Annotated in this window: 52 protein-coding genes and 3 pseudogenes (1 of these 55 running past the window's edge); 36 read left to right on the forward strand and 19 right to left on the reverse strand. The window is 72.9% G+C overall.

Translation table 11 applies throughout. The features are described from left to right. Positions 1 to 223 (forward strand): nicotinate-nucleotide--dimethylbenzimidazole phosphoribosyltransferase (locus tag MCBG_RS26125; protein WP_198033318.1); only part of this gene is annotated, 223 nt, incomplete at its 5' end. Continuing rightward, on the forward strand, positions 220 to 1,461 hold the full coding sequence (gene cobA / locus MCBG_RS26130) for a uroporphyrinogen-III C-methyltransferase (protein WP_043328883.1): 1,242 nt from the start codon (positions 220 to 222) through the stop codon (positions 1,459 to 1,461). The genes MCBG_RS26125 and cobA, both read left to right, overlap by 4 nt. A 145-nt stretch (positions 1,462 to 1,606) precedes the next feature. Here the strand turns inward: cobA and otsB are convergent, their stop codons facing one another. From otsB to MCBG_RS26150, 4 genes are all read right to left on the reverse strand, one after another. Beyond that, entirely contained in the window at positions 1,607 to 4,207 is a 2,601-nt protein-coding gene (gene otsB / locus MCBG_RS26135; protein ID WP_043328885.1) for a trehalose-phosphatase, read from the reverse strand. Beyond that, a complete protein-coding gene (locus MCBG_RS26140) occupies positions 4,204 to 5,604 on the reverse strand; it encodes an alpha,alpha-trehalose-phosphate synthase (UDP-forming) (RefSeq protein WP_043328887.1) in 1,401 nt (466 codons plus the stop codon). Before MCBG_RS26140 ends, otsB begins: the two co-directional genes overlap by 4 nt. A gap of 141 nt (positions 5,605 to 5,745) precedes the next feature. Beyond that, positions 5,746 to 6,138: a hypothetical protein gene (locus tag MCBG_RS31305; RefSeq protein ID WP_051611384.1), complete on the reverse strand. Its 393-nt coding sequence runs from the start codon at positions 6,136 to 6,138 to the stop codon at positions 5,746 to 5,748. After that, positions 6,135 to 6,419: a hypothetical protein gene (locus MCBG_RS26150; protein WP_043328891.1), complete on the reverse strand. Its 285-nt coding sequence runs from the start codon at positions 6,417 to 6,419 to the stop codon at positions 6,135 to 6,137. The genes MCBG_RS31305 and MCBG_RS26150 overlap by 4 nt, the downstream gene beginning before the upstream one ends. Positions 6,420 to 6,632: 213 nt before the next feature. Here MCBG_RS26150 and ettA point away from each other — a divergent pair, with 213 nt between their 5' ends. The 4 genes from ettA to MCBG_RS26170 all read left to right on the forward strand — a co-directional run bounded on the left by ettA (position 6,633) and on the right by MCBG_RS26170 (position 10,123). Next, positions 6,633 to 8,309, forward strand: a complete 1,677-nt coding sequence (gene ettA, locus MCBG_RS26155) for an energy-dependent translational throttle protein EttA (protein ID WP_043328893.1) — start codon at positions 6,633 to 6,635, stop codon at positions 8,307 to 8,309. Continuing rightward, entirely contained in the window at positions 8,302 to 8,745 is a 444-nt protein-coding gene (locus MCBG_RS26160) for an acyl-CoA thioesterase (protein WP_043328894.1), read from the forward strand. Before ettA ends, MCBG_RS26160 begins: the two co-directional genes overlap by 8 nt. Continuing rightward, positions 8,742 to 9,407: a hypothetical protein gene (locus MCBG_RS26165; RefSeq protein ID WP_043328896.1), complete on the forward strand. Its 666-nt coding sequence runs from the start codon at positions 8,742 to 8,744 to the stop codon at positions 9,405 to 9,407. The genes MCBG_RS26160 and MCBG_RS26165 overlap by 4 nt, the downstream gene beginning before the upstream one ends. Positions 9,408 to 9,538: 131 nt before the next feature. After that, complete coding sequence (locus MCBG_RS26170; protein ID WP_043328898.1) at positions 9,539 to 10,123, forward strand: type III secretion system chaperone family protein; 585 nt, start codon at positions 9,539 to 9,541, stop codon at positions 10,121 to 10,123. Between the two features lie 12 nt (positions 10,124 to 10,135). Here the strand turns inward: MCBG_RS26170 and MCBG_RS26175 are convergent, their stop codons facing one another. From MCBG_RS26175 to MCBG_RS26185, 3 genes are all read right to left on the reverse strand, one after another. Beyond that, a complete protein-coding gene (locus MCBG_RS26175) occupies positions 10,136 to 10,522 on the reverse strand; it encodes a globin (RefSeq protein ID WP_051611386.1) in 387 nt (128 codons plus the stop codon). Between the two features lie 78 nt (positions 10,523 to 10,600). Further along, positions 10,601 to 11,974: an MFS transporter gene (locus MCBG_RS26180; protein ID WP_043328901.1), complete on the reverse strand. Its 1,374-nt coding sequence runs from the start codon at positions 11,972 to 11,974 to the stop codon at positions 10,601 to 10,603. Positions 11,975 to 12,210: 236 nt separating this feature from the next. Next, positions 12,211 to 13,266, reverse strand: coding sequence for a mechanosensitive ion channel family protein (locus MCBG_RS26185; RefSeq protein ID WP_223201338.1), 1,056 nt, complete (start codon positions 13,264 to 13,266; stop codon positions 12,211 to 12,213). Positions 13,267 to 13,442: 176 nt separating this feature from the next. Between MCBG_RS26185 and MCBG_RS31310 the strand changes: the two genes are divergently transcribed. Next, the gene (locus MCBG_RS31310) at positions 13,443 to 14,894 is read left to right on the forward strand and encodes a D-glucuronyl C5-epimerase family protein (RefSeq protein WP_084789620.1); all 1,452 of its coding nucleotides are present in this window, start codon (positions 13,443 to 13,445) and stop codon (positions 14,892 to 14,894) included. Positions 14,895 to 15,094: 200 nt separating this feature from the next. Further along, complete coding sequence (locus tag MCBG_RS26195; protein ID WP_030502198.1) at positions 15,095 to 15,634, forward strand: HNH endonuclease; 540 nt, start codon at positions 15,095 to 15,097, stop codon at positions 15,632 to 15,634. Between the two features lie 9 nt (positions 15,635 to 15,643). Here MCBG_RS26195 and MCBG_RS26200 read toward each other — a convergent pair whose 3' ends face one another. The 3 genes from MCBG_RS26200 to MCBG_RS26210 form a co-directional block, all read right to left on the reverse strand. Then, complete coding sequence (locus MCBG_RS26200; protein ID WP_043328904.1) at positions 15,644 to 16,501, reverse strand: class F sortase; 858 nt, start codon at positions 16,499 to 16,501, stop codon at positions 15,644 to 15,646. A gap of 12 nt (positions 16,502 to 16,513) precedes the next feature. Further along, entirely contained in the window at positions 16,514 to 17,023 is a 510-nt protein-coding gene (locus MCBG_RS26205) for a hypothetical protein (RefSeq protein ID WP_043328906.1), read from the reverse strand. Positions 17,024 to 17,102: 79 nt separating this feature from the next. Further along, positions 17,103 to 17,543 carry an Lrp/AsnC family transcriptional regulator gene (locus tag MCBG_RS26210; protein ID WP_030502195.1) on the reverse strand — a complete coding sequence of 147 codons (441 nt, stop codon included), beginning with the start codon at positions 17,541 to 17,543 and terminating at the stop codon, positions 17,103 to 17,105. A gap of 148 nt (positions 17,544 to 17,691) precedes the next feature. Here MCBG_RS26210 and MCBG_RS26215 point away from each other — a divergent pair, with 148 nt between their 5' ends. The 14 genes and pseudogenes from MCBG_RS26215 to MCBG_RS26280 all read left to right on the forward strand — a co-directional run bounded on the left by MCBG_RS26215 (position 17,692) and on the right by MCBG_RS26280 (position 30,655). Beyond that, positions 17,692 to 18,570: a tryptophan 2,3-dioxygenase gene (locus MCBG_RS26215; RefSeq protein WP_043328908.1), complete on the forward strand. Its 879-nt coding sequence runs from the start codon at positions 17,692 to 17,694 to the stop codon at positions 18,568 to 18,570. Between the two features lie 14 nt (positions 18,571 to 18,584). Continuing rightward, positions 18,585 to 19,865, forward strand: coding sequence for a kynureninase (kynU, locus tag MCBG_RS26220; RefSeq protein WP_043328909.1), 1,281 nt, complete (start codon positions 18,585 to 18,587; stop codon positions 19,863 to 19,865). Further along, positions 19,862 to 21,190, forward strand: coding sequence for an FAD-dependent oxidoreductase (locus MCBG_RS26225; RefSeq protein WP_043328911.1), 1,329 nt, complete (start codon positions 19,862 to 19,864; stop codon positions 21,188 to 21,190). Before kynU ends, MCBG_RS26225 begins: the two co-directional genes overlap by 4 nt. Before the next feature lie 20 nt (positions 21,191 to 21,210). Further along, positions 21,211 to 22,691: pseudogene (locus MCBG_RS26230) on the forward strand (2-hydroxymuconic semialdehyde dehydrogenase). Between the two features lie 56 nt (positions 22,692 to 22,747). Then, positions 22,748 to 23,545: a 2-keto-4-pentenoate hydratase gene (locus MCBG_RS26235; RefSeq protein ID WP_043328913.1), complete on the forward strand. Its 798-nt coding sequence runs from the start codon at positions 22,748 to 22,750 to the stop codon at positions 23,543 to 23,545. After that, positions 23,542 to 24,477, forward strand: a complete 936-nt coding sequence (locus MCBG_RS26240) for an acetaldehyde dehydrogenase (acetylating) (RefSeq protein ID WP_043328915.1) — start codon at positions 23,542 to 23,544, stop codon at positions 24,475 to 24,477. Before MCBG_RS26235 ends, MCBG_RS26240 begins: the two co-directional genes overlap by 4 nt. Next, complete coding sequence (gene dmpG / locus MCBG_RS26245) at positions 24,474 to 25,589, forward strand: 4-hydroxy-2-oxovalerate aldolase (RefSeq protein ID WP_043328917.1); 1,116 nt, start codon at positions 24,474 to 24,476, stop codon at positions 25,587 to 25,589. The genes MCBG_RS26240 and dmpG overlap by 4 nt, the downstream gene beginning before the upstream one ends. After that, complete coding sequence (locus tag MCBG_RS26250) at positions 25,586 to 26,359, forward strand: 2-keto-4-pentenoate hydratase (protein WP_043328918.1); 774 nt, start codon at positions 25,586 to 25,588, stop codon at positions 26,357 to 26,359. The genes dmpG and MCBG_RS26250 overlap by 4 nt, the downstream gene beginning before the upstream one ends. Next, positions 26,356 to 26,781, forward strand: a complete 426-nt coding sequence (locus MCBG_RS26255) for a RidA family protein (RefSeq protein ID WP_043328920.1) — start codon at positions 26,356 to 26,358, stop codon at positions 26,779 to 26,781. Before MCBG_RS26250 ends, MCBG_RS26255 begins: the two co-directional genes overlap by 4 nt. Next, positions 26,774 to 27,298 (forward strand): 3-hydroxyanthranilate 3,4-dioxygenase, encoded by a 525-nt coding sequence (locus MCBG_RS26260; protein WP_030502185.1) that lies wholly within the window; start codon positions 26,774 to 26,776, stop codon positions 27,296 to 27,298. The genes MCBG_RS26255 and MCBG_RS26260 overlap by 8 nt, the downstream gene beginning before the upstream one ends. Before the next feature lie 5 nt (positions 27,299 to 27,303). Further along, positions 27,304 to 28,305 (forward strand): amidohydrolase family protein, encoded by a 1,002-nt coding sequence (locus tag MCBG_RS26265; protein WP_176722732.1) that lies wholly within the window; start codon positions 27,304 to 27,306, stop codon positions 28,303 to 28,305. 115 nt (positions 28,306 to 28,420) lie between these two features. Then, positions 28,421 to 29,893: an amidase gene (locus MCBG_RS26270; RefSeq protein ID WP_043330996.1), complete on the forward strand. Its 1,473-nt coding sequence runs from the start codon at positions 28,421 to 28,423 to the stop codon at positions 29,891 to 29,893. A 74-nt stretch (positions 29,894 to 29,967) separates the two neighbouring features. Continuing rightward, complete coding sequence (locus MCBG_RS26275; protein WP_043328923.1) at positions 29,968 to 30,255, forward strand: aa3-type cytochrome oxidase subunit CtaJ; 288 nt, start codon at positions 29,968 to 29,970, stop codon at positions 30,253 to 30,255. Continuing rightward, a complete protein-coding gene (locus tag MCBG_RS26280; RefSeq protein ID WP_030502180.1) occupies positions 30,242 to 30,655 on the forward strand; it encodes a DUF5130 family protein in 414 nt (137 codons plus the stop codon). The genes MCBG_RS26275 and MCBG_RS26280 overlap by 14 nt, the downstream gene beginning before the upstream one ends. Before the next feature lie 61 nt (positions 30,656 to 30,716). Here the strand turns inward: MCBG_RS26280 and MCBG_RS26285 are convergent, their stop codons facing one another. Both MCBG_RS26285 and pepN read right to left on the reverse strand, forming a co-directional pair. Next, a complete protein-coding gene (locus MCBG_RS26285) occupies positions 30,717 to 31,280 on the reverse strand; it encodes a Uma2 family endonuclease (protein ID WP_043330997.1) in 564 nt (187 codons plus the stop codon). A gap of 87 nt (positions 31,281 to 31,367) precedes the next feature. Continuing rightward, positions 31,368 to 33,911 carry an aminopeptidase N gene (gene pepN, locus MCBG_RS26290; RefSeq protein ID WP_043328924.1) on the reverse strand — a complete coding sequence of 848 codons (2,544 nt, stop codon included), beginning with the start codon at positions 33,909 to 33,911 and terminating at the stop codon, positions 31,368 to 31,370. Between the two features lie 229 nt (positions 33,912 to 34,140). Here pepN and MCBG_RS26295 point away from each other — a divergent pair, with 229 nt between their 5' ends. From MCBG_RS26295 to MCBG_RS26310, 4 genes are all read left to right on the forward strand, one after another. Next, positions 34,141 to 34,764 (forward strand): mycothiol-dependent nitroreductase Rv2466c family protein, encoded by a 624-nt coding sequence (locus MCBG_RS26295; RefSeq protein ID WP_043328926.1) that lies wholly within the window; start codon positions 34,141 to 34,143, stop codon positions 34,762 to 34,764. Between the two features lie 181 nt (positions 34,765 to 34,945). Beyond that, positions 34,946 to 35,275 carry a hypothetical protein gene (locus MCBG_RS26300; protein WP_043328928.1) on the forward strand — a complete coding sequence of 110 codons (330 nt, stop codon included), beginning with the start codon at positions 34,946 to 34,948 and terminating at the stop codon, positions 35,273 to 35,275. 132 nt (positions 35,276 to 35,407) lie between these two features. Next, positions 35,408 to 36,607, forward strand: coding sequence for a DUF1015 family protein (locus MCBG_RS26305; protein ID WP_043328930.1), 1,200 nt, complete (start codon positions 35,408 to 35,410; stop codon positions 36,605 to 36,607). A gap of 71 nt (positions 36,608 to 36,678) precedes the next feature. Continuing rightward, on the forward strand, positions 36,679 to 37,149 hold the full coding sequence (locus MCBG_RS26310) for a ribose-5-phosphate isomerase (protein ID WP_043328932.1): 471 nt from the start codon (positions 36,679 to 36,681) through the stop codon (positions 37,147 to 37,149). 16 nt (positions 37,150 to 37,165) lie between these two features. Here the strand turns inward: MCBG_RS26310 and MCBG_RS26315 are convergent, their stop codons facing one another. Both MCBG_RS26315 and MCBG_RS26320 read right to left on the reverse strand, forming a co-directional pair. Next, entirely contained in the window at positions 37,166 to 37,540 is a 375-nt protein-coding gene (locus MCBG_RS26315) for a hypothetical protein (RefSeq protein ID WP_043328934.1), read from the reverse strand. 139 nt (positions 37,541 to 37,679) lie between these two features. Then, positions 37,680 to 38,900, reverse strand: coding sequence for a GNAT family N-acetyltransferase (locus tag MCBG_RS26320; protein ID WP_223201339.1), 1,221 nt, complete (start codon positions 38,898 to 38,900; stop codon positions 37,680 to 37,682). Between the two features lie 98 nt (positions 38,901 to 38,998). Here MCBG_RS26320 and MCBG_RS26325 point away from each other — a divergent pair, with 98 nt between their 5' ends. Further along, on the forward strand, positions 38,999 to 39,541 hold the full coding sequence (locus tag MCBG_RS26325; protein WP_043328936.1) for a hypothetical protein: 543 nt from the start codon (positions 38,999 to 39,001) through the stop codon (positions 39,539 to 39,541). A gap of 51 nt (positions 39,542 to 39,592) precedes the next feature. Here MCBG_RS26325 and MCBG_RS26330 read toward each other — a convergent pair whose 3' ends face one another. Then, positions 39,593 to 40,072 (reverse strand): hypothetical protein, encoded by a 480-nt coding sequence (locus MCBG_RS26330; RefSeq protein ID WP_043328938.1) that lies wholly within the window; start codon positions 40,070 to 40,072, stop codon positions 39,593 to 39,595. 235 nt (positions 40,073 to 40,307) lie between these two features. Here MCBG_RS26330 and MCBG_RS26335 point away from each other — a divergent pair. After that, a pseudogene (locus MCBG_RS26335) lies at positions 40,308 to 42,269 on the forward strand (propionyl-CoA synthetase); the annotation flags it as partial. Positions 42,270 to 42,313: 44 nt separating this feature from the next. On the opposite strand, the gene MCBG_RS26340 reads toward MCBG_RS26335, so the two are convergent. Both MCBG_RS26340 and MCBG_RS26345 read right to left on the reverse strand, forming a co-directional pair. Beyond that, positions 42,314 to 44,434: a M14 family zinc carboxypeptidase gene (locus MCBG_RS26340; RefSeq protein WP_043328941.1), complete on the reverse strand. Its 2,121-nt coding sequence runs from the start codon at positions 44,432 to 44,434 to the stop codon at positions 42,314 to 42,316. A gap of 77 nt (positions 44,435 to 44,511) precedes the next feature. Next, the gene (locus tag MCBG_RS26345; protein ID WP_043328943.1) at positions 44,512 to 47,475 is read right to left on the reverse strand and encodes an Hsp70 family protein; all 2,964 of its coding nucleotides are present in this window, start codon (positions 47,473 to 47,475) and stop codon (positions 44,512 to 44,514) included. Positions 47,476 to 47,605: 130 nt separating this feature from the next. Between MCBG_RS26345 and MCBG_RS26350 the strand changes: the two genes are divergently transcribed. Beyond that, positions 47,606 to 48,253, forward strand: coding sequence for an MOSC domain-containing protein (locus MCBG_RS26350; protein ID WP_043328945.1), 648 nt, complete (start codon positions 47,606 to 47,608; stop codon positions 48,251 to 48,253). Positions 48,254 to 48,260: 7 nt separating this feature from the next. Here MCBG_RS26350 and MCBG_RS26355 read toward each other — a convergent pair whose 3' ends face one another. After that, positions 48,261 to 48,767 carry a hypothetical protein gene (locus tag MCBG_RS26355; RefSeq protein WP_043328947.1) on the reverse strand — a complete coding sequence of 169 codons (507 nt, stop codon included), beginning with the start codon at positions 48,765 to 48,767 and terminating at the stop codon, positions 48,261 to 48,263. Positions 48,768 to 48,847: 80 nt separating this feature from the next. Here MCBG_RS26355 and MCBG_RS26360 point away from each other — a divergent pair. The 5 genes and pseudogenes from MCBG_RS26360 to MCBG_RS26380 form a co-directional block, all read left to right on the forward strand. Further along, positions 48,848 to 49,408 (forward strand): annotated as a pseudogene (locus MCBG_RS26360) (hypothetical protein); the annotation flags it as partial. Positions 49,409 to 49,787: 379 nt separating this feature from the next. After that, complete coding sequence (locus MCBG_RS33220) at positions 49,788 to 50,243, forward strand: hypothetical protein (RefSeq protein WP_223201341.1); 456 nt, start codon at positions 49,788 to 49,790, stop codon at positions 50,241 to 50,243. Positions 50,244 to 50,258: 15 nt separating this feature from the next. Further along, a complete protein-coding gene (locus MCBG_RS26370; RefSeq protein ID WP_043328949.1) occupies positions 50,259 to 50,684 on the forward strand; it encodes a nucleoside deaminase in 426 nt (141 codons plus the stop codon). 84 nt (positions 50,685 to 50,768) lie between these two features. Then, positions 50,769 to 51,557 carry a hypothetical protein gene (locus tag MCBG_RS26375; RefSeq protein WP_140946176.1) on the forward strand — a complete coding sequence of 263 codons (789 nt, stop codon included), beginning with the start codon at positions 50,769 to 50,771 and terminating at the stop codon, positions 51,555 to 51,557. A gap of 30 nt (positions 51,558 to 51,587) precedes the next feature. After that, a complete protein-coding gene (locus tag MCBG_RS26380) occupies positions 51,588 to 52,268 on the forward strand; it encodes an SMI1/KNR4 family protein (RefSeq protein ID WP_043328950.1) in 681 nt (226 codons plus the stop codon). A 16-nt stretch (positions 52,269 to 52,284) separates the two neighbouring features. Here the strand turns inward: MCBG_RS26380 and MCBG_RS26385 are convergent, their stop codons facing one another. Further along, positions 52,285 to 52,905: a hypothetical protein gene (locus MCBG_RS26385; RefSeq protein ID WP_043328951.1), complete on the reverse strand. Its 621-nt coding sequence runs from the start codon at positions 52,903 to 52,905 to the stop codon at positions 52,285 to 52,287. A gap of 762 nt (positions 52,906 to 53,667) precedes the next feature. Here MCBG_RS26385 and MCBG_RS31315 point away from each other — a divergent pair. Further along, complete coding sequence (locus MCBG_RS31315) at positions 53,668 to 54,462, forward strand: nucleotidyl cyclase domain-containing protein (RefSeq protein ID WP_140946177.1); 795 nt, start codon at positions 53,668 to 53,670, stop codon at positions 54,460 to 54,462. Further along, positions 54,459 to 56,776 carry the 5' portion of a hypothetical protein gene (locus MCBG_RS26395; protein WP_043328952.1) on the forward strand. The gene runs 37 nt beyond the window's last position, so only the first 2,318 of its 2,355 coding nucleotides appear in the window; the start codon lies at positions 54,459 to 54,461; the stop codon falls past the right edge of the window. Before MCBG_RS31315 ends, MCBG_RS26395 begins: the two co-directional genes overlap by 4 nt.

Raw genomic sequence — 56,776 nt, forward strand, 5'->3', positions numbered from 1 at the left:
CGTTCGCCCGGACGCGGTGGGCGCCATGGTGGCCGGGCACCGCAGCGCCGAGCCGGGCGCCACGGCGGCGCTGCGGCACCTCGGACTGGAGCCGCTGATCGACCTGGGGCTGCGGCTCGGCGAGGGCACCGGGGCGCTGCTCGCCCTGCCGGTGGTCACCGGCGCCGTCCGGGTACTGCACGAGGTGGCGACGTTCGACTCCGCCGGGGTGGCGGAGAAGTGACCGGACCGACGTCGCCCAGCCCGTACCCCCTGGGGTTGCGGCTGGACGGGCGGCGCGTGGTCGTCGTGGGCGGGGGAGCGGTCGCCACCCGGCGGGTGCCGGCGCTGCTCGACGCCGGCGCGGACGTCCTGCTGGTCTCGCCCGAACTGACGCCGGCGCTGCGTGCCCACGTCGACGCCGGGCGGCTGCACTGGGAGCCGCGCCGGTTCGCCCCCGGTGACCTGGACGGCGCGTGGCTGGTCCAGGTGGCGGTGGACGACCGGACCGCCGCCGCCGCGGTCAGCGCCGCCGCGGCCGAGCGGCGGATCTTCTGCGTACGCGCCGACGACCGGACGGCGGCGAGCGCGTGGACGCCGGCGGTGACCCGGCACGGCCCGGTGACGGTTGCGGTCCTCGGCGGCGGCGACCCCCGCCGCGCGATGGCAGTCCGCGACGCCGTCCGGGAGTTGCTCGGAAGGAAGGGCCCCCCGTTAACGCCTGCGGTAGAGGAAGGGACCCCTGTTAACACCGGCGGCCGCGTCGCGCTCGTCGGATCCGGTCCGGGCGACCCGGAGCTGATCACCGTGAAGGGATGGCGGCTGCTCACCGAGGCCGAGGTGGTCGTCGCCGACCGGCTCGTGCCCGGACTGCTCCTGGACGAGATGCGCCCCGACGTCGAGCTGGTCGACGCCTCCAAGATCCCGTACGGGCCGTCGCGTGCCCAGGAGGAGATCAACCGGATCCTGGTGGACCGGGCCCGGGCCGGCAAGGTGGTGGTACGGCTCAAGGGCGGCGACCCGTACGTCTTCGGCCGGGGCGGCGAGGAACTGCTGGCCTGCGCCGAGGCGGGCGTACCGGTGACTGTGGTACCCGGCGTGACCAGCGCGATCGCGGTGCCCGAGGTGGCCGGCGTGCCGGTGACGCACCGGGGCGTGGCGCACGAGTTCACAGTGGTCTCCGGGCACCTCGCGCCCGACGCGCCCGCGTCGCTGGTGCGTTGGGACGCCCTGGCCGGGCTGCGCGGCACGCTGGTGATCCTGATGGGGCTGAAGAACCTCGCCGCGATCAGCGCCACCCTGATCGCGCACGGCAAGCCGGCGGACACCCCGGCCGCGGTGATCCAGGAGGGCACCACGTCGGCCCAGCGCACGCTGCGCTCCACGCTCGGCGCGGTCGCCGCCGACGTCGAGGCCGCCGCCCTGCGCCCACCCGCGATCGTGGTGGTAGGCGACGTGGTGCACGCCCTGACCCCCGCCTGACCCTCCGCCCGCGCCCTACGCCGCCCTGCCCGCCCCGAGCGCGTCGATCTTGCACTTCGTGCCCGCGGGATGCCCGTTTCGATCACCTTTGCCTGGGCCGCAACTGCAAGATCGCGGGGGCGGGCGCCGCCGCCCTCGTACGGCGTTACTGCTTGAGCATGTTGTCCAGCAGCAGGGCGCAGCGGATCAGGCCCAGGTGGCTGTACGCCTGCGGGTGGTTGCCCAGCCCGCGCTCGGCCAGCGGGTCGTACTGCTCCGGCAGCAGCCCGGTCGGCCCGGCCGTGTCGACCATCTGGGTGAACAGCTCCTCCGCGTCGCTCCGGCGGCCGGTGCGCAGGTACGCCTCGATCAGCCACGACGTGCAGATGTGGAAGCCGCCCTCCCGGCCGGGCAGGCCGTCGTCCCAGTGGTACCGGTAGACGACCGGCCCGCTGCGCAGCTCCGCCTCGATCTTGAGCACGGTGGAGAGGAAGCGCGGGTCGTCACCGGCGAGCAGCCCGGAGATGCCGATCCACAGCGACGAGGCGTCCATCTCCTCGTAGCCGTAGGCGACGCTGTACGCCTCGGCCTCCGGGTGCCAGCCGTGCTCCAGCACGTTCGAGGCGATCCGGTCGCGCAGCTCGACCCACTCGGGCCGGTCCTCGCCGCCGTGCCGCCGTACGACGTGCAGCGCCCGGTCCACAGTCATCCAGAGCATGACCTTGGAGAAGACGTGGTGCCGCGGGGGGAGGCGGGCCTCCCAGATGCCGTGGTCGGGCTCGTGCCAGCGGCGGCGTACCGCCTCGACCATGTTCTCCAGCACCCGCCACTCGTCGTCGCGGATCGAGCCCCGGGCGTCGGCGACTGCCGCGATCAGGTCCGCGACCGGGCCGAACACGTCGAGCTGGAGCTGGTGGTTGGCGAGGTTGCCGACCCGTACCGGCCGGGAGCCGGCGTAGCCGGGCAGCGTGTCGATGACCGCCTCGGCGCCCAGCTCGAAGCCGTCCACCGTGTAGAGCGGGTGCAGCCGCTCCGGGTGCCCGCCGGTGCGCTCGACCACGCCGTCGATCCAGCGCAGCAGACCTTCGGCCTCCTCGGTGGAGCCGAGGTCGACCAGCGCGCGGGCGGTCATCGCGGCGTCCCGGAGCCAGCAGTAGCGGTAGTCCCAGTTGCGGACACCGCCCAGCTCCTCGGGCAGCGACGTGGTGGCCGCGGCGAGGATCGAGCCGGTGGGCTCGTGGCAGAGCCCGCGCAGCGTCAGCGCGCTGCGGGCGACCAGGTCCCGGGCGGTGGCGGGCAGCCGCAGCGAGGCCACCCAGTCCTTCCAGGGCTGCTCGGCGGCGGCCTGCCGTTCGTGCACCGGCAGCCGGTGCGGCTCCAGGCTCTGGGTGCCGAAGCGCAGCTCCAGCACCACCTGGCCGCCGGCCGCCGACAGGTCGACCACCGCCTTCGCGGTCTCGTACCCGGCGTCGTTGGTGACCTCCCACTCGACGCCGGGGGAGTGCAGCGCGACCGGCTCGTTGGAGCCGAGCACCAGCAGGCCGTCGTCGAGCGGCTGGAGCTGCACCGCGACCTGGCCGAACTCGGGCCGTGGCGCGAACTCGACGCGGGCCCGCCCGGTGCCGCTGAGCACCCGGACCAGTGTGGAGTCGCCGCTGACCACGGCCGGGTCGTCCGGCGTGGTCTGCCGTACCGGTAGGTCGAGCCAGTCGGTCACGGTCAGGCCGGACCAGCGGGTCTCGACGGTCATCGTGTTGCTGCGGTAGCGCTGGCCGAGCGGGATGCCGCCGCGCTCCGGGCCGACCGTGAAGTGCCCGGCCGGGCTGCCGCCGACCAGGTCGGCGAAGATCGCCGCCGAGTCCGGCTTCGGGTGACACAGCCAGGTGATCTTCGCTTCCGGCGTGACGAGCGCGACGGTACGGCCGTTGGCGAGCATCGAGTGCCGCTCGATCGGCACCGCCCGCTCGCCGAACAGCCAGTGCCGCCGCGTCTCCAGCAGCAGCCCCAGTGCGCGGGCCGCCTCGATCGGCTCGGACACCCGGTAGTCGGCGCGGGTCTCGCCGGGGCCGATCTTGATGCCGACGTCCGGCCCGGTCAGGTTGCCGAACGCGTTCTCGTCGGTGACGTCGTCGCCGATGAACAGCACCGCGCTGGCGGCGAGCTGGGTCCGGAGCTGGTCGATCGCGGTGCCCTTGTTGGTGACCACCACCGACAGCTCGATGACTTCCTTGCCCTGGGTGACCGTCACGCCGTCCCAGGTCGCCGGCCCGTTGCGGACCGCCTCGACGGCCCGGGCGGCGGTGTGCGGGTCGACGCCGCGGGTGTGCACGGCGACGCTGGCGGGCTTGCGTTCCAGGCGGATGCCCGGATGCTCGGCGGCGATCTCCCGCAGCGCCTCGCGGAGCCGGTGCCGGACCGCGATCAGCTCGGGGGTGAGGCGCTCGACGAAGCCGATGTCGAACTCCGAGCCGTGGCTGCCGACGAGGTGCACCTCGCTGGGCAGCCGGGAGAGCGTGGCCAGGTCGCGCAGCGCGCGGCCGGAGACCACCGCGACGCTGGTCTGCGGCAGCGAGGCCAGAGCGCGTACCGCGGCCACCGACTCCGGCAGCGGAACGGCCTTGCTCGGGTCCTCGACGATCGGCGCGAGCGTGCCGTCGTAGTCGCAGGCGACCAGAAGCTGCGGAACCCGGGCGATGCGGCCGATCGCGGCACGCAGTTCGGGATCCAGCACGCCGCCGTGTGCGGCGGCGAGGGCGGGCGAGGTCACGCAGCCTCCGTATCTCCGACGCCGAGCTCGCTGAGGAACGACTTGGCCCAGTGGCCCACGTCGTGGCTGCGCAGATGGCGTTGCATGACGCGCATCCGGCGGCGGGCTTCGGGCTTTTCGACATGCACGGCCCGCAGCAACGCGTCCTTCACCGCGTCCGGGTCGTGGGGATTACACAGGAACGCCTGGCGCAGCTCGGTGGCAGCGCCGGCGAACTCACTGAGCACGAGCGCGCCGCCCTGGTCGGCGCGCGATGCGACGTACTCCTTGGCCACCAGATTCATTCCGTCTCGCAGCGGGGTCACCATCATGACGTCGGCCGCGACGTACATCGCAGCCAGTTCGGAGCGACTGTACGACTGATGCAGATAATGCACTGCAGGCACGCCGACCCGGCCGAATTCACCATTGATCCGGCCAACCTCGCGTTCCACCTTCACCCGAAGTGCCTGGTAGTGCTCCACACGCTCGCGGCTGGGCGTGGCGACCTGCACCATAACCGCGTCCGGAACTGTCAACTTTCCGTCAGCGAGGAGTTCGCGGAAGGCCTTCAGGCGGAGTTCGATGCCCTTGGTGTAGTCGAGCCGGTCGACGCCCAGGATGATGGTCTTCGGGTTGCCCAGCTCCTCGCGGATCTGCTTGGCCCGGGCCTGGATCGCCGGGTCCTCGGCCAGCCGCTCCATCTCCTTGGTGTCGATCGAGATGGGGAACGCGCCCGCCTTCACCTGCCGGCCGTCGACCTGGATCATCTGGCCCTCGTAGCGCAGGCCGAGCAGGTGCCGGGCCAGCCGGACGAAGTTCTGCGCCGCCAGCCGCTGCTGGAAACCGACCAGGTCCGCGCCGAGCAGGCCGCGCAGGATCTCGGTGCGGAACGGCATCTGCATGAACAGCTCGATCGGCGGGAACGGGATGTGCAGGAAGAAGCCGATCCGCAGGTCCGGCCGCAGCTCGCGGAGCATCGCCGGCACCAGCTGGAGCTGGTAGTCCTGGACCCAGACCGTGGCGCCCTCGGCCGCCACGTCGGCCGCGGCCTCCGCGAACCGGGCGTTCACCAACCGGTACGCCTCGCGCCAGCGCCGCTTGTATGCGGGTGTCTCCACGGCGTCGTGGTAGAGCGGCCAGATCGTCGCGTTCGACTGGCCCTCGTAGTAGCGCTCCAGCTCCTCGGCGCTCAACGGCACCGGGTGCAGGCGGATGCCCTCCAGGTCGAACGGCTCGGGCGCGGCGCCGGTGCCGCCGGCCCACCCCACCCAGGTGCCCTGGTGCTCGGCGAGCACCGGGTGCAGCGCGGTCACCAGCCCGCCCGGGCTGCGCCGCCACTGCCGCCCCTCGGGTGTGCTCACCTCGTCGACCGGCAGGCGGTTGGCCACTACGACAAAGGAGCTACGGACGGTCACGATCGGCCACCTCCGGGTACTGACGGGTCCACCGCGATGAGCGTACTGAGCGTAGCTGCGGCCTCTGTTCCCCCGTGCCGGAGTTACCTACCCGTCCCAGAACCGCCGAACCCACCGCGTGATCTTGTCGACACCGGTGGCTCAGAGGTCGATGATCGGCCACTCCTTCGGCAGCACCTCACCGAGCAGCTCCCGCCGGTCCGTCACGATCGGCACGAGCGGATTGGCGGCGGCCTCCATGGCCAGCTGCGCGAGATCCATCCGCCCGGTCATCCGCCGCGACCAGCCTCCGAGGTAGGCGCACATGTCAGGTTCCACGGGGGTGATCTGCACCTGCGGCAGGGCGGCCAGCAGTTCCAGAAGCTCCCACTGCGGAGCCGTGGCCTGCTGATGGGCATGCGCCAGGCAGAGGGCGGGCACCAGCACGTCACGCGCGTAGTCGGCGGCCTCGGCGATCCTCGCACCGACGTCCTTGGCGCCCGAGGCATAGGCCAGCAGCGCGGCCGTGTCGAGCGCCAGGCCGAACTGCGTCACCGCCGCGCCTTCGCCCTGGCCGCAAGGACCTCCGACTGGAGCCGGCTGGCCCGCTCACGAAGCTCGGGCGTGATACTCGCGGTGAGCTGCTGCATCTCCGCGTGGGCCCGGGCCACGTCCTCGTCGGTGATCGTGACACCGGCGCGAGCGAGCAGCACCCGCGTCTGCTCGCCGGCCATCTGCCGACGCACGGCGCGCGCTACGAAGGCGGACACGTTCGGCTCCTTGGCCAGCCGCTCCGCGACGTCGTCCGGCAGGCTCACGGCGATCTTCTTGGTCATACGCCAAGGCTATTCAGTCATACCCGCGCCGGCAAGGAGGCGCGCCACCGTACCCCTGGGGTGGGGTGATGTGGGCGTGGCGGTCCGTACCTGTCAGGATTGACGGCGGCGTGCGTGCGGCCGGCTCCCGGCCGGCGGCGGCGGGCGGAGATCGACGCCCGCGCCCCGCACCCGACAAGCCCGCGAACGCAACCGACGGAGGTAGCCCGCACCGTGGCCCAGTTCATCTACGTCCTGGACAAGGCGCGCAAGGCGCACGGCGACAAGGTCGTGCTCGACAACGTGACGCTGAACTTCCTGCCGGGTGTCAAGATCGGGGTGGTCGGTCCGAACGGCGCCGGTAAGTCCAGCCTCCTCAAAATCATGGCAGGGCTGGACCGGCCGAGCAACGGCGAGGCCCGGCTCATGCCCGGCTACTCCGTCGGCATGCTCGCGCAGGAGCCGCCGCTCAACGAGGAGAAGACGGTCCTCGGCAACGTCGAGGAGGCGGTCGCCGAGACCAAGGCCAAGCTGGAGCGGTTCAACGCCATCGCCGAGCAGATGGCCACCGACTACTCCGACGAGCTGATGGAGGAGATGGGCAAGCTCCAGGAGGAGCTGGACGCCGCCGACGCGTGGGACATCGACTCCAAGCTCGAACTCGCGATGGACGCGCTGCGCTGCCCGCCGCCGGACGCCGACGTCACCAAGCTCTCCGGTGGAGAGCGCCGCCGGGTCGCGCTGTGCAAGCTGCTGCTGGAGGCGCCGGACCTGCTGCTGCTCGACGAGCCCACCAACCACCTGGACGCGGAGAGCGTGCAGTGGCTGGAGCAGCACCTGGCCAAGTACGCCGGCACCGTCCTGGCGATCACCCACGACCGGTACTTCCTGGACAACGTGGCCAACTGGATCCTGGAGCTGGACCGCGGCCGGGCCTACCCGTACGAGGGCAACTACTCCACCTACCTGGAGAAGAAGGCCGCCCGGCTCTCCGTCGAGGGACGCCGCGACGCCAAGATGAAGAAGCGGCTGTCCGAGGAACTGGAGTGGGTCCGCTCGAACGCCAAGGCTCGGCAGACCAAGTCCAAGGCCCGCCTGGACCGCTACGACGAGATGGCCGCCGAGGCGGAGAAGACCCGGAAGCTGGACTTCGAGGAGATCCAGATCCCGCCGGGCCCGCGCCTGGGCAACACGGTCATCGAGGCGCAGAACCTCACAAAGGCGTTCGGTGACCGGGTGCTGATCGACGACCTGTCGTTCTCGCTGCCCCGCAACGGCATCGTCGGCATCATCGGCCCGAACGGCGTCGGCAAGACCACGCTGTTCAAGACCATCGTCGGGCTGGAGCAGCCGACCAGCGGCTCGGTCCGGGTCGGCGAGACGGTCTCGCTGTCGTACGTCGACCAGAACCGGCAGGGCCTGGACGGCGACAAGACGGTCTGGGAGGTCGTCTCCGACGGGCTGGACCACCTCATGGTGGGCAAGGTCGAGATGCCGTCCCGGGCGTACATCGCGGCGTTCGGCTTCAAGGGGCCGGACCAGCAGAAGCCGACGAAGGTGCTCTCCGGCGGCGAGCGCAACCGGCTCAACCTGGCGCTGACGCTGAAGATCGGCGGCAACGTGATCCTGCTCGACGAGCCGACGAACGACCTGGACGTGGAGACGCTGTCCAGCCTGGAGAACGCGCTGCTGGAGTTCCCCGGCTGCGCCGTGGTCATCTCCCACGACCGGATGTTCCTGGACCGGGTCGCCACGCACATCCTGGCCTGGGAGGGCGACGACCAGAACCCGGCGAAGTGGTTCTGGTTCGAGGGCAACTTCGAGGCGTACGAGAAGAACAAGATCGACCGGCTCGGCGCCGAGGCGGCCCGGCCGCACCGGGTGACCTACCGCAAGCTCACCCGTGACTGACCGCTTCGTTTACCACTGCGCGTTGCGCTGGTCCGACCTGGACGCGTACGGCCACGTCAACAACGCCCGCTTCCTCACGCTCTACGAGGAGGCCCGGGTGGCGATGATGTTCGCCGGTGGCCGGGCGTGGGGAGTGGGCTCGTTCGCCGACGGGGTGGTCATCCGCCGGCACGAGGTCGACTACCTGCGCCCGGTCGACTACGCGCTCGGCCGGGCCAGCGCGGAGGCGGCCCCGACCGTGCGGATCGAGCTGTGGGTGGACCAGATCCGCAACGCCTCGTTCTCGGTCGCCTACGAGCTGTACGACGGCGACACGCTGGCCAGCACCGCCCGGTCGGTGCTGGTGCCGTTCGACCTCGCCGCCCAGCGGCCACGCCGGATCTCGCCGGACGAGCGCGCGTTCCTGCTCCGCTACGCGCCGGGGCTGAGCGGATGACGACCGGGCACGGGCTGACCGGGGTGGCCGACGCGGGGGCCTTCCTGGCCCGGCTGGTCCGGTTCGACCCGGCCACGGTGGTCCGCCTGCGGCCGGTGCCCGGCGCCGGGCGTACGGCGCTCTGGGCGCGGCTGCCCTGGGGGGTGCTCGTGGTCCGTACCGTGCCCGGCGCCGCCCCCGGTGACGTCACGGTGGCCGCGGGGGAGCTGCTGGCCGAACTCTCCGCCGGGGGCGCGGCGCTGCCGGTACGGCGGGACGACGGCTGGCGCTGGCAGCTCCCACCGGCTGCCAGCCGCGTGGTGGAGACGCTGCCCGGCGCGGAGTTGCGCCGGATCGCGGAGGCGGCGGCCGGGACGCTGCGCGAGGCGGCCACGCACGGGGTGGCCGGCCGCGCGGTGGGTCAGCGGGTGCTGCGGGACGCGCTGCTGGACCACGTCGCCGTGGTGGTGACGCCGGACGAGGACCCGCGCACGCCGGTGGAGGTGTCGCAGCGGCTGGTGCAGGGTCTGGTCCGGATGGGCTTCGCCGGTAGCGGCGAGGACGACGTTCAGGTGCGGGTCGCCGGCCGGTGGGTCGGGCTCGTCGGTCCGTTCGGGGCGGTGTGGTCGCGTACCGTCGCCGATCTTGCACTCAGGCCGATGCCGGGTCAGCCGAAAGTATGACCCATCATCGGCCTTCCGGTTTGGGGCGGCCGTTGGGGGGATGCCTCATGCCGCCTGTCCGGGTACCGTCCTTCCTCGGATCCAACGCACCGTAGGCGATTGGATCCGCTGGGGAGTGAGGTGCGCGAGCGATGCCGTGGTGGTCATGGCGCCCTGGTCCCGCCGCTGGCGGCGAACCGGAGACTCGAAGCGGAGTCACAGTGGATGACACCATCCGGGTGGGGCCACCTACCCCGCGCCAGCCGGGAGACGACGCGCCGGCACCCGAGCGCCCGGCCCTGGCGGACATGCCGGCCACTGTCGCCCCGGTCACCCTGAGCCGGGTCTGCGACGCGCTCGACCTGCTGGACGTGCGCTACCTGGCCGACGGCGGCGGCAACCTGCTGGCCATGTGGGAGCGGCACGCCGTGCTCGTCGCGCTGGAGGGCCCGGAGGACGAGATCCTGGTGATGCGGGCCCGCCCGCACGCCACCGTCCCGCCGGACTGGGCCGACCGGGCGTACCGGGTGGTCAACGAGTGGAACCACACCCGCCGCTTCTGCAAGGCGTACATCGGCGACCCGACCGAGCGCGGCCAGCTCCCGATCTACGCCGAACTCCAGGTCCCGCTCGGCGCCGGGGCCCACGACGCGCTGCTCGTCGAGATGCTCGACTGCGGCGCCGCGGTCGCCACCACGTTCGTCGACTGGCTGCACGACGAGGGCGCGCTGCTCTGAGAGCCGGGCGGCTCAGCCGGCCGCCGGGTCCTCCATCACGTTCACCATGAAGTAGGCGGCCCGCTCCAGGTAGTCCCAGAGCGCGCCGGCGAGCTGCGGCGGCAGGTCCAGCGCGTCCACCGCCCGGCGCATGTGCAGCAACCAGGCGTCGCGCTCCGCGGCGCCGATCCGGAACGGGGCGTGCCGCATCCGCAGCCGGGGGTGCCCGCGCTGCTCGGAGTAGGTGTGCGGCCCACCCCAGTACTGGATGAGGAAGAGGGTCAGCCGGTCCGCCGCCGGGCCCAGATCCTCCTCCGGATACATCGGCCGCAGCAGCGGGTCCTCGGCGACGCCGGCGTAGAACTCGTCCACCAGCTTGCGGAAGGCCGGTTCACCGCCGATCGCCTCGAAGAGGGTCATCGACTCGCCTGGGGAAGTCACGCTTCCATCCTGCCAGGTGCGCCCCCGCGGTCGCGCCCGCCCGCGGGGCGGCGCGGATCACGTCACCGCGTGCCGGCGCCGGCCGTGCTCCCGGCCCCGGTCGCCCGCCGCCGGGCCACGCGCGGCGTGCGTGGGTGCGGCGGCGTCCGGGGCCGACTCGGCGCGGGCGGCCGCGATCGCCGCGTCGATGGTGCGCGGCCGAGGCCAGGCGAACGCCGCGACGAGCATCAGCAGCACGCCCGCCGCACTCCACGCGCCGACCACCGACGGGACGGAGAACCGCTCGGCGAGGGCGCCGGTGGCGAGCACCGCGGCGCCCTGGATGACCTGGGTGCCGGTGGCCATCACCCCGAACGCCCGGGCCCGGTAGCCGTCCGGCAGGGCCTGCACGAACAGCCCGTTGGCGACCGGCACCAGCCCGGCGACGGCGAAGCCGCACGCCGCGGCGAGCAACGCCACCACGGACGGGGCCGGGTCGAGGAGCGCGGGCACGAGCACCGCCGGCGCGATCACCATCAGCGGCCGCATCAGCGCCAACCGGCGCGCCGGGGCGATCAGCCGCCCGATGATCACCCCGCCGAGGACGTATCCGACCGGACCGGCGGCCATGATGACCGCCTGGGCGGTGCCGGCGTCCATCGTGCCGTCGGTGCGCTCGGCGGCCCAGCCGGCGGCCAGCCCTTCGGGGACGATCGAGAACAGCATCGCGCTGAACACCAGCATCGCGATGGCCCGCAGCACCGGCCGTTCGAAGACGATGCGGAAGCCCTGGCCGGTCTCCCGCAGCAGGTGGCTGCGGTGCTTCGCGGTCATCGTCGACGGCCGGTCGTGTACGCCGACGCGGACCAGCAGGGCCGACAGGGCGAAGGTCGCCGCGTTGACGAGCAGCGCGGCGTTCGGGTTCAGCGCGGCGATGGTCGCGCCGATCAGGTAGCCGACGACCTGGGCGGCCTGGGACGCGCTGGTGAACGCGGACAGGCCCACCACCAGCCGGTCGCCGGTGAGGATCTGCGGCATCACCGCCGAGCGCGCCGCCTGGCTCGGCGGATTCGCGAGCGTGGCCAGGAAGATCAGCGCGAGGACCGACCAGGCCGGCATGAACGGCATGGCGACGAGCACCATCAGCGCCATCCGGATCAGGTCGCAGATCACCATGACCCGGCGGTAGCGGTGCCGCTCGGCGAGCGCGGAGAGCAACGGGCCACCGAGCAGCCAGGGCAGATAGCTGACCGCGAACGCGGCGGCGGAGAGCGCGACCGATTCGGTCTCGCGCAGCACGAGCACGGTGACCGCGGCCTTGGCGAGATAGTCGCCGACCCAGGAGAGGATGTTGGCGGCGAAGAGCGCCCGGAACTCCGGCTGACCGAACACGTCGCGGAAGGTGGCCGGGCCCTCCTGGGCGGGTCGCTCGTCGGACACCGTCGCCTCCATCGTTCCTGGTCGACCACTTGTGATGGCCCGACCGGGAACCGTCGTCAGATCAACCGATCAGCGAGGACACGAGCACGCTCCCCGGTGGAGCGTGTTCACCGGATTCTGCCCGATCGTCTGACAACTGGCTAGGGTGAACGGATTGATCGTCGCATCTCCGACTGAACCGAACGGACGATACCCGAGGGGCCGCGCGGAGCGCGACCCCCGGAAAATAGTCCGGCTTGTCCGGCGACTCAGGTGGGTCCGCTGGTCCCCGTGCCCTCGGCCGTGGGCGTCGCCGGCGTCTGGGGCGGCAGCCCGGGGAAGAGCCGGGCCGCCGCGATCTGCGCCGTGATCCCGGAGTTCTCCAGCGCCTCGGCGAGGCGGCGGCGCAGCTCCCGGCCCACCGCGAACTGCCCGTCCGCGGTGGTCTTGACGACGGTACGGATCACCGTGCCGTCCACGGTGATCTGCTCGACGCCGAGGACCTCCGGCGCCTCGACGATCTTCGGCGCCAGCTCCGGGTCCAGCGCCACCGACGCCGCCGCGGTACGCAGCACCGCCGTGGCCTCCTCGGTGCCGGCGAAGCCGATCGGCAGGTCGACCACGACCAGGGCCCAACCCTGACTCTTGTTGCCGACGCGGACGATCTCCCCGTTGCGGATGTACCAGAGCACCCCGCGGCCGTCACGGACCGTGGTCACCCGCAGGCCCACCGCCTCCACCACGCCCGTCGCCTCGCCGAGGTCGACCGTGTCACCGACGCCGTACTGGTCCTCGATCAACATGAACAGGCCGGCGATCAGGTCCTTGACCAGGCTCTGCGCGCCGAAACCGAGCGCCACGCCGGCGATGCCCGCGCTGGCCAGCAGCGGGGCCAGGTCGAAGCTGAACTCCTTGAGCACCATCAGCAACGCGATGCCGAACACGAACGCGGTGACCATGCTGCGCAGCACCGACCCGATCGCCTCGGCCCGCTGCCGCCGCCGCTCCGGCACGAACTGGTCCGGGTCGGGCGTGGCGCTGGGAATCCGTTCCCGCAGCGGGCGGAGCATGGTCGGCACCGCGCCGTCGGTGGTGGTCCGCACCAGCCGGTTGATGGTCCGGTGCAGCGCCCAGCGGGCGGCCACCGCGAGCAGCAGGATCAGCGCCACCCGCAGCGGCTTGAACAGGATCCAGTAGCTGCTCTCGGCGAACCAGGCGGAGTCGGTGACCCGGTACACCCACTCGCAGGAGCTGCTGCCCTGGCAGTCCGGCCGCCGGTCGGAGACGGCGGACAGCAGGGCGGAGATCAGGTCGGAGAGATTCACAGTGCTTTCGTACCGCACCCGCGTCGCCCGTCCGGCGCGGACCCACCGCCGGCCGGGCAACCCGCCCTGCTTCCTGCTCCGTTGTACCGGGGGGCGGCAAAAACGCCCCGGCCCGCACGGGGGCCCCGCGACTGGCCGTCCAGCGCGCAGCTGGGCGGAGCAAGGGGAAAAGCGACATGACGGAGGAACTCTTAGGCGCGCGCCGATCCTGGTCCCGTCGTCAGGTGCTGACGGTGGCGGCGGCCGGCGCCGCGCCGCTGGTGGCGACCGGGGCGGCGAAACTGTCCGCCGAATCGCCTGTCAAGTTCCGCAGCGACCCGTTCGAGATCCGCGATCTGCCGCAGGGGCAGCGGCCCTACTACAGCGGGGTGCGGCTGCCGCTCGTCGACACGGGCACGCACGACGAGCACGGCGTACGCATGGCGCTGCTCACCGGGAAGCTCTACGACCATCCGGTGGCCCAGGCCCAGTACGGCATCAACCTGCTGGAGAGTTACCGGGTCACCGGCGATCAGGTGTACCTCAAGCGGGCGATGGCGCAGGCGCAGCGCCTGATCGACAGGCGGGTCGTGCGGCGGGACGCCTGGTTCTACCCGTACCGGTTCCGGCACGCCATGCACCGCGGCACCGACGTCTACGAGACGCCGTGGTACTCGATGATGGCCCAGGGACAGGCGATGAGCCTCTTCGTCCGGCTGGCGCAGATCGTCGGCGAGCGCACCCACTGGCGGCAGGCGGCCGACTCGACGTTCGCGTCCTACCTGCTCCCGCCGGTGGGCGGCCTGCCGTGGGGGGTGTACGTCAAGGACGGGCTGCTCTGGCTTGAGGAGTACGCCCACCCGACGCGGGTGCGCGGCGACCAGACCTACAACGGGCACGTCTTCTCGGCCTTCGGGCTCTGGGACTACTGGAGCCTGAGCCGCGACGCCCGGGCCCGCCAGATGCTCCAGGGCGCGATCACCACCGCCCGGGACGCCCACCACCTCGTCCGCACCCGCCAGTGGCGGAGCCGGTACTGCCTCACCCACCGCAAGGACGCGGGCATGTACCACTCGACGCACATCATCCAGCACGCCGTGCTGCACGCGATCACCGGCGACCCGACCTTCGCCGGGATCATGGACCTGTTCTACTCCGACCACCCCACCTACGGGGTGTCCGGAACGATCCGGCTCGCCCCCGGGGACCACGTCGGCTACAAGTTCGACGCGTCCGGCACGGTCCTGGACCGCAAGCGGATCTCCCTGACCAGGCCGACCGAGGCGGCCTCCACGGAACGGCACAAGGTGATGCGGCAGACCGGCATCTGGTACGACATCAGCGAGGGGAGCCTGAGCGGCTACCTGGTCCAGGAGATCCCCGGCCGGTCGTACCAGATCGGGAGAGCGGCGCCGATCGGCTACCGCATCCCGCGCTCGGCGGTGGTCGTCGCCGCGCCCGGCAGGGCGTACTCCCTGGACGACGCCGGGAAGGTGACGGCGGTGACCGCCGGCCTCGCCGTCGGTGACACCGTGACAGTGGATCTGCGCGCCGCCATCGACGGCGTCCAGCACTACCGCCTGGCCGCCGGCCCGCACGAGGGCCAGTGGGTCCGGCTGGGCACCCTGCGTAGCGTCGGCACGGCGTAGCGCGAGCGCGCCGGACCGCCCCGGTGCGGGTGATCCGGTGGGCCGCTTGCAGATTCGTGCGTGCAATCGAGGGCGCGATCAGGGACTATTGGCGCAACGGACGTCGGTGATCCGGCCGGCGTCGGAATTCGTTCCGCGCTGTTCGCGGGCGGTTCCGGCGCGCAGACGGCGGGAGCGGCTGGACCGGGAGGGTGAGCGCGATGCCTGACATACGACCCACGGCGGGCTCCGGTGCGCTCGTTCTCAACGCCACCTACGAACCCCTGTGCGTCGTGTCGGTGCGTCGTGCCGCGATCCTCGTGCTCTCCGCCAAGGCGATCTGCGTCGCCGACGGCGAGGGCATCCTGCACAGCGCGCGCAACGCGTTACCGGTGCCCTCAGTGGTACGCCTGACCCGCTACGTCCGGGTGCCCTACCGCACCCACGTCGGGCTGTCCCGGCGGGCCGTGTTCGCCCGCGACGGGTGGCGGTGCGCGTACTGCCGGGGGCCGGCGGAGACCATCGACCACGTGTTCCCGCGCAGCCGGGGTGGCCGGCACGCCTGGGAGAACGTGGTCGCCGCGTGCGCGCGGTGCAACCACACCAAAGGCGACAAGACGCCGGCCGAGCTGGGCTGGCGGCTGCACCACCTGCCGGCCGCCCCGAAAGGGGCGGCCTGGCGGGTTCTCGGGCACCGCGCGCCCGACCCGCGCTGGGCGGACTGGCTCGACCTGCGCGAGCCCGAGTCCGAGGCGGCCTGACCGGCGCGCTCAGCGCGCCTTGACCAGCGAGGCGTAGACGACCAGGTTGTCCGCGTACCCGGTCTCGCCGCCCACCCAGCGCCCACCGCAGGTGATCAGCCGCAGGTTGGGCCGGCTGAAGTCGCCGTAGACGTCCTCCACCGGCAGCTTCTCCTTGCCGTACCGCTCGATCGAGGTCACCTCGAACACCGCCACCGAGCGGTCCTCGCGGGTCACCTCGATCCGGTCGCCGTCGTCGAGGTTCTTCAGCCCGTGGAAGACGGCCGGCCCGGTGGTGGTGTCGACGTGCCCGACGAGCACCGCCGGGCCGTACTGGCCGGGGGTGGGGCCCTGGTCGTACCAGCCGACCTCGCCGGCCCGGTCCACGTCCGGCACGTCGATGCTGCCGTCCGGCGCGATTCCGACGCGGTGCACCGGCGCGCGCAGGTCGAGCTTGCCGATGCTCAGGTCGGTCGGCGGGCTGGCCGGCAGCACCGGGAACTTCTTCGGCGGCGGGCGCAGGCCGGCGACGATCCGGTCCGGCAGCACGCTGACCCCGGTCACCCGTTCCAGCCCGAGCATGGCCACGATCAGCGCCATCACGCTCGCCACCACGAGCACCGGGACACCGGGGTTGCGGCTCGGGGCGTACCGGCGGGTGGTGGCCGGTGCGGCGCGGGCCGGGACCGGCCGCGGGTCGGCGGTGGTGACGCTGGCCGTGAAGGCGTGCCCGGCGACATGGGCGAACCGGCGCGCGGCCCGGGACGTCAGCCGCAGCGCGGCCCGGAGCCGTTTCGCGCGCTCCGGCGGCCGGCGGCCGGCGGCGCGACGGCGGGTGCGGTCCGCCGCCGGGCCGGCGCGGTCCCGGCGGCGCGATTTGCGGGCCATGTCGGCGCCTCGTCAGACGCGGTTACCGGTCTTGCGGCGGGCGCTCACACCGGCCACCACTGCCACCGCCACCAGCCCGCCGACCAGCAGCAGCGAGCCGGTGCCCCGGCCGCCCGCGGCGCCCCCACCGCCGGTCGCCGGTCCCTTGCTCGGCTGCGCCATGTTCAGCACGGTGAGCATGGTCGAGGCGGTGTTGCCGTTGGAGCAGTCCAGGTTCACCGGGTAGTCGCCGGGCGCCTTGTTGCCGGGCACGGTGACCGAGCCGGTGAGGAAGCCGTTGTCGGGTCGCAGCGTCACCCGCCCGAAGGCGTCCGAGGTGACCTGGGCCTGACGGTTGTTGCTGTTGTCGCAGCCGGCCCGCAGGCTCACCCGGGAACCGGCCTGGACGCTGTTCGGCGTCACCTCGATGAACACGCTCTCGCCGGCCCGCGCCGGTGGCGCGGTCGCCAGGACGAACGTCGCGACCAGGCCGAACAGGCCCAGTACGGACGACAGCACGCGGTGTGACAGGAGCCCTCGCATGGTTCCCCCCTCCCGGCGCGACGGTGCGCCGGACCCACTGACGGGCAGCGGCGGCTGCTTTCCCGGGGGGCGGGGGAAGCTAACGAGGCGCCTTCACCACGGGATGCCAGGCCAGCGGCGTGGAGAGCACCATCGTGCTGGACGGCTGGCCGTACGGGGCGAGCCGGTCGATGACCTCCTCGAACTCGCCCATGTTGGTGGCGGCGACCTTGAGCATGCTGCAGGCGTCCCCGGTGATCCGGTGGATCTCCATGATCTCCGGCCAGCCGGCCACCTCGGGGTCGTTGAGGATGCAGCGCGCGCCGTAGCAGGACATCCGGATCAGGGCGAGCACCGTGCGTCCGGCCCGGGTGAGGTCGACGTGGGCGTGGTAGCCGGTGATCACGCCGGACTCCTCCAGCCGCCGCACCCGTTCGGCCACCGCGGGCGGGGACAGGTGGACCCGGCGGGACAACTCGCTGTACGAGAGCCGGGCGTCGGCCTGGAGCTCACGCAGCAACGCCCAGTCCATGTCGTCCACGCGGGGACCTTCCTTCCGTAAAGGGAGCGACGCGAGATGGTTTCGGTTCGCGAGGTGAGACCACCATACCGCCGTTGAACAGGCATTCCATTCGGCCGCCCACCAGCGGGATCATGACGTCTACCCCGCGCACGGACGGAGAACGACTGTGGAACAGACGACGGCGGTGCGCCCGGTAACCCCCCAGGAACGGGCGGCTCGGGCGGCACGCAACGGCGGCGAGCCGACGCTGGAATTCGCCGAGCGCGTGCCGTACGACGCCTACGTACGGGCCAGCACCCTGCACCGGCTCCAGGAGCCGCTCAGCGACGACCCGGGCGAGATGTCCTTCCTGATGGTCAGCCAGATCATGGAGCTGTACTTCGGGCTGACCTGCCACGAGCTGCGGCACGCCAAGCGTGAGCTGCGCGAGGACCGGATCTGGGAGGCGCTGGCCCCGCTGCGCCGGGCCGCCCTGCACCTGGAGGGCCTCAACGCGGCCTGGCACGGCCTGCGCTGGATGAGCCCGGCCGACTTCAACCGCTTCCGCGACCGGCTCGGCGAGGGCTCCGGCTTCCAGTCCGCGATGTACCGGCAGCTGGAGTTCCTGCTCGGCCTGCGCGACCGGGCGCTGATCCGCCCGTTCCGCCGGCAGACCGACGTGTACGACGAGCTGACCGCCGCGCTGGCCACGCCGAGCCTCTGGGACGAGGTGGTGGCGCTGCTGGCCCGCAAGGGCTTCGACGTGCCGGCCGAGCTGCTGTCCCGGGACGTCAACACCGAGCACGAGGCGCACCCGGCGATCGAGGCGGCCTGGGTCCGGATCTACGGCGACAGCGGCCCGGACAACCACCTGCGCCTGCTCGGCGACGCGCTGACCGAGATCGCCGAGGAGTTCGGCGACTGGCGCTGGAACCACGTCAAGGCCGTGCAGCGCACCATGGGCGCCAAGGTCGGCAGCGGCGGTTCCGCCGGACTGGCATGGTTGCAGCGCAGCATGGCCCGGGTGGTCTTCCCGGAGCTGTGGTCGGCCCGCACCGCGATGTGACGAGAGAGAACAGCATGCACACCCCCGAGAACGAAGCCCTCCGCCGCGACGCCGACGACCCCGGTCACCGGCACCTGTTCCACATCCCGCCGGCTGACGGCGGTCGCTACCCGGACACCGCGTACCTGGCCGGTAACTCGCTCGGCCTGCAGCCCCGCGCCACCCGGGACGAGCTCCTCGCCGACCTGGACGCCTGGCAGCGCCTGGGCGTGGAGGGGCACCTGGAGTCGGAGCGGCCCTGGCTGCCGTACCACGAGCTGCTGACCGCGCCGGCCGCCCGCCTGGTCGGCGCGCTGCCCGCGGAGACGGTGGTGATGAACTCCCTCACCGTCAACCTGCACCTGCTGATGGTGAGCTTCTACCGGCCGGCCGGCGAGCGCACCCGCATCGTGATCGAGGACAGCGCGTTCCCGTCGGACAGCTACGCGGTGCGCAGCCAGGCCCGCTTCCACGGCCTCGACCCGGACACCACCGTCGTACGCCTCAAGCCGCGCCCCGGATCCGACACGCTCGGCACGCAGGACGTGCTGGACTTCCTGGCCCGCGAGGGCCACACGGTGGCGCTGCTGATGCTCGGCGGCGTGAACTACCTGACCGGCGAGCTGATGGACATCCCCGCCATCACGGCCGCCGGGCGGGCCGCGGGCGCGGTCGTCGGCTGGGACCTGGCGCACGCCGCCGGCAACGTGCCGCTGGCGCTGCACGACTGGGACGTCGACTTCGCGGCCTGGTGCTCCTACAAGTACCTCAACTCCGGCCCGGGCGCGCTGGGCGGCGTCTTCGTCCACGAACGGCACCTCGGCGACCCGTCGATCCAGCGCTTCGAGGGCTGGTGGAGCACCGAGGCGGCCACCCGGTTCGAGATGACCCCGGTGTCCCGGCCGCCGGCCACCGTCGAGGCGTGGCAGATCTCCAACCCGCCGATCTTCGCGATGGGCCCGGTGCGTACCTCGCTGGAGCTGTTCGACTCCGTCGGCATGCCGGCGCTGCGCGAGCGCAGCCTGCGGCTCACCGCCTTCCTGGAGCAGCTGCTCGACGAGGTCACGCCGGGCCGCCCGCTGAGCGTGGTCACCCCGCGCGACCCGGCCCGGCGCGGCTGCCAGCTCTCGGTGCGGATCGGGGTGGGCAGCGCGAACGAGCTGACCAAGCGGCTGCGGCACGAGCACGGCGTCGTCGCCGACGCCCGGGAGCCGGACATCGTCCGGTTCGCCCCGGTGCCGCTCTACTCGACGTACCACGACTGCTGGCGGGTCGCCGAGGCGCTGGCGGCAACTGTTGAGAAGGAGGGCTCATGACCGAGCGCGACGAGATCGCTGTCGTCGGCGCCGGGCTGGCCGGCTGCCTGCTGGCCTGCTACCTGGCCCGGCGCGGCTACCCGGTGGCCCTCTACGAGCGGCGGCCCGACCCGCGTACCGGCACCGTCGAGCGGGGCCGCTCGATCAACCTGGCGCTGTCCGAGCGCGGCCTGGACGCGCTGCGCCGCATCGGCCTGGAGGACGAGGTGATGGCGGACGCGCTGCCGATGCGCGGCCGCATGATCCACCCGGTCGAGGGTGAGCCGGAGTTCCAGTCCTACAGCGGCACCGGCGACCGGGCGATCAACTCGATCAGCCGGGGCGCGCTGAACAACGCGCTGCTGGACGCCGCCGCCGCGCTGCCGAACGTGCGCGTCGCGTTCGACCACCGGCTGGTCGGCCTCGACCCGCTCGGCGGCGAGATGACGTTCGAGACCCCGCAGGGCAAGGTCACCGCCACCGCCTCGGTCATCCTCGGCGCCGACGGCGCCGGCTCCGCGGTGCGCGGGCAGCTGCTCGCGTACGGGGGCCTGACCGAGAGCCTCGACTTCCTCGACTACGGCTACAAGGAGCTGACCATCCCGCCGCTGGGCGGGGAGTTCGCGCTCGACCCGGGCGCGCTGCACATCTGGCCGCGCGGCACCTCGATGATGATCGCGCTGCCGAACCCGGACCGCTCCTTCACCTGCACGCTGTTCTGGCCGACCCACGGCACGCGCAGCTTCGCGTCGCTGAGCAGCCCGGCCGCGATCGAGCGGTTCTTCGCCACCCACTACCCGGACCTGGTCCCGCTGGCCCCGAACCTGGTCGACGACTATCAGCACAACCCGATCGGCCTGCTCGGCACGGTGCGCTGCACGCCGTGGCAGGTGGCCGGGAAGGTCGGCCTGATCGGCGACGCCGCGCACGCCATCGTGCCGTTCTACGGCCAGGGCGCGAACTGCGCGTTCGAGGACGTGGTCGAGCTGGACCGCTGCCTCGACGAGTGCGACGACGAGTGGGCCGCCGCGCTGCCGCTGTTCCAGCACCGCCGCCAGGACAACGCGGAGGCGATCGCCCGGATGGCGCTGGCGAACTTCGTGGAGATGCGGGACAAGGTCGCCTCGCCGGTGTTCCGGACCCGCAAGCAGGTCGAGCACGCGCTGGAGCGCGCGCTGCCCGGCCGCTACGTCTCCCAGTACGAGCTGGTCTCCTTCTCCACCACCCCGTACGCGCAGGTGCGCCGCCGGGTGCGCGCGCAGTACGCGGTCGTCGGCGCGGTGGCGGCCGGCGCGGTGGCGCTGCTCGCCGGTGGGGTCCGCGCGGCGCTGGGGCGGCGGCGATGACGCTCTGGGATCCCCGGCTGATGGCCGGGCACGCGCCGGACGCCCCGGCCTGCTGCGCAACTTCGTCGGCGGCGAGTTCGTCGACGCCGGCGCCCGGTTCACCAAGCGCAGCCCGGTCACCGGCGAGCCGGTGTTCGAGGTGGTCGAGGCGTCCCAGTCCACGGTGGACGACGCGGTGGCCGCCGCCCGGGCGGCGCTGCGCGGCCCGTGGGGCCGGATGGGGGAGCGGGAACGCGCCGAGGTGCTGCGCCGGGTCGCCGACGAGCTGGAGCGGCGCTTCGACGACCTGGTGGCCGCCGAGGTGGCGGACACCGGCAAGGCCATCTCGCAGGCCCGGACGCTCGACATCCCGCGCGGCGCGGCGAACTTCCGCGCGTTCGCCGAGATCGTCGCGACCGCGCCCACCGAGTCGTTCACCACTGTCACCCCGACCGGTGGCCGGGCGCTGAACTACGCGGTTCGCAAGCCGGTCGGCGTGGTCGCGGTGATCGTGCCGTGGAACCTGCCGCTGCTGCTGCTCACCTGGAAGGTCGCCCCGGCCCTGGCCTGCGGCAACGCCGTGGTGGTCAAGCCCAGCGAGGAGACCCCCGCGTCGGCCACGCTGCTGGCCGAGGTGATGGCCGCGGCCGGCGTGCCCGACGGCGTGTTCAACCTGGTGCACGGCTTCGGCCCGGGCTCGGCCGGCGAGCACCTGACCCGCCACCCGGGCGTGGACGCGATCACGTTCACCGGCGAGTCGGCCACCGGCAGCGCGATCATGCGGGCCGCCGCCGACGGGGTGAAGGCGGTCAGCTTCGAGCTGGGCGGCAAGAACGCCGGCCTGGTCTTCGCCGACGCCGACCTGGACGCGGCGGTCGCCGGCTCGGTGCGGTCCAGCTTCACCAACGGCGGCCAGGTGTGCCTGTGCACCGAGCGCATCTACGTGCAGCGGCCGGTGTTCGAGGAGTTCACCGCGCGGCTGGCCAAGCGCGCCGACGAACTGGCGTACGGCTGGCCGGACGACGAGGCGACGGCGAACATGCCGCTGATCTCGCACGGGCACCGGGACAAGGTGCTCGGCCACTACGCGCTGGCCCGCACCGAGGGCGCCGAGGTCCGCGCGGGCGGCGGTACGCCGCGCTTCGGCGACGGCCGCGACGGCGGGGCGTACGTGCAGCCGACGGTGCTCACCGGCCTCGGCGCGGACGCCCGCACCAACCAGGAGGAGATCTTCGGCCCGGTGGTGCACGTCGCGCCGTTCGACGACGAGGACGAGGCGTTCGCGCTGGCCAACGGTACCGACTACGGCCTGGCCGCGACGGTGTGGACGCGGGACGTGGGCCGGGCGCACCGGGCCGGCGCCCGGCTCGACGCCGGCATCGTCTGGGTGAACACCTGGTTCCTGCGCGACCTGCGCACCCCGTTCGGCGGGGTGAAGGCGTCGGGTGTCGGCCGCGAGGGCGGCGTGCACTCGCTCGACTTCTATTCCGAACTGACAAACGTCTGTGTGGACCTGTCATGAGCGCGCGTGGTGGGCAGAATGGCCGGAATCCCCAGCGACGTAAGCGAGGAACCGCCATGACCGTGGACATCGAGGCCGCCAACCGGGAACTCGCGGTGGCCCGGCAGGAGGGCAAACCCTGCCCGCCGCTGCGCGGCCGGCTGCTGCCCGAGGGCGACGTCGAGGCCGCGTACCAGGTGCAGCAGGTCTACACCCGGCAACGGCTGGGCAAGGGGCACCGCCGCGTCGGCGCGAAGATCGGCCTGACGTCGCGAACCGTGCAGGAGAGCTTCGGCGTCTTCCAGCCCGACTTCGGGGTGCTCTTCGACGACATGGCCGTCGGCGACGGCGTCGAGGTGCCGATCGACCGGCTGCTCCAGCCGCGGGTGGAGGCGGAGATCGCCTTCGTGCTCGGCGCGGACCTGCCGGACGAGCGGGTCACCACTGTCGACCTGATCCGGGCGGTGGACCATGTGCTGCCGGCCATCGAGATCGTCGACTCGCGGGTCGCCGACTGGGACATCTCCATCGTGGACACGGTGGCGGACAACGCCTCCAGCGGGCTGTTCGTGCTCGGCACCGCGCCCCGGCGGCTCGCCGACGTGGACCTGCGGTTGTGCGGCATGGTGCTGGAGCACGCCGGTGAGCCGGTCTCGGTCGGCGCGGGCGCGGCCTGCCTCGGCAACCCGCTGCACGCGCTGCAGTGGCTGGCCGCGACCATGGCCCGGGCGGGCGACCCGCTCAAGGCCGGTGACGTGGTGCTCTCCGGCGCGCTCGGCCCGATGGTGCCGGTCACGCCCGGCGCCGCGTACGAGGCGCGCATCTCCGGGCTCGGTTCGGTGCGTACCTGTTTCTCGACGGAGGGAACGTCATGACTGTCGGAGTGGCGGTGCTCGGGTCGGGCAACATCGGCACCGACCTGATGATCAAGGTGCTGCGGCTCAGTGAGAGCCTGCGCATGGTGGCGATGGCCGGCATCGACCCGGCCTCGGACGGTCTGGCCCGGGCCCGCCGGCTCGGCGTGACCACCACCGCCGAGGGCGTCGACGGCCTGGTCGCGCTGCCCGAGTTCGCCGACGTCCAGCTCGTCTTCGACGCCACCTCGGCCGGCGCGCACAAGCGGCACGACGAGGTGCTGCGGGCACACGGGCGCACGGTCGTCGACCTGACCCCGGCCGCGATCGGCCCGTACGTGGTGCCGCCGGTGAACCTCGACGAGCACCTGGCCGAGCCGAACGTCAACATGGTGACCTGCGGCGGGCAGGCGACGGTGCCGATCGTGCACGCGGTCGGCCGGGTCACCCCGGTCGCGTACGGCGAGATCGTCGCCTCGATCGCCTCGAAGTCGGCCGGTCCGGGCACCCGGGCCAACATCGACGAGTTCACCGAGACCACCGCCCGGGCGATCGAGGTGGTCGGCGGCGCCGAGCGCGGCAAGGCCATCATCGTGCTGAACCCGGCCGACCCGCCGCTGCTGATGCGCGACACGGTCTACTGCCTGTGCCCGGACGCCGACGCCGACCGGGTGAAGATCGCCGCCTCGGTGGCCGACATGGTGGCCGCCGTGCAGGAGTACGTGCCCGGCTACCGGCTCAAGCAGGACGTGCAGTTCGACGCCGTCGACACGTACGCGCCGGTGCTCGGCCGGCACTTCACCGGCCTGCAGGTGTCGGTATTCCTGGAGGTCTCCGGTGCCGGGCACTACCTGCCCGCGTACGCCGGGAACCTCGACATCATGACGTCGGCCGCGCTGCGCACCGCGGAGCGGCTGGTGGCGCTGCGTTCCCCGGAGGGGGCACCCCGATGACCGACCTCTACATCCAGGACGTGACGCTGCGCGACGGCATGCACGCCATCGGGCACCGCTACACGGTCGACCAGGTGTGTACCATCGCCGCCGCGCTCGACGCGGCCGGTGTGGCCGCTGTCGAGGTGGCGCACGGCGACGGCCTGGCCGGCTCCAGCGTCAACTACGGGCACGGCGCCGCCGCCGACGCGGACTGGATCGCCGCCGCCGCCGAGGTGCTGACCACCGCGCGGCTGACCACGCTGCTGCTGCCGGGCATCGGCACCATCGCCGACCTGAAGGCGGCGAAGGCGCTCGGCGTGACAAGCGTCCGGATCGCCACGCACTGCACCGAGGCGGACATCTCCGCCCAGCACATCGCCTGGGCCCGCGAGAACGACATGGACGTCTCCGGGTTCCTGATGATGTCGCACCTCAACGACCCGGCCGGGCTGGCCGCGCAGGCCAAGCTGATGGAGTCGTACGGCGCGCACTGCGTCTACGTCACCGACTCCGGCGGGCGGCTGCTGATGTCGGACGTGGCGCAGCGCGTCGACGCGTACCGGCAGGTGCTGGAGCCGGAGACGCAGATCGGCATCCACGCGCACCACAACCTGTCCCTGGGTGTGGCGAACAGCGTACTGGCGGTCGAGCACGGCCGGATCCTCGGCGACGGCCCGCTCGGTTCGCCGTCCGGGCGGACCGTCCGGGTGGACGCCTCGCTGGCCGGCATGGGCGCGGGCGCGGGCAAACGCGCGCTGGAGGTCTTCGTCGCGGTCGCCGAGCTGCACGGCTGGAAGCACGGCTGTGACGTGTTCGCGCTGATGGACGCCGCCGACGACCTGGTCCGCCCGTTGCAGGACCGGCCGGTCCAGGTGGACCGGGAGACGCTCTCCCTGGGGTACGCGGGCGTCTACTCCAGCTTCCTGCGGCACGCCGAGCGGGCCTCGGCCAAGTACGGCGTGGACGTCCGCTCGATCCTGGTCGAGCTGGGCCGCCGCCGGATGGTCGGCGGCCAGGAGGACATGATCGTGGACGTGGCACTGGACCTGGCCGGTAAGGAGGCCGTGAGCGCGAGGAGTGAGCCGGGTTTGCGAGCCCCGCAGTCGCGAACGAAAGGTGGCACAGCATGATCGGGCCGGACATCGCCGGCATCGCGGAGAAGCTGGGCGCGGCGGCCGACACCGCCACCGCGATCCCGCAGCTCGCCGCCGAGACCGGCCTCGACGTCGACGCCGCGTACTCGGTGCAGACCGCGCTGGTGAAGCGCCGCCTCGACCGGGGCGAGCGGCTGGTCGGGCTGAAGATGGGCCTGACCAGCAAGGCGAAGATGGCGCAGGTCGGCGTGGACGAGGTGATCTGGGGCCGGCTGACCGACGTGATGCGGGTGCCCGACGGCGGCGCCGTCGACGTCGGTGACTTCATCCACCCGCGCGTCGAGCCGGAGGTGGCGTTCCTGCTGGACCGGCTGCCCGACCCGGGCGAACCGGTCGGCTCGTTCACCCGGGCGGTACGCGCTGTCGCCCCGGCGATCGAGCTGATCGACTCCCGGTACGCGAACTTCACCTTCTCCCTGCCGGACGTGATCGCCGACAACACCTCGGCCGCCGCGTTCGTGGTCGGGCCGTGGGCGCCGGTGCCGGACGGGCTGGACAACCTCGGCGTGCTGCTGGAGATCGACGGGCGGGTGGCGCAGGTCGGCTCGACCGCGGCCATCCTCGGCGACCCGCGCCGCGCGCTGGACGAGGGCCTGCGGCTGGCCGGCCGGCACGGCGTCCGGCTGCGCAAGGGCTGGGTGTTCCTGGCCGGCGCGGCCACCGCCGCGGTGCCGCTGCGCCCCGGGGCGCACGTCCGCGCCACAGTGGAGAAGCTGGGTTCCGCCTCCCTGAAGGCTCTCCCATGACCGCCCGCGTGGTCGCCGGGAAGGCCGTGCCGCGGGGCGCGTTCCCGCACGTCAAGGTGGCCGGCGGATTCGTCTACGTGTCCGGTACGTCGTCGCGCCGGCCGGACAACACGTTCGCCGGGGTGTCGGTGGACGATCTCGGCACCACCGACCTGGACATCCGGGAGCAGACCCGGGCCGTGATCGAGAACATCCGGGACCTGCTGCGCTCGGTCGGCGCCGACCTCGGCGACCTGGTGCAGGTCACCAGCTACCTGGTCAACATGAACGACTTCGGTGGCTACAACCAGGTGTGGGCCGAGTTCTTCGACGCCACCGGCCCGACCCGGACCACTGTGGCCGTGCACCAGCTTCCGCACCCGCATCTGCTGATCGAGATGCAGGCCGTCGCCCTTCTTCCGTCGGGAGGTTCCCATGAGTGAGATCGCCGAGCCGTTCAGCTTCTCCGGCTGGATCGGCGACAACCAGCACCTGCTCAAGCCCCCGGTGGGCAACAAGGAGATGCTGCCCGGCAGCGACGACTTCATCGTCATGGTGGTGGGCGGCCCGAACCAGCGCACGGACTTCCACGTCGACCCGTACGAGGAGTTCTTCTACCAGGTCAAGGGCAACATGCACGTCAACCTGATGCTGCCCGAGGGCCCGCGTACGGTGCACGTGCGCGAGGGCCAGATGTGGATGCTGCCGCGCAACACCCCGCACTCGCCGCAGCGTCCCGAGGCCGGCTCGATCGGCATGGTGATCGAGCGGGTCCGCGAGGAGGGCACGCTGGAGAAGTTCCAGTGGTACTGCGCCGAGTGCCACCACAAGGTGCACGAGGTGGAGTTGCAGGTCCGCGACATCGCCGCCGACCTGCCCCCGGTCTTCGCCGCGTTCTACGCCGACGAGAAGGCCCGCACCTGCGACAACTGCGGCGCGCTGCACCCGGGCAAGGGCTGACGCCGGTGTCGATGCCGGTCGTGGACGTGCACACGCACGTCGTACCGAAGGGGTGGCCGGACCTCGCCGCGGCGTGCGGCGGGTCCGGCTGGCCCTGGCTGCGGGTGGACTCCGAGCGCGCCGCCATGATCATGGTGGGGGAGACGGAGTTCCGCCCGATCGGCGCGCAGTGCTGGGACGCGCCGACCCGGCTCGCCGACATGGCCGCCGACGGCGTGGACGTGCAGGTCGTCTCGCCCACCCCGGTCTTCTTCAGCTACGACCGCCCGGCCGACCAGGCGGTCAAGGTGGCCCGGATCTTCAACGACCTCACGCTGGAGGTCACCGCGGCCGGCGGCGACCGGCTGGTGCCGTTCTGCCAGGTGCCGTTGCAGGACGCGGACGCGGCCTGCGCCGAGCTGGACCGCTGCCTGGCGGCCGGGCACGCCGGGGTGGAGATCGGCAACCACGTCGGCGACCGGGACCTGGACGACGCGGGCATCGTGCAGTTCCTCACCCACTGCGCCGAGGTCGGCGCGCCGGTCTTCGTGCACCCGTGGGACATGCCCGGCGGCCCCCGCCTGGACCGGTGGATGGCCCGGTGGCTGACCGGGATGCCGGCCGAGACGCACCTGTCGGTGCTGGCGCTGATCCTCGGCGGCGTGTTCGACCGGGTGCCGGAGACGCTGCGGATCTGCTTCGCGCACGGCGGCGGCAGCTTCCCGTTCTGGCTGGGCCGCGCCGACAACGCCTGGCACCGCCGCGGCGACCTGGTACGCGGCGCGTCGAGCGCGCCGCCCAGCTCGTACGTGGACCGGTTCCACGTCGACTCGGTGGTCTTCGAGCCGGCCGCGCTGCGGCTGCTCGTGGACACCATGGGCGCCGAGCGGGTGCTGCTCGGCAGCGACTACCCGTACCCGCTGGGGGAGCGGCCGGTGGGCCAGGTGGTGCACCGGGCGGACTTCCTCACCGACGATCAGCGGGCGGCGCTGCTCGGCGGCAACGCGCTGCGGTTCCTCGGCCGCTGAGACCGGCGCGGGTGCGTCCGTCGTCGCCCTAGAGTCGACGGACGCACCCGGCGCTGCTCAGGACCCGCCGGACGTGTCCCGGCCTCCCGGCCGCCGGACCGGCAGGATGGACGGCATGGCCGAGCCGCACGACCTGACCGCGCTGGAACAGGCCGCCGCGATCCGCCGGGGCGAGCTGTCCAGCCTGGAACTGGTCGAGCACCACCTGCGCCGGGTCGAGGCGCTCGGCGACACCGTCGGCGCGTTCGTCACCGTCACCGCCGAACACGCGCGGGCGGCGGCCCGGGCGGCCGACGCGGTCCCGGCGGCGGACCGGCATCCCCTGCACGGCGTGCCGACCGCGATCAAGGACCTGACCCTCACCGCCGGGGTACGCACCACCTTCGGCTCGGCCGCCTTCGCCGACTTCGTCCCGCCGGTCGACGCCGACGTGGTCCGCCTCATGACCGACGCCGGCCTGGTCAGCGTCGGCAAGACCACCACCTCCGAGCTGGGCTGCTCGCTGTACTCCGAGGGGCTGGTGGCGCCGCCGGCCCGCAACCCGTGGGACCTCGCGGGCACAGCGGGCGGGTCCAGCGGCGGGGCGGCCGCAGCGGTGGCCGCCGGACTGGTGCCGGTGGCCCAGGGCTCCGACGGCGGCGGTTCGCTGCGCATCCCGGCCGCGCTCTGCGGTCTGATCGGCTACAAACCCAGCCGGGGCATGGTCTCCGGCGGGCCACTCGGCTTCGGTGGCTTCGGGCTGCCGGTGAACGGGCCGATCGGCCGCACCGTCGCCGACGTGGCCGCGCTGCTCGACGTGCTGGCGCGACCCGTGCCCGGCGAGCCGTACCTGCCGCCGGCCGCGCCCGCCGGCGGCTACCTCGGCGTCGCCCGCTCCGCCCGCGCCACCGGCCCCGGCCGGCTGCGCGTCGGCCGCTTCACCACGCCGATGCTCGCCGACGAGCCGGTCCACCCCGACTGCGTCGACGCCGTCGACCGGGCCGCCGCGCTGCTCACCGACGCCGGGCACGAGGTGGTCGACGTCCCCGCGCCGCTCGGCCCCGAGGCGTGGCCGCTGTTCGAGACCCTCTGGTACGCGCTGGCGGTCACACCGGTCCCGCCCGACCGGGAAGGCGAGCTGCTGCCGCTGACCCGGTACCTGCGGGAGCGCGGCGCGGCACTCGGCGTCCCCACGCTGATGGCCGCGCTCGGCGAGCTGCAGGCGCAGGTACGCCTCGGCGTACGCCGTACCGCCGGTTGTGACCTGCTGCTCTGCCCGACGCTCGCGGCCCCGCGGATGCCGGTCGGCGCGCTCGCCGCCCTCGAACCGGCAGAGGATTTCGACAGGCAGCGGCGCTTCTCGCCGTACTGCGCGGTCTTCAACGTCACCGGCGATCCGTCCGTTTCCCTGCCGGTCGGACGCACCCCCGACGGCCTGCCGGTCGGGGTGCTGCTCACCGGCCGGTACGGCGACGACGCGACATTGGTCGCCACTGCCGCGCAGCTTGAGCACTCGAGTGGCGGATGGGATCAGCACCCCGCAATCTGGCTGGCCACCGACTCCGCTAACGTGAACATCACAAGTGAGGTGCGGCGCGGCCGGTCCTGACCGGTCACCCGACCCGAATCATTCCTGGTCTCTCTTTCCGCCTGGGGGCGTTGGGATTGTCTGTTACCGAGACGTTGGTGGTCTTCGTCGGCATCCCGGCCGCCGCGGTGCTGCTGATCGCCGGCCTGGCGGCCGTCGGGGGCAGCCGTGGCAACGGTGGCGGCGCCAAGCGCTACCGGCCGGGCCGGCCCTTCGACTTCACTCCGGTCTGGTTCCTGAGCCGTCCGGAGCAGCTGGCCGACTCGGCCGGCACGGCGCTGTCCGCCGGAGCGCAGGCGCCGGCGTTGACCAGCCGCAAGCAGGAGCAGGCCGGCCGGGAGGCGCCGGCCGGTGGAACCGGAGGCGCAAGTGACCGTTGGTGAAGCGCGGCCCACGACGGGGACGGACACTCCGCCCGACGTGCTGGACGGACCGTTCTCGACCCGTCAGCTGCTCCGCATCGACGAGGCGCTGCGCCTCGCCGACCAGGGCACCGGCCTGGTCTTCTCGGTCTACGTCGGCGGGCTGGACGAGCCGATCCGGGAGCACGCCGAGCGGCTGCACCGCCAGCTCGCCGAGCCCGACCGCTCGGTGCTGATCGCGGTGTCGCCCAACCAGCGGCAGCTGGAGGTCGTCACCGGCCGGTACGCGCGCAAGCGCATCCCGGACACGTACGCGAAGCTGGCCGCGCTCTCCATGGTGGCCGCCTTCGGCGGCGGCGACCTGGCCGGCGGCATCATCCAGGGCCTCGACCAGCTCGCCAGCCACGCCGGCAAGGGCTGACCCGCCCCGCACACGACGAAGCCCGGCCCGCGCACCGTGCGGGCCGGGCTTTCTCGTCGTCTCAGCGGGGCCAGGCAGAAGGATCCAGGCGCATGGGCCACGGCTCGTCGAGCTGGGCGGCGTCATCCGGCCCGACCGTACCCATCAGGTTGTAGTGGACACCCTTGACCAGTTGGTAGCGGTAGATCACCGGGCCGAAGTCGCCTCGCTCCACCCGCCAGTAGTGCGGGATGCCGGCCTCGGCATAGAGCGGAGGCTTGATCAGCCGGTCATACCGGCGGCTGCTGGGTGACTCGATCTCGACGACGAGCGCGACATCCGAGGGGTGCGTCCACAAGCCGTCCGGGGGAGCGCTCGGCCTCAGCACGGAGATGTCCGGAATGAGATTGGCGACAGGTGCCCGGAGTCCGGCCTCCCGAATGACCCACCAACCGGTCGGCGCAGTGGCCTGGAGCGCCGATCGGATCTCGTCGGCCAGAAGTTGGTGCCCGTACCCGGGGGGTGGGGTCACGTGCAGGCTCCCGTCGATGATCTCGTAGCGGCTTCCGTCCTCGGGGAGGTCGGACAGGTCCTGCTCCTGCCACGGCCGCTCCGGCGGGCGCCACTCGTGGGTCGGTTGTGCCATCACGTCCACCTCCTCCGCACACGATAACGGCCGGGGGTCGGCGCGGGCTCCCACCCACGCCGGCCCCCGGCCGCCGCGCCCCTGCTTTCAGGCGCTGCGGGCGTCCCGCTCGCGGGCCCTCAGCGCGCGGACCACACCGTCGCGACCCTCCGCCACCAGCCGCCGCAGCGACGCCGGCCGCCCGTCCTGGGCCAGCCACGCGTCGGTGGCCGCGACCGTGTCCTCCTCGACCAGGTGCGCCGGGTAGGCGAGCTGGACGAACTCCTGCGCCGGCTCGCTGTCACGCTGCGCCCACACCTGGTCCACGGTGGCGAAGTACCGCTCCCGGTACGGCGCGGTCAGCTCGACCTGCGCCGCGTGGGTGAAGCCCTGCAGCAGCGCCCGGTTGCGCCAGTTGGGCAGCGCGTCCGGGCCGGTGAGCAGCGCCCACACCGCCGCCTTGTTCTCCTCGGTCGGCACCAGCGCGTGCGCGTACGCGGCCTCCCGCTCGCCGCTGGCGGTACGGTCGGCGGCCAGTTCCGCGTCCACGTCGGCGGCACCGGCCGCGCCGTTGGCCACGAGCGACTGCAGCACGGTCCAGCGCAGCTCGGTGTCGACGGTCAGCCCCTCCGGCACCCCGTTGCCGTCCAGCCAGCCGCGCAGCGTCGCCAGGTCCTCGCCGGAACGGGCCGACGAGGCGTACGCGCGGGCCCAGGCGAGCTGGAAACCGCTGCCCGGCTCGGCGGCGGCCAGCGCGGTCCGGGCGGTACGGGCCAGGTCCGCCCAGCCGGTCGGCGCCCACTCCGGGTCGGCGTAGAAGGTGAGCGCGGTGTTCGCCTGCCGCAGCGTGGCCGTGACCAGGTTGATGTCCGTCTCGGCGGTCAGCCCGGCCAGCACCAGCGCCACGTAGTCGCGGGCCGACAGCTCGGCATCACGGGTCATGTCCCAGGCGGCCGTCCAGCACAGCGCCCGGGCCAGCGACGAGTCGAAGCCGGCGATGTGCTGCACCACGGTGGCCATCGACCGCTCGTCCAGCCGCAGCTTGGCGTACGTGAGGTCCTCGTCGTTGAGCAGCAGCACGTCCGCGGCGGGCTTGCCGTGCAGCTCGGACAGCTCGGTCAGCTCGCCGGTCACGTCCGTCTCGATCAGCTCCCGGCGCACCAGCCGGCCGTCGGTCAGGTCGTACAGGCCCACGCCGATGCGGTGCGTACGCAGCGTCGGGTAGCCCGACGGCGCCTCCTGCCGGACCACCACCCGCTCGTACGTGCCGTCGGCGCCGATGGTCACCTCCGGGCGCAACGTGTTGACCTGCGCGGTCTCCAGCCACTGGGCGGCGAACTTGCGCAGCTCCCGGCCCGAGGCCGTCTCCAGCTCGGACAGCAGGTCGTCGAAGGTGGCGTTGCCCCACGCGTACTTGCCGAAGTAGGCGCGCAGGCCGGCCAGGAACGGCTCCTCGCCCACGTACGCGACGAGCTGCTTGAGCACGCTCGCGCCCTTGGCGTACGTGATGCCGTCGAAGTTGACCTCGACCGCCTCCAGGTCCGGCATCTCGCAGTAGACCGGGTGGGTGGAGGAGAGCTGGTCCTGCCGGTAACCCCAGTTCTTGCGGATCGACAGGAACGTGGTCCAGGCGTCGGTGAAGCGGGTGGCGTGCGTGTTGCACCAGTGGCTGGCCCACTCGGCGAACGACTCGTTCAGCCACAGGTCGTTCCACCAGCGCATGGTGACCAGGTCGCCGAACCACATGTGCGCCAGCTCGTGCAGGATCGTGTTGGCGCGCTGCTCGTACTCGAAGTCGGTGACCTGCGAGCGGAAGATGTAGTGCGACTCGGCGTGCGTGACGCAGCCGAAGTTCTCCATCGCGCCGGCGTTGAAGTCGGGCACCCAGAGCTGGTCGTACTTGGGCAGCGGGTAACGCACGCCGAACTTCTCCTGGAAGAAGTCGAAGCCCTGCGTGGTGATCAGGTGCAGGTCGTCGGCGTCCATGTGCGGGGCCATGCTGGCCCGGCAGAAGTAGCCCATGTCGATGCCGTCGTGGCTGCGGCGCACCTCGTGGTACGGCCCGGCGCAGAGCGCGGTGATGTAGGTGCTCATCCGCTCCGAGAGCGCGAAGTGCACGGTCTTCAGCCCCTCACCGGCCGCCTCCTCGCGGGCCACCGGCATGTTCGACACGACCCGCCAGTGGTCCGGCACCGTGGCGTGCCAGGTGTAGACGCTCTTCAGGTCGGGCTGGTCGAAGCAGGCGTAGACCTTCTGCGCGTCGGCGGTCTCGAACTGGCTGTACAGGTAGGTCTCGCCGTCCACCGGGTCGACGGTGCGGTGCAGGCCCTGCCCGCTGTTCGAGTAGCCGAAGTCGGCGTCGACCACGAGCACGTTCTCGGCGGCCAGGCCGGTCAGCGTGAGGCCCTTCTCGGCGGACCAGCCGGACAGGTCGACCGGCTCGCCGTTGAGCGTGGCGGAACGCACCGACTCGGCGGCCGCCTCGATGAAGGTGGTGGCCCCCGGCTCGGCGCAGAACCGGACCTCGGTCACCGAGCGGAACGTGCGACCGGTGGGCTGCACCGCGGTCGACAGGTCAAGGCTGATGTCGTACCCGGTCACCTCGAGCAGGCGGGCCCGCTCGGTCGCCTCGACCTGGGTCAGGTTGCGCACTCCCGGCACTGTTCGTCTCCATCCCACTCGTCTCGCCGCGCCCCGCGGCACCGGTCTTTCCCGGCCCGCTCGTGACGGCCCGCTGAGAACCGAGTCTTCCATGCACGGACCGCTCCCGGTGGTCGAGGTCACGCTCTCATTCCGGTACCGGTCGATACGGCCGTGGGTGGAGGATCGGGAGTGACCGCGCCGGATCCCCGGCGCGACATTGTCGTGAAGGGATGACACCGTGACCGAACGTGTCACCGCGGACATGTGGTTCGACCCGCTGTGCCCGTGGGCCTGGATCACCTCCCGCTGGCTGCTCGAGGTCGAGCAGGTCCGGGACGTGGACATCCGGTTCCATGTGATGAGCCTGTCCGTGCTCAACGAGGGCCGGGACCTGCCGGAGGAGTACCAGGACCTGATGGTCAAGGGCTGGGGTCCGGTGCGGGTGTGCATCGCCGTCGAGCAGGCGCACGGCGCCGAGACGCTGGCGAAGCTCTACACCGCGATGGGCACCCGGATCCACCTCGGCAAGGAGGAACTGGGCCGCGACATGCTGGTCGGCGCGCTCACCGACGTCGGTCTGGACCCGGCGCTCGCCGACGCCGCCGAGTCCACCCAGTACGACGACGCGCTGCGGGCCAGCCACGAGGCGGGCATGCGGCCGGTCGGCACCGAGGTGGGCACGCCCGTGATCCACGCGCCGGGCCCGGACGGCGGGCAGGTCGCCTTCTTCGGCCCGGTGATCACCCCGGCGCCCAAGGGCGAGGCGGCCGGCCGGCTCTGGGACGGCGTACTGCTGGTCTCCGCCACCCCCGGGTTCTACGAGCTGAAGCGCACCCGCGAGCAGGGCCCCATCTTCGACTGAGGGGTAAGGAAGGGCCCCTTCTTAACGCCTCCGGCAGCGGAAGGGCCCCTTGTTAACACCCGCAGCGCGCCCCGAGCCCCGCACCCGCCCGTCACCGGGCCGGTGCGGGGCTCGTTTCACCGGATGTCCCAGCCGACGGCCCACGCGAGGCCGCACCACGGCAGCTCCTGGAGGCGTTCCCATGGCTAAGCACCGCCGCATGTCCGACGACGCGCCGCAGCCGGCGACCGAGGACTCCGGTGCGACGTACTGGTCGGTGACCGAGAGCTACTGGCCGGCCGGCCCGGCCGAGGTGGCCGACCTGCTGGCCCCGCCGATCGTGGTCGGCGTGGCCCGGGTGGTGGCCACGTCGCGGATGACGCCGCCGGCCGAGACCGTCCGGCCCGGGCGGGCGCCGTCGCGTACCGGCGCCGCCGCGGGCGCGACGACGGTACGCCTCAACGCCGGCTCCCGCCCCGCCGCCCCGGCTCGCCGTCCGGTTCCGGGCCGGCACCGTAACCCCACCGCCTGAGCCGCCCTCCCGGTGTTAAGAAGGGGCCCTTCCTCTACCGGAGGCGTTAACAGGGGGCCCTTCCTTTCACCTGGTGGTAAGGGGGTGAGTCCGGCGGCGGGGGCGATCGGGGCCCGGGTAGCGTCAGCGGACATGACGGTCGTGCATCCGATCAACCGGGCCTGGATCACCACTGGCGGCACCGGCGCGCAGAACTACGACGAGTTCGCCGACGACGCGGAGATCACCTCCATCGTCGAGGCGAATCCGCACAGCGCGCTGGGCATCGAGATGCCCCACCGGGCGCCGGGCAGCCTCGGGAAGTCCTTCCTCGACGCGCTGCCGGACGCGGTGGCGCGCCTGGCCGAGGCGAAGGCGGACGGCAGCTACACGCCGGCCGAGCAGGTGGTGGTGCTCTACCGGATCAGCGCGCCGGGCGAGGAGAGCGCGTACGGGCTGTGGGCGATGGTCGACACCGACCAGATCTCCACCCGCGCCGACGAGCCGGGCCTGGTGATCCGCAACGAGGACGTGTTCATCGCCAAGGTGCGCGAGCGCGTCGCGCTGGCCGAGGCGCTCGGTCACCTGCTCTCGCCCGTACTGCTGCTCCAGACCGGTAGGGGCGACGAGCTGCACGCCGCGCTCGCGGCGGCGACCGAGGCGGCCGGGGCGCCCGCCGCGACCGACGTCGACCAGTCCGGTCGCACGCACGCCATCTGGCTGCTCGGCCCGGGCCCGGCGCAGGACGAGCTGACCACGCTCGCGGGCGGCGGGGAGCTGGTGGTCGCGGACGGCAACCACCGCAGCCTGGCCGCGCAGACCGGCGGGTTCCCGCGCTTCCTCGCGGTGGTCACCACGCCCGCGTCGGTCGCGATCCAGCCCTACAACCGGCTGGTCAGCGAGCTGACCACCACGCCGGAGGAGCTGCTCGACCGGCTGCGCGCGGCGGGCGCGGAGATCACCCCGGTGGACGGGCCGGTCGACGTGCCGGCCACCGGCGGCGTCGTGCGCCTCTACCTCGGCGGCCGGGGGTACGCGGTGACGCTGCCGCACGTCGGCGCGGGCCGGCTGGAGAACCTCGACCACGCGCTCGTCGAGCGTCTGCTGCTGCGCGACGCGCTGGGCCTCGACCCGGGCGACAAGCGGATCACGTACGTGGGCGGCGACTATCCGGCGAGCTGGCTCGTCGGTGAGGTCGACGCCGGCCGGGCCGAGCTGGCGGTGCTCGTCGCGCCGGTGACCGTGGACGACTTCGTCGCGGTGAACCTGGCCCGGGAGAAGATGCCCCGCAAGAGCACCTGGTTCACCCCGAAGGCGCGGGCCGGCCTGGTTGTGGCCGAGCTGCCGCACTGACCGTGTGACGTACCGCCTCCGGGTCGCCGCCGGTTCGCCGGCCCGGAGGCGGGCCTGTCAGACTGCGCGGTATGCGCGTCTACCTGGGATCCGACCACGCCGGTTTCGAGTTGAAGGTGCACCTCGCCAACCACCTGGCCAAGCAGGGCTACGAGGTGGTGGACGTGGGTCCGCACGCCTTCGACCCGGACGACGACTACCCGGCGTTCTGCCTGCACACCGGCGACCGGGTGGTCGGTGACCCGGGCAGCCTCGGCGTGGTCATCGGCGGCTCCGGCAACGGCGAGCAGATCGCCGCGAACAAGGTCGCCGGCGTCCGGGCGGCGCTGGCCTGGAACGTGGAGACCGCCCAGCTGGCCCGCGAGCACAACGACGCCAACGTCGTCGCGATCGGCGCCCGGCAGCACACGCTGGACGAGGCGACCGCGCTGGTCGAGGCGTTCCTGACCACGCCGTTCTCCGGCAACCCCCGGCACAGCCGGCGCATCGAGCAGGTGGCCGCCTACGAGCAGAGCCGCAAGCTGCCCGAGCTGCCCGCCTGACCGGACGCCGCCGGGCTCACCGCCCGTTGCGGGGCAGCTCCTCGCGGGGCACCCAGTTGCGCCGGATCAGCACCACCCGCTCCTCCGCCGCGGCGAGATCGTCGTCGGTGGGGCGGGCGGCGTCCCGTGCCCGCAGCGCGGCGGTGACGCTCACCTGCGACGAGCCGGAGCCGACCAGCCCGCGCAGCCCGCGCTCGCCCTCCTCGGCGGTCGGGGCGGCGCGGCGTCCGCGGGGCTCCGGCTCGCCCGGCCGGCCGCCGCGCGGGGCCCGGGGCGTCACGTCGTCGTGTACGGGGGCGGTGCTGGCCGTGGTGCCGTCGGCGCTGTCGGCCGGGGCGCCGGCCTCGCCGTGATGCCGTAGCCGTCGTCGCCGTCGCTCCGCCTCACCCATCCCCCGACCGTACCGCCCCCGGCCCACCCGCGCCCGGGGTCGCGCCCGCGCCCGCGCGATCATGAAGTTGGCCGGGACGAAACGGACGGTTCACGCCGCCAACTTCATGATCGACGGGGAAAACGGGCGGGGCGGGCGGTCAGAAGACCTCCATGGGGGAGGGGGCGCGGTACCAGGTGAAGGCGGGCGTCAGCGCGGTCAGCGTGTCCGGGAGCAGCTCCCGGACACGGCCGGCGGCGGCCAGCGCGTACGGGTTCGCGCCGCCGAGGTACAGCTCACCGAGCGCGCGTACGTCACACGCCAGCCCGGCCGGTGCGGTGGTGGGCGTGCACTCCGCCCCGTCGGGGCCGCCGACCAGCCGCCAGCGGCCGGTGTTCTCCTTCAGCAGCTCGTCGGTGACCTCGATCACCACGTCCACGTCAGCGGCGTAGCGCCGGGCGGCGAGCGCGGCCGGCACGTCCACCACCCGCACCCAGAGCGCGTCGGCGAGATGCGGGGAGAGCTGGCGGGGTTCGTCCACCAGCCGCAGCAGCGGCTCGTCCAGGGCCGCGATCGGGAACGACAGCCGCCGGGTCAGGTCGACCGAGAGCAGCAGCCGCCACAACGCCGTGTACGCCTCCGGCGTCAGCGCCACCACCTCGCCGACCTGCGTCTCGGCCTGCGGGCCGGTGGCCGTCGAGCTGTCCTTCGTCCGGTAGAGCGCGTACCCGTCGAGCCCGCCGGGGCCCTCGTGCAGCAGCACCCGGCGTTCGGTGGCGCCGCCCCGGTGCGCCTTCAGGTCCGCCAGCAGGTACGACCACCAGCGCTCGTCGCGGCGGGACCAGCCGGGGCGGTCGGCGCGCGCCTGCTCGTACAGCCGGGCCAGCTCGTCCCGGCGCGACTCCGGACGGTCCAGACGCAGCCTGCCCTCGGCGGGCGCCGGGGCGGGCAGGCGCAGCCCGGTGGTGTCCACGGACAGCATGTACCGCGGTGCCGCCGACCCGTAGCCGAAGCGGGGATAGATGCGGCCCTCGCTGGCCCAGAGCACCGCGATCGGTTCCCGGCCGGCGTCGCGGACGTCCCGCAGCTGGCGGTGCATCAGCGCGGTGAGCAGGCCGCGCCGCCGGTGCGTCGGCGCGACAGCGACCATCGTCACGTGCGCGGCCGGCACGTTCGCGCCGGGTACGGCCAGTTCGCGGCTGAACGCGGCGGCGTTTGCCACGATCGTCCCGCCGTCGCGGACCAGTAACGACCGGTCCGGCTCGAAGATCGGGCGTTCGAGCGCCTGCACGTCGGGGTCGAGATCGCCGTGGAAGGCCAGCGCCAGCAGCGCCGCGATGTCGTCGAAGTCCTCAGCCCGGGATACCAGCACGTCAGTCACGGCACGTGTGTATCGCACCGCGATGGGGGTCGGCACCCTATTTGCGGGCTGGCTACCCTCGGAAGCGAGGCCGGGATCGGTCGAGGGGGAGGACGAGGATGGCGGACCAGACACAGCCGTGGGCCGAGCGCACCGTGGAGGTGCCGCCCCAGCCGGGGGTGGTGCCCCCGCAGCGGGACGCGTTCCAGCGCGGGGTGGCGGCGGTCGGTCAGCCGCGCACGCGGCGTACGCCCCGCACCGAGCAGTTCCCCACCGTCGAGCAGCACGGCGACTGGGCCGGTGAGCCGGCGCCGCGCCGGCCGATGAGCTGGCATCTCGCCCAGGCCCGCAAGGGCGGGGAGCTGAGCGCCGCCGGGGCCCTGTTCGCGTTCGTCTGCTGGGGCATCTGGGCGATCTCCGGGCGGGGCAACCTGATCGCGCCGCTGCTCACGTTCGTGCTCAGCCTGCTCACCGCGGTCGGCCTGTTCGCGCTGGCCCGGCTGCTCGGCCGGCTGATCCTGGAACGGCAGCTCGGCCGGGTGCGCCGCAGCGCCAAGGGTGCTCACCTGGTCACCGCGTTGTTCCTGGTCGGCGTGGGGGTGGCGTACCTGCAGCAGACCGAGTGGGTGGTCTCCGCCTGGAACTGGGTGACCGGCGTCTAGGTGACTGTCGTCCGTCCGGCGCGCGCCGGACGGACGACAGGGGCGTCGGCGTCAGAAGGTGGTCGGTGCGCCGGCCGTCTTGCAGGCGGCGTTGATGTCCTTGCTGGCCTTCTCCATGGCGGGGTTGTCGGCGGCGGTGCCCGGGTCGGCGGCTGAGCCCGCCTTGCCGGCCTCCGCGGCGAACTCCTTCAGGGCGGTGGCCGCCTTGCCGTCGCCGGCGGTCCCGGCGAGCTGGGTCACCCGGTCACCGAGCTCGGTCAGGATCGCGCCGGTCTGCTTCGTCAGGTCGCCGCCCGACTGCACGGCGGTCATGAGCTTCGCCCGCATGTCCTTGTTGATCTTCTCTGCGGCGGTGCAGAGTTCCTTGTCGCTCACGGCGGCCGCCGACGGCGAGGGGGCAGCCGACGAGGGGGTGGCGGAGGCCGAGGTGGCCGCCGGCCCGGCCGTGGTCGAGGACTTCTCGTCGCCGCACGCGGCGAGCCCCAGCACGGCACAGGTCAGGAGGATCGGCAAGATCCGATTGGTTTTCACGCCTGCGCACGCTAGTCGACAGCCGTCGTCGATCAAACTCGGTTTGCCCCGGGATGCGCGGGCGGGCGGCATTCGCGCCGCCCGCCCGCGTGCCCGGCCGCGGTTCGCCGCGACACCGGTCGTCTCTCCACCAGGACCGTGCTGGGTTACCCCGCCCCACGGGCTTCATCCGTCGCCCGTTGGGCTGAGCGGCCACCGCCCACCGCCGTGAGCGGCCGTTCAGCGAGCCGGGCCGTGCTTCCGGCGCACCGGACCCGTCCGGCCGTCGTGCCGGCGGTGCGCCGCGGCGCAGCATGACGGCATGGGCGCGTATCGATCAGCGTACGAGCGGAGCATCGCCGACCCGGCCGGTTTCTGGCGGGACGCGGCGGCCGACATCGACTGGGTCATCCCGCCGGAGCACATCCTCGACGAGGAGGCGGCGCCGCTGTACCGCTGGTTCCCCGACGGGGTGCTGAACACCTGTCACAACGCGCTGGACCGGCACGTCACCGCCGGGCGTGGCGACCAGCCCGCGTTGATCCACGACAGCCCGGTGACCGGCACGGTCCGCACGCTCACCTACGCCGAACTGCTCGCCGAGACCGCCCGGTTCGCCGGTGCGCTGCGCCGGCTCGGCGTCGGCCGGGGCGACCGGGTGCTGCTCTACCTGGCGATGGTCCCGGAGGCGGTGATCGCCATGCTGGCCTGCGCCCGGATCGGCGCGGTGCACTCGGTGGTATTCGGCGGCTTCGCCGCGCACGAGCTGGCCGTCCGGATCGACGACGCGCGGCCGAAGGTGGTGGTGGCGACCTCCTGCGGCATCGAGGCCGACCGGGTGGTGCCGTACCACCCGATCCTGGCCGCCGCGCTGGACGAGGCCGGGCACGCGCCGGAGCGCTGCGTGGTGGTGCAGCGCCCGCAGGAACCGGCTCCGCTGGTGCCGGGCCGCGACCTGACCTGGGCCGAGGTGATGGCGGACGCGGAACCGGCGCCGTGCGAGCCGGTGGCCGCCACGGACCCGCTCTACGTCCTCTACACCTCCGGCACCACCGGCCGGCCCAAGGGCGTGGTGCGGGACAACGGCGGGCACGCGGTGGCGTTGCGCTGGTCGATGCGCAACGTCTACGGCATCGAGCCGGGCGAGGTCTTCTGGGCCGCCTCCGACGTTGGCTGGGTGGTCGGCCACTCCTACATCGTGTACGCGCCGCTGCTCACCGGCGCGACCACCGTGCTCTACGAGGGCAAGCCGGTCGGCACCCCCGACGCCGGGGCGTTCTGGCGGGTCGCCGCCGAGCACCGGGTGGCCGCCCTGTTCACCGCGCCCACCGCGATCCGGGCGATCCGCCGCCAGGACCCGGACGGCGCGCACATCGACCGGTACGACCTGAGCGCGCTGCGTACCCTCTTCCTCGCCGGTGAGCGGCTGGACCCGGACACCTGGGCCTGGGCGGGGCAGCGGCTCGGCGTACCCGTTGTCGACAACTGGTGGCAGACGGAGACCGGCTGGCCGGTGGCGGCCAACCCGCGCGGCCTGGAGCCGCTGCCGATCAAGCCGGGGTCGCCGACGGTGCCGGTGCCCGGCTACGACGTGCGCGTGGTCGACGGCGCGGGCCGGGACGTGCCGCCCGGCACGGACGGCTCGATCGTGATCCGGCTGCCGCTGCCGCCCGGCTGCCTGCCCACGCTCTGGGGTGACGACGAGCGGTTCGTCCGCTCCTACCTGTCGACGTTTCCCGGCCACTACCTGACCGGCGACGGCGGCCGGTTCGACGAGGACGGCTACCTGTACGTGATGGGCCGCACCGACGACGTCATCAACGTGGCCGGGCACCGCCTGTCCACCGGCGCGATGGAGGAGGTCCTGGCGACGCACCCGGCGGTGGCCGAGTGCGCGGTGATCGGCGTGGCCGACGCGCTGAAGGGGCAGGTGCCCAGCGGGTACGTGGTGCTCAAGGCCGGCGCCGACGTGGACCCGGACGCGCTCGCCGCCGAACTGGTCGCGCTGGTCCGGCAGCGGATCGGCCCGGTGGCCGCGTTCCGCCGGGTGACTGTGGTGCCGGCGCTGCCCAAGACCCGTTCCGGGAAGATCCTGCGGCGCACCATGCGGGGCCTGGTCGAGGGGCGCGACGAGCCGGTCCCGGCGACTATCGACGACCCGGGCGCGCTCACCGTCTTCCGCGACCTCGGCGCCGCGGACCGGGACGGGCAGGGCTGACGCGGTCCCCGGCCGGACTTCCACCGGCCGGGGACCGCCTGCCCTCAGCGCCGGACCGGGTTGCTCGCCGCGTAGTCGCGGGCGACGCGGACCAGCTCCACCAGGCCGCCGGCGTACTCCTGCGCCTCGCCGTGCGCCTCGTCGAACGGCGGCTGGAAACCGACGCCCTCCCACTGGCCGGTGGCCTCGTTCCACCTGTCGTTGCCGACCTCGAAGTCCCAGGCGAAGATGCCCAGCTCGTAGTAGAGCTGGTCGGCCGAGTTGCCGGCCGCCGAGTAGAGCACGTCGGCGACCGGGCCGGTCTGCGACGGCCAGGTGACGGTGCCGCGCTCGGCCGCGATGGCCCCGACGATGCGCCGGGCGCTGGCCAGGAACAGCGTCGACTCGTCGATCGACGGGCGCGGCAGCGTCACCCGCCCGTCGGCCTTGTACGCCCCGGGCGGCCACATGAAGTAGCCGCCGTACGAGTGCACGTTCATCGCGAACTTGATGTTCGGGTGCGCCTTGGCCAGGTCGATCACGTTGCGGCTCTCCGGCTCGGACAGCTCCGCCGTGCCCGCGTAGTTGCCGGCCAGGCAGTTCGTGCTCGCGCCCACGTACCCGTCGAACAGGGATCCGACCGTGTAGTTGCGGTTGACGTCGACGCCCCACATGTTCCGGTACTTCGGGTCCCGCGCTTCACCGGCGCAGTGGTTGACCAGGTTCTTGCGCTGGAAGTTGTAGTCGTGGAACGAGTAGTTCGCGCCGTCCGGGTTGACCGTCGGGATGACGAACACGTCCACCTGCTCCAGCAGCTTGCGGGTCGCCGCGTCGGTGCGGGCGTTGGCGAGCAGCCGCTCGGCGAACTCCAGCGTGACGAGCGGGGTGGCCCACTCGCGGGCGTGCTCCTGCGAGTACGCCAGCACGCCGATCCGGGAGCCGTCACGGTGCTTGCCGATGCGCAGTGCCTGCACCGTCCACGGCCGGGCCGGCACCTCGGTGCCCTGCAACCCGTCGTCGAGGCGTACCGGCCCGGTGACCGGCATCGGCAGCCCGGCCGAGCCCTCCTCCACAGTGGCCCGGAAGCGGGCGCCGCGCGGCGCGTTGATCAGGGCGGCGACGTCGTCGGTGGTGCTCGTCACCTTGCCCGCCCGGTCGGTGGCCAGCGAAATCGTGAGCACCCGGTCCCGGTAGCGCATGCTCAGCGGCCGGCTCGGCCGGCCCGGGTCGACGGTGCGTACCTGCACGCCGTTCATACCCTGGTCGCCGAAGCGGACCGACTCCACCACCACGGCGGCGGCCGCCGGGTCACCCAGGTAGGCGGCGGCGTTGCGCCGGTAGCCCTGCGTCTTGTTCGGCAGGTCGATCACGTCGACCAGGTCGCGGTACTGGCGGCCGAGCCGGGCGATGCGCGCCTTGATGTCCACCGGCGTCAGGTACGCGTCGATGAAGTCCTTCTGGTAGCCGGCCGGCTGCGGCGGCGGGGAGGCGTTCGGCCAGAGCGACGGCGTGACCGGCCGGCTCGTCCCGCCCAGGCTGGACGTGGCGGTGAACTGCACAGGCCGGCCGGGCGCCGGCTGCGGCAGCGCGTAGTGGTACTGGTATTCGCCCGAGTCCTCGAAGCGGTACAGCGGGAACGAGCCGGTGGCGCCGTCGGCGGTACGCCAGGTGACGGTGATCTCCACGTCGGGGTCGTCGCTGGCGGTGGTGGCGACCTGCGCCTGGACGAACGTCCGCCCGCCGGTGGTCCACCAGTACGCCTGGAGGAACTGGAGCGTGTCGACAGCGGCGGCGCCGCTCGCGCGCAGCCCGGTGCGGGTGCGCTCCTGGGCGGCGCGGCGGCTCTCGGCGATCCGGCGGGTGCCGTCGTCGGCCCGCTGTACGACCTGCAGGGCGGTCGCGCCCTGCCGGGTGAGGTCGGTCAGCTGCCGGCCGGTGAGGACCAGGTCGGCGATCAGCTTGCCGTCCCGCGAGCGGGGACGGTTGGCCAGGTCCGCGCCGCCGGCGACCAGGCGGTCGAGCTGGGCCCGGTCGGCGAGCTGCACGCGGACCAGCGCGGTCTCGGTGGGGGCGAGGGTGAGCGCGGGGGCGGCCGGCGCGGCGGCGCCGGGGCCGGGATGGGACAGGACAGCGGCGATCAGGATGCTGGTGGTGGCGAGCGCGGTCCACCGTCGTCGGACGAACACGGGGCCTCCTGACGAACGTCGATCTCTCTGCCGTTCACACCAGCCGAGGCATCGATCGCTGTCAAGCTCACTTCCGGTCAGCCGGCGAACCGGTACAACCGGAACTCCTTCTCCGCGCCGCACACCAGCATCTCGGTGTTCCACGAGCAGGACTCGCTGCGGATCTGCTTGAGCTGCCCCATCTCGACCGGCTTGCCGTCCACCGCCGTGCCGGCGAGGACGCGGTCGTCCTCGTACGCGCTCGGCGCCTCGGAGAAGATCAGCAGGTTGCCGGCGTCCAGCCGGACCGCGAACCCGTCCCGGTCCCGCATCACCTTCGCCGTGCCGTCCGGCGCGAACAGCGTCACCGCGTCCGGCGAGCCCTGCACGGCCAGCACGTGCTCACCGACCGGCACCAGCGACTCGGCGCCCGGTGCCGCCCACTGCCGGGCGCCCTCACCCTCGGTCGCCGCCACCACCCGGGTGCCGTCGGCGCCGCCGGCGGGCGTCCCCAGCAGACACACGCGACGTTCCCCGCAGGTGACCAGATCCTTCACCCGGCCGCCCTGCTCCGGCGCCTCGTACAGCACGCCGGGCGTGCCGAGGCTGCCCAGGTCGTAGGAGAGCAGCCGCAGGCCACGGTCGTCCTCCGCCACGTACAGCCGGTCGTCGCGGGCGGCCATCGGGTCGTCGAGGCCGGCCACGTTGCCCCGGTCCTTGAGGACCCTTCCGCTGCGCAGGTCCAGGACCCGGACCGAGCGGTCCGCGCCGACCTGCACCAGCCGGTCCGCCTTCCCCGCCCACGGGGCGAGCGGCGAGCCCTCGGCGTCACCGGGCCCGTCCAGCGCCGCGCCGGTGCCGACCGGCAGCACCTTCGTACGAGCGTCGCCGTACTCGGTGCGCGGGTTGCGCCGCTCCCACCGCTGCCGGCCGTCGTCCATCCGCAGCCCGACCAGGCGCTCGCCGGCGCGGTCCACCCGGACCAGCGTGTCGGCCCCGAAGAACAGCGCGTCGTCGCGGCCCACGTCCGTCTGCCAGCGCTGCTCGCCGGAATCGCCGTCGAGCACCGCGAGCACGCGCGGAGTGCCGCTGCCGGTGGCGTCGCCGAGGACGAGCAGCCCGTCGGGCAGCGCCCTGATCCCCGCCCACCGCTGCGTGGCCGCGTCGGTCCGCTTCTCCCAGACCGTCCTGCCGGTGGCCGCCTCGACGGCGGTCACGTGGAGGTGGTCGTCGGGCAGCGAACGGGCCAGGTAGGCGCGCTCCCCGAGCGTCGCGGTGAACATCTGGCCCGGCCGCGTGTCACCGGCGGCCACCGTCCTCACCAGCTCGGCGGTGTGGAAGTCCAGCGCCGGGTGCCGGTCCCGGAACACCCAGAGCAGCACCGACGCCGCCACGGCGACGACCACGAGACCCGCGCCGAGCGCGATCCACCGGCCGCGCCGGGGCCGGCCGCCGCCGGGCCGGACACCGCCCGGAGCGGGGGAGAAAGGTGCCCCGGGTACGCCGGGACCGGGCCCCGCCGGCTGCCATCCACCGCCGGGCGGTGGCATCCCGGGGACGCCGGGTCCGGCGTGGTGCGCGGCGGGCGCTGCCCCCGGCGGCACGAAACCGGGGGCGCCCGGAGTGCCGTCGTACCTCGGGTGCGGGACCGGACCTCCGGCGAGCGGCGTGCCGTCGTACCTGGTGGCGGGGGTCTGCGGGACGGGCCCGTCGGCGACCAGCGTGCCGTGCGGTCCGGCGGAGGCCGCGTCCGTACCGCCGAGCGGCGCGGTCGGGTTCGTCCTGGTCGCACCGGCGGGGACCGTGGCGGCGCTCGCCGTGCCGGCGTCGGTCCCGCCCGGCGCGGGCCCTGTCGGTTCGGGCTGCGTGGGCGCGGGCTGGGCGGACGCCAGCTGGACCGGCGCGGCCGGGCGCCCGGACCGGCGGGGCAGCGGCAGGTCGGTGAGCGCGCCCTCGGCGACCGGCATCTCCGGCTGCTCCAGCACCGTCGGCGCGATGCCCAGCTCGGCGTGCAGCAGCCGGGCCACCAGCGGCACCCGGGTCGACCCGCCGACCAGGAACAGGCCGCTGAGCTGCTCCGGTCGCAGCCCGGCGGCGGCGGTCACCTCCCGGGTCTCCGTCACCGCCCGGGCCAGCAGCGGCGCGGCGAGGCGTTCGAAGTCCTCCCGGGGCAGCGGCACCGCCGCCTCCACCCCCGGTACGGCCACCGGCGCCACCATGGCCCGGGACAGCATCTCCTTCGCGCCGCGCACGTTGTCCCAGAGCTGCTGGCGGTCCCGCCGCTCGGCGGTCGTCGTCGCCTCGGTCAGCCGGGCCCACTCACGCGGGTGGGCCGGGCCGACCAGCTCGCCGAGCCGCCCGAGCAGGGCCGCGTCCAGGTCCAGGCCGCCGAGGTCGGGAATCCCGCCGGTGGCGACCAGCTGGAAGCCGGAGTCGCCCCACGGGTCGGCGCCCTCGTTGCGCAGCACCGCCACGTCGAGCGTGCCGCCGCCGAAGTCGAACACCGCCACCGAACCGCCCACCGGCACCGGCCGGCGCAGCACCTGCGTGAAGTAGCGCGCCGCGGCCACCGGCTCGCGCAGCAGGCGGGTGCCGGGCGCGATCGGCCCGGCCAGCGTGTGCTCGGCCGCGGCCGGCCAGCCGGCGAGTTCCAGCGCGTCGTGCAGCACCTGACGGCGGGCCGGCGTCCAGGCCGCCGGGTGGGTGACCACCGCCGGGGGCAGCATCCCGACCGCCGCCACCGCCGCGTCCGCGACCGCGCGCAGCGTCGCGGCCAGCAGCTCCGCCGGCCGGTACGCCCGCCCACCCAGCTCGACGGTCTCCTCGTCGACCCGGCGCTTCGGGTTCGGCTCGTAGCCGGCCGGGTCGGCCTGCGCCAGGCGCTGCGCGTCCCGCCCGACGTGCAGGTGACCGTCCGCGTCGGCGTACACGCCGGACGGCAGGATCGGATGGCCGTCGACGAGCACCGGCCGGGTCCGCCCGTCCGGCCAGCGCAGCACCGCCACGGTGTTCGAGGTCCCGAGGTCCACGCCGAGGGCGAAACCGTCCTGCTGGCCTGCCATCCGCGGCTACCTCCACCACCCGACGAGGATGTCCGGCCCGCATCGTACGCAGGCCACGCCGCCTCGCCGTTCACCCGGCCCGGGGGAATGGACTGGCCGGTCCGGCCCTGCGCCGCATACCGTCGCCGTCATGAGGGTGATCTCAGTCAACGTGGGCCGACCGCAACCGAACCCGTGGAAGGGCATCGGGGCCACCGGCATCGACAAGCGGCCCGTGGACGGCCGGGTCGCCGTCACCGCGCCCGGACCGAAGGGCACCGGCGATGTCGGGCTGGCCGGCGACCGGGTCTACGACGTGGCCCACCACGGCGGCACCGACCAGGCGGTCTACGCGTACGCGCGGGAGGACCTCGACCACTGGGAGGCCGAGCTGGGCCGCCCGCTCGCCGACGGCAGCTTCGGCGAGAACCTGACCACCAGCGGGCTGGACGTCAACGGCGCGCTGATCGGCGAGCGGTGGCGGATCGGCCCGGACCTGGTGCTGGAGGTCACCTGCCCGCGCATCCCCTGCGGGACGTTCCAGGGGTGGCTGGGCGAACGCGGCTGGATCAAGCGGTTCACCGAGGAGGTACGGCCCGGGGCGTACCTGCGGGTGGTCACGCCGGGCAGCGTCGGGGCCGGCGACCCGGTCGAGGTCGTGCACCGGCCCGGCCACGACGTGACGGTGGCGCTGGTGTTCCGGGCCACGACGCTGGAGACGGAGCTGCTGCCCCGGCTGCTGGTGGCCGACGCGCTGCCCGAGGAGGACATGGCGCGGATCCGCCGCCGCCTGTCCTGACCGGCCGTCAGGGCTGTCCGCGTCCGGTCCGCCGCCTGGCCGCCACCACCAGCCCGGCGGCGGCGAGCGCCGCCGGCACGCCGCCGACGATCCACCAGGCAGGCGGTCCCGCGGCCCGCGTCCGCTCAGCCGTGGCGACGGACGGCGTGGTGGCCGCCGCCGGGCTCGACAGCTCGCGGATTCCGGCGCACACGCCGGTGGCGCCACCATACGAGTTCACCCGGTACCGGGTGCCGAGGCGGAAGGCGTAGCCGCAGGCGGCCTCGCCGGGCGAGACGCGCAGCGTGAGGCTGTTCCCGACCTGGGCGCCGCCCTTCTCGACGGACTCGACGGTGAGCCGGATCGCCCTGTCGGTCACCTGCGAGACGGTGCCGACGACGGTGCTGTCGGCGTTGGCGTCCTGTTCGGTGGTGGACCCGACGCACGAGCACGCCCACGCGGGTTTCGGGGGTGACATGACGACGACGAGGCCGAGAGCTGCCAGGGCGACGACAAGCAGGGCACGAAGTCTCATGGCCGCTTCGACGTCGTCCGATCCCCGCCGGTTCCGCGCCGCTTGACGTCAACCGGACTTCAGGTCGGACGCTTGCCGACGTGCTGAACTCCGTACTCGACGAGGCGTACGAGCGCGTACGCCACACCGGTCCCGAGCGCGACGGGTGGCTGTCCAACCACGTGCCGATGGCGGCGGAGGCGCTGGTGCGCCACGGCCACGGGCGGGCGGTGCACCGCTGGATCGACGCGTACGCCGACCGGCTGGAGGAACGCCCGCGCGGCATCCGGCGTATCGCACCCGCGGAGTGGCGCGACCCGCTCGGCGACCCGGTGCGTACCGGCGACTGGCTCGACCTCTTCGACCGAGAGCTGGCCGGCGAGCCGTGGCGCGACGTGCTGGCCCGCTGGTGGCCGCGCCTGCTGCCGGGCATCGCCGCCGGGGCCACCCACGGTGTCATCCGCGTCGGCCACGCCGTACGCGCCCTGCTCGACGCCGAGACCGGACCGCGGGTCACCGAACTCGGCCACGGGCTCGCCTACTGGGCCGCCCGCTGGCAGCCACTCGCGCCGCCAGGCACCGGACCGTACCCGGTGACAGACGCGCGGTCCGCGCTCGACGCGGTGCCCCGCGTACCCGATCAGCGGACCGAATTACGGTCGATGGTTACTGTAGTAACCAGATGAGCCTGCTCTGGCTCCTTTTCGTTGACAAAAGGGTACCAGCGATAGGTCATCTGGCTATCGCTCCCTGTCGCGCCAACTTAATCGCCGCGCATCCGCGTCGAACATACAGTGCCTATTACGTGAATGTTTCATACTTCCCAGGCCATGAAGCTGCATTCGTATTATCCAGGTAGCGTTTTATTGGGGCTAGTTTCGTGTACTCCGCTTGTTGAATCGCGTATCATGTGATGTATGGTTTTGGGTCCGTAGCTTGCCCTTAGGCCAGGTCAAGACAGATCATGGCACCACATAGGGAACGGTTGGAAATATGCCATTTCCACACCCAGGCGTCGCCCTAAGCCCCAGGGTATAGAGTGTGAACTACAAAGTCAAGGCGCTGGGCGCTAGGACGGTGCCCGGCGACGCGGCCGACGACGCGCCCACCCGGCTCGCGGCGGTCGTCGACGCCGCCGTGCAGCGGCACGGCACCCACGGGTACGCCGCCCCCGTCATGCTCGTGCACGCGGCGACCGCGCCGAACGCCGTGTTGCGGACGCTGCCGGCCCTGCCGCCGCCGCTGTGGCGGCCGAGTCTGGCCGCCGCCTGGGCGGCGACCGCCGCCGTCACCGCCGCCTACGCCCCGGTCGAGGCTCGTGCCCTCCCACCGGCCGCCGGGCCGGAACTCGGCGAGGCCATGGCGCGTGCGCTGGACACCGGGGACGCGCACGCGATCAAATTCATCGACACCCTGAGCGATGCGTACGCCCGCAGCGGTGACCCGGTCCTGCGCGCCGTCGCCGCCCGATCCGTCGAGCAGATCGCCGCCGACTGACCACCAGGAGAGCCGATGACCCCCGACGACGAAGCGTTCCTGCGCCGCGCCGTGGAACTCGCCGACCGGGCCGGCGCGTCCGGCGAGCGGCCGTTCGCGTCGCTGCTGGTCGGCGCGGACGGCACCGTCCTGATCGAGGACCACAACACGGTGGTCTCCGAACGGGACGTCACCGCGCACCCGGAGCTGAAGCTGGCCCGCTGGGCCGCCCGGCAGCTCGCCCCCGAGGCGGCGGTCGCCACCACCATGTACACCAGCTGCCAGCCCTGCCCGATGTGCACCGTGGCGATCAACGCATCAGGCCTCGGCCGGGTCGTGTACGCGCTGTCCACCGAGCAGTTCGAGCAGGTCAAGCCGGCCACCCCGGCGCCGCGCCCGGTGCGGTACGACGGACCGGCGCTGTTCGACGAGGCGCGCCGGCCGATCGAGGACCACTACTAGGAGGCGGCGCTCCGGTCCCCGCGCCGGGCACCCGGGGGGCGCGTGATGGCTACGCTGAGCCGCACTACTTCAGGGGGTGGGCCGGTGCGGCATCGGCTGCGGCACGTCGCGGTGGTCCTGCTCGGCGCGGTGCTGCTCGGCACTGTCGGTCTGGCAGCCGGGTCCTGGTACGGCGGCCGGGGCGCTGCCCCGGTCAGCCTCGACAAGGCGCAGAGCGCGGCCCGGGAACTGCTCCCCGGGACCGAACCGATCGGCTCGCTCACCGCGCTCGGCTACCGATACGGCGTCGCGCTGGCGGCCGACGACCTCGGCGGGAATCAGGTCGAACTCCAGTACGGCGGCGGCACGGACTGCGCGCTGTCCGAGCGGCTGCGGGCGGTCGCCGAGACGCGGGGGTGGCGGGAGTTCCGCGACGTGCCGGGTTCCCGGTGTGACGGCTGGCGGGCCGAGAGAGACGGAATGGCGCTCACGCTCACCCACCTGGCGGCCGGGCCGAGGTTGAGCATGGAACCGGCCGTGCCCCGCGGGTTCCTCGCGGCCACGATCACCGGCGCCCTGCTCGGCGCAGCCGCCGGCGCGGCCCTGTTCTGGCTGCTGGCGCGGAGGCAGCCGCGCGTACCCCGGCTGGTGGGCGTGCTGGTGACTGTCGCCCTGCTCCCAGGCGCCGCGATGACCTGGACGGACCTGGCCACGGACGGGCTCGCCGAGCCGGTGTGGCCGCTCTGGCAGGCGCTGGCGCCCGCGCTGGTGCCGGCCGCGCTCGTGCTCCTTCTGGTGGTCGTGATCGTTCTCGCGAAGCGACAAAAGCCGGCCGCCGCGCCCGCCGCCGACGCCAAGCCGGCCGCGCGGGCGGGCAGCCCGGGTGCCGGCTGACGCCCCCGCGGGACTGGTACCGTCCCGCGCGTGACGAGCGCCGACTGGTCCGACGTACGCGAGCGGCTGGCACGACTGGCCGCCGCGCCCGGCGCTCGTGAGGTGTTCGGCGCCGCGAGTCACAGCTGGCGGCTCGAACCGCCGCTGCGCGCCGGGGAACTGGCCGAAGCGGAGGCCCAACTCGGAGTGGAGCTGCCCGGCGAGTACCGGTCCTTCCTGCTGGAGGCGGGGCGAGGCGGCGCGGGGCCCGCCTACGGGCTCTTCCCGATGCGCCGGCTCGACGGACTGTGGCAGTGGGAGGGCGACGGCGCCGACCTCACCGACTGCGGCACGCTCGGCCGGCCCTTTGCGCATGTCGAGCCGTTCAACCCGGCCGACGGTCTGCCCGGCCCGCCGGTCGAGGACGACTACTCCTCGGAGGAGGAGTTCAACGCGGCCGAGGACGCCTACTGGGAACAGCACGACGCCGTCGTCTTCGCGCCGGAACACTCGGTCGGCCTGCTGTACCTGTGTCACGTCGGGTGCGCGCTACGGGAGGCGCTTGTCGTGACCGGCCCGGCGCGCGGTCGGATGTGGGCGGACGACACCGCCGCGGACGGCGGTTTCCAGCCGCTCGACGACCACGACGGCACGCCGCTCGGCTTCGCCCGCTGGTACCGGCGATGGCTGGAGCAGGCAGAGGGGCAGGTCGCTCAGTCAGGGTGGCATTAGTCGAACCACGGTGGCTCTAGTCGAACCACACCACCAGGCGCACGCCGTCATCGCCGAAACGCTGCCCGAGCGCGCGCATGACGGCGAAGACGTGCTCCCATCCGGTGCCCGGCCCGAGCACGTCGTGCCGGGTCATCAACGGTCCGTACTCGACGGTGACCCCGCCTACGTCCCAGCGACCCGGTGCCGCCTCGACGGGAGAGGCGCCGACAGGGGGAACGCCGTACTTCTCGACGAACTCGCCGGGCCATTCGTCGTCTACCCGGAACCTGCGCAGCAGTGGCGGATCCTCCACCTGCAGCAGCCCGCGAGCAAGGGGCACGACCGACATGTCGAGGTCGCGCAACTCGGCCCAGGACACCCAGCTCGCGCCATGAACGGCCGAGTCCAGCCGCCGGTCCTTCTCATGGCTGCCGCGTATCGCACTCGACACGTCCGCCGGGAGGCCACGCTCAGCCGCGGCCGGCTCCCAGCGGAGCCAGTTCCGCACGCCGAAGAGGCAGGCGAAGGCATCTACGTCGTCGTTCAGGTAGAGCGGGGCGATCGGCATCAGGCACACCCACGGCTCCCACTCGTACCAGTCCTCATCCGCGAAGGGGTGCCGGACCTCGACGAAGCCATAGATGTCGGTTCCCACGGCGACAGGCTAGTGGATGCGGCCCAGGCCGGAGTTCGCCTCTGACCTGGCCCGGAGGCCGGTGGAGCGGGCGACGGGAATCGAACCCGCACCGTCAGTTTTGGAATACCGTCTTCGGCTGACCTGAGCTGTCTGGACGCCTGGCCAGCGGCGGTCGGTTCGCCGCCCGGCAGGGGCCCACCCTGCAGCCGATGACGTTCAGCCACACGTTTTTCCGCGCAGCCGGAGCAAGTGTGGCGGATCCTCACCGGCGTCGCGGGGTACCCGGCGCTGCTGACCAAGGTCGAAGCGACTGAGCTGCTTCACAACCAAACGTTCGGGCCGGGTACGAGCTGGCAGGAGACCCGCAGTCCGCATCAGTGGGCCAGTAGCGGCGACCGGAAGGGGTCATGAAAAGGCGTGTCCGTCCTACTGGCCTGACATCCGTCACCATCTCCACCTGATGCAAGGGCACCCGGCCCCGCATTGTACGCAGCCCCGACCGAGGGTCGGTCGCTGGTCGTGCCGATACGCGGAAGAGGAAGATCGTTGTCGGGTTTCTGTCTTCTATGGACAGCGGTCCATCGATAGCATTTTGCGGTCCATCGGTCCTGTCGGATCCGCAGGAAGGTGGCTCTGCGATTCCCACCGCCGAGAAGGCGGATGGTGGGGGAACTGACCCGCGGAACGAGCACCCCTTTACGCCAGATGTCCTACTCGCAGCGGGAGGCGCCCCCCAGCATGTTTTCAGCGTGCGCTCGGAGACGACCGTGAGGAGTGACCATGGCTGCACCCACCCCGCATTCGATCATGGTGGTGGACATCGAGGGTTTCGGTAAGCGGAGCAATCCGGTGCAGTCCTCACTGCGGGACAGCATGTACGAGGTCGTCCGGAACGCCTTTGCTGACGCTCACCTGAGCTGGACCGACGTCCATCCGCAGGACAGGGGGGACGGCATCCTGATGCTGCTGCCGCCGTCGACCTCGATCGTCGCGCTCGCCGGGGAACTGGTCCGGGCACTGGATGCGGGGCTGCGGGAGAAGGCGAAGATCTTCACAGCGACACACGCGATGCGCTTCCGCGTCGCCCTGCACCAGGGGCTTTGCCAGCGTGACTCCAACGGCTGGGTCGGTGAGGCGATCAACACGGCCAGCCGGCTCGTTGACGCGCAGGTTCTGCGAGACGCGCTGGCCGCCGCTCCGACGGCCGTCCTCGCCTTCGCGGTCTCCGACGAGATCTACCGCGGTGTGATACGGCACGACTACCGCTTCGTCGACTCGTCGACCTTCGGACCGGCCGTGCTCAACGTCAAGGAGTTGCGGCAGGAGCGGGTCTGGATCCAGGTGCCGGGATATCCGTACCCGCCGGGCCTGCCGGACGAGGCGTCGGCGGACGAGGTCCCGTCGCGTGACTCGCAGGCGCGCTCGGCGTCGCCGGAGGGGCGGCACGTCGCCCGGCCTGACCCCTTCCCGCGGGTCGAGCAGAGTGGTGGCTTCTTCTTCCACGGCTCGGACGTCCGGGTGACGGGTGACCAGGTCGCCGGGGACAAGCACGTGCGGGGTCGGAGGGAACTGTGACCACTCCCGCCGCGCCGACGGCTGGTGTACCGCCGACCGGGGCGGCCAACGTCGCGTCACCCGGGCCGGTCGCTGGCACCGCGACCGCCCCGGACGACGGCGCGGGTCCTTCCGCCACCCCGAACAGCAACAGCGCCTCCGCCACCTCCCCACCGGCCGGCTCCTCGGATCCGGCCGCCGAACTGCGTACGCCGACGACGCTCGACTCGCAGGACCGTTCGTTGGCGCCCTCAGCGCCGCCCGACGGGATGCGCCGGCAACACAACCTCCGCCGGTCATCCCAGTTCGTCATCGGTGGCGACCAGGTCGGCCGGGACAAGTACGTCGTCATGCTCGGCGGTCGCGAGCGCACCCCGTTGCAGCGGTTGTCGCCGATGTTGACCAATCCGGTCCGGCACGCCTTCGTGGAGCCGGCGGAGTGGCCGCGGATGCGCGGCGCCTTCGCCGAGAAGCGAATCGTGATCCTGCGTGGGGCGCGCGGCGCCGGGAAGACGGCCACCGCGATCCGCCTGCTGCAGTCTCCCTCCGACCGACGCGTCTTCAACCTCGACCAGAACGTCGACCTGCAGCGGTTGGGACACTGGCTGGAACTGGACGGGGAGTCGGAGAATCCGCTGCCGTCGGGCGCCGGCTTCCTGCTCTGCGAGCCAGCAGGCTGGGGTGCCACCCGGGGCTGGATGCTGCAGCAGTTGCACGTTGTCCTCGACCGGATCGATGCCCGGCTGGTGCTGACCGTCGGTGCCGACGCAGCCCTGGCCGACCAGGACCTCATGGAGTTCGTGGTCGACCTGGGCGACCCGCCGGGGCATGCCGACGTGCTCGCCCGCCACCTCAGCTGGCGGCTGCGGACCAGCCAGGAGGGCGCCGATGCCGAGCGTCTGAGCAGCCAGCTGCTCGCCGATCCCGATCTGCTGGCGTACACCCGGGAACTCTTCGTCCCGGGGACCCCGCTGAAGGTGGCCGCGGACCTCGCCCTGGTCATCAGCCAGCAGCTCGACGGCGGGGCGGTGGACGTCGACCGGCTACGGGCGCGGATGGCCGACAGGTTGACGGAGGACTTCGACATCTGGTTCGGCGGGTTGCCGGACGTGCCGTCCCGCTGCCTGGCCATCGCCTTGGCGGTGCTGAACGGCCTGTCCTACGAGGTGGTCGTACGGGCGGCCCGACGGCTCGCCGAGCGGCTGGACGGACCGCCCGAGGGCGGCGCGGGCGGCGATCGACAAGCGCCCTGGCGCGATCCGTTCGGCCTGACCCGGCGGGAGCGGGAACGGCTGTTGCGTGCCCGGTCCAGGCAGACCGACATCCGCAGCCCCTGGGGGAACGTCCGGGCCGACGTGCTGGAGTACGTGGACGACGGTTACGCCCAGATGGTGCTGGAGCACGTCTGGCGGCAGTACCAGATCCACGACGAGCTGCTGGAGTGGCTGCACGACCTGGCCGACGATCGCGGCTCGGAGGAGGTCCGGGTCTGGGCCGGCACCGCTCTCGGCCTGCTCTCCACTTACGCGTTCGAGGCGGTCCTCACACGGGTGCTTCGCCCGATGGCTCTCGACGAGCAGCGGTACTGGCTGCGCGACGTAGTCGCGTATGCGCTCCGGGTTCCCGCCGAGGACGCCCGGTGGCGTCCACTGGTGGAGAACGTGGTCGCCGGTCTCTACGGGAACCCGGCGCTTCCGGTCGGCCAGGCGACCGCCGCCCGGATCCACGGGGTAAGCCTCGGGCCACTCGACACGAGGGCCGCCCTGGCTGCTCTCGACCGGTTGGCGGTGATCGACGACTTCCGCGTCGCCAACGGCATCGGCGACAGCCTCGCCGACGTGTTGTTGCAGGACGAGGAGCACAACGCGCCGCTGGTGCTCAGTCGCATCTCCAGTTGGCTCAACGACCGCCGGCGCAACGTGGCTGGCCAGTACGTCTTCCTCTGGCTGGCGAAGTCGCTGCGGGCCGAGGCCGGGGCGGGCGAGCTGACCGGGGCGGAAGCCGGTGACCGGGCCGGGGCCGCCGGTCCGGACCAGTCGAACTACTGGCCGACACTGCTGCTCCTGGCCGACCGGCATCCGCAGTTGCGGGTGGTGCTGGTTGACATGTGGCAGGCCGTGTTGAACGCCGGCACCTTCTCCAACCTCACCGAACAGGCTCTGACCGGGTGGGCGGCGATGGCCGAGGCGGACCATTGGGTGGGGACCGCGTTCATCCGGATGTTGACCGATGTGGCCGCCCGCAGCGACCGGACCCGACAACTGATCCGCCGACTCGCCGCCAACTGGCGGGCGGTCGACAACCTGCAACCACACCCGCGTACGGCCTATGCGGT

The organism is Micromonospora sp. M42, from assembly GCF_000568915.1.
Classification (GTDB): domain Bacteria; phylum Actinomycetota; class Actinomycetes; order Mycobacteriales; family Micromonosporaceae; genus Micromonospora; species Micromonospora chalcea.

Coding starts and splice junctions, on each gene's coding strand:
- MCBG_RS26150 (WP_043328891.1), bottom strand. CDS start 6,419: ATGACCAAGAAGATCGCCGTGAGCCTGCCGGACGACGTCGCGGAGCGG.
- MCBG_RS26165 (WP_043328896.1), top strand. CDS start 8,742: ATGACGACCGGGCACGGGCTGACCGGGGTGGCCGACGCGGGGGCCTTC.
- MCBG_RS26170 (WP_043328898.1), top strand. CDS start 9,539: ATGCCGTGGTGGTCATGGCGCCCTGGTCCCGCCGCTGGCGGCGAACCG.
- MCBG_RS26175 (WP_051611386.1), bottom strand. CDS start 10,522: ATGACCCTCTTCGAGGCGATCGGCGGTGAACCGGCCTTCCGCAAGCTG.
- MCBG_RS26180 (WP_043328901.1), bottom strand. CDS start 11,974: ATGGAGGCGACGGTGTCCGACGAGCGACCCGCCCAGGAGGGCCCGGCC.
- MCBG_RS31310 (WP_084789620.1), top strand. CDS start 13,443: ATGACGGAGGAACTCTTAGGCGCGCGCCGATCCTGGTCCCGTCGTCAG.
- MCBG_RS26195 (WP_030502198.1), top strand. CDS start 15,095: ATGCCTGACATACGACCCACGGCGGGCTCCGGTGCGCTCGTTCTCAAC.
- MCBG_RS26200 (WP_043328904.1), bottom strand. CDS start 16,501: ATGGCCCGCAAATCGCGCCGCCGGGACCGCGCCGGCCCGGCGGCGGAC.
- MCBG_RS26205 (WP_043328906.1), bottom strand. CDS start 17,023: ATGCGAGGGCTCCTGTCACACCGCGTGCTGTCGTCCGTACTGGGCCTG.
- kynU (WP_043328909.1), top strand. CDS start 18,585: ATGCACACCCCCGAGAACGAAGCCCTCCGCCGCGACGCCGACGACCCC.
- MCBG_RS26225 (WP_043328911.1), top strand. CDS start 19,862: ATGACCGAGCGCGACGAGATCGCTGTCGTCGGCGCCGGGCTGGCCGGC.
- MCBG_RS26235 (WP_043328913.1), top strand. CDS start 22,748: ATGACCGTGGACATCGAGGCCGCCAACCGGGAACTCGCGGTGGCCCGG.
- MCBG_RS26240 (WP_043328915.1), top strand. CDS start 23,542: ATGACTGTCGGAGTGGCGGTGCTCGGGTCGGGCAACATCGGCACCGAC.
- dmpG (WP_043328917.1), top strand. CDS start 24,474: ATGACCGACCTCTACATCCAGGACGTGACGCTGCGCGACGGCATGCAC.
- MCBG_RS26250 (WP_043328918.1), top strand. CDS start 25,586: ATGATCGGGCCGGACATCGCCGGCATCGCGGAGAAGCTGGGCGCGGCG.
- MCBG_RS26255 (WP_043328920.1), top strand. CDS start 26,356: ATGACCGCCCGCGTGGTCGCCGGGAAGGCCGTGCCGCGGGGCGCGTTC.
- MCBG_RS26260 (WP_030502185.1), top strand. CDS start 26,774: ATGAGTGAGATCGCCGAGCCGTTCAGCTTCTCCGGCTGGATCGGCGAC.
- MCBG_RS26270 (WP_043330996.1), top strand. CDS start 28,421: ATGGCCGAGCCGCACGACCTGACCGCGCTGGAACAGGCCGCCGCGATC.
- MCBG_RS26285 (WP_043330997.1), bottom strand. CDS start 31,280: ATGGCACAACCGACCCACGAGTGGCGCCCGCCGGAGCGGCCGTGGCAG.
- MCBG_RS26300 (WP_043328928.1), top strand. CDS start 34,946: ATGGCTAAGCACCGCCGCATGTCCGACGACGCGCCGCAGCCGGCGACC.
- MCBG_RS26305 (WP_043328930.1), top strand. CDS start 35,408: ATGACGGTCGTGCATCCGATCAACCGGGCCTGGATCACCACTGGCGGC.
- MCBG_RS26310 (WP_043328932.1), top strand. CDS start 36,679: ATGCGCGTCTACCTGGGATCCGACCACGCCGGTTTCGAGTTGAAGGTG.
- MCBG_RS26315 (WP_043328934.1), bottom strand. CDS start 37,540: ATGGGTGAGGCGGAGCGACGGCGACGACGGCTACGGCATCACGGCGAG.
- MCBG_RS26325 (WP_043328936.1), top strand. CDS start 38,999: ATGGCGGACCAGACACAGCCGTGGGCCGAGCGCACCGTGGAGGTGCCG.
- MCBG_RS26345 (WP_043328943.1), bottom strand. CDS start 47,475: ATGGCAGGCCAGCAGGACGGTTTCGCCCTCGGCGTGGACCTCGGGACC.
- MCBG_RS26350 (WP_043328945.1), top strand. CDS start 47,606: ATGAGGGTGATCTCAGTCAACGTGGGCCGACCGCAACCGAACCCGTGG.
- MCBG_RS26355 (WP_043328947.1), bottom strand. CDS start 48,767: ATGAGACTTCGTGCCCTGCTTGTCGTCGCCCTGGCAGCTCTCGGCCTC.
- MCBG_RS26370 (WP_043328949.1), top strand. CDS start 50,259: ATGACCCCCGACGACGAAGCGTTCCTGCGCCGCGCCGTGGAACTCGCC.
- MCBG_RS31315 (WP_140946177.1), top strand. CDS start 53,668: ATGGCTGCACCCACCCCGCATTCGATCATGGTGGTGGACATCGAGGGT.